Source organism: Umezawaea endophytica, from assembly GCF_025061645.1.
GTDB lineage: Bacteria > Actinomycetota > Actinomycetes > Mycobacteriales > Pseudonocardiaceae > Umezawaea > Umezawaea endophytica.
This window is the reverse complement of sequence record NZ_JANYMP010000004.1, coordinates 952-42,955: the sequence shown is the minus strand read 5'-3', so window position 1 is coordinate 42,955 and position 42,004 is coordinate 952. Positions and strand designations below refer to the sequence as shown.

46 protein-coding genes are annotated in these 42,004 nt (G+C 71.1%); 17 read left to right on the top strand and 29 right to left on the bottom strand.

Annotated features, from left to right (window positions below):
- Nucleotides 1-29: 29 nt before the first annotated feature.
- Nucleotides 30-1,382 (bottom strand): carotenoid oxygenase family protein, encoded by a 1,353-nt coding sequence (locus NZH93_RS10065; protein WP_259622714.1) that lies wholly within the window; start codon nt 1,380-1,382, stop codon nt 30-32.
- Nucleotides 1,383-1,458: 76 nt separating this feature from the next.
- The gene (locus NZH93_RS10060) at nt 1,459-2,244 is read right to left on the bottom strand and encodes a helix-turn-helix domain-containing protein (RefSeq protein ID WP_259622713.1); all 786 of its coding nucleotides are present in this window, start codon (nt 2,242-2,244) and stop codon (nt 1,459-1,461) included.
- 96 nt (nt 2,245-2,340) lie between these two features.
- Between NZH93_RS10060 and NZH93_RS10055 the strand changes: the two genes are divergently transcribed.
- A complete protein-coding gene (locus NZH93_RS10055; protein ID WP_259622712.1) occupies nt 2,341-2,901 on the top strand; it encodes a TIGR03086 family metal-binding protein in 561 nt (186 codons plus the stop codon).
- Between the two features lie 7 nt (nt 2,902-2,908).
- Here NZH93_RS10055 and hisG read toward each other — a convergent pair whose 3' ends face one another.
- Complete coding sequence (hisG, locus tag NZH93_RS10050) at nt 2,909-3,766, bottom strand: ATP phosphoribosyltransferase (RefSeq protein ID WP_259623133.1); 858 nt, start codon at nt 3,764-3,766, stop codon at nt 2,909-2,911.
- 99 nt (nt 3,767-3,865) lie between these two features.
- On the opposite strand from hisG, the gene NZH93_RS10045 reads away from it, so the two are divergent.
- Both NZH93_RS10045 and NZH93_RS10040 read left to right on the top strand, forming a co-directional pair.
- A complete protein-coding gene (locus tag NZH93_RS10045) occupies nt 3,866-5,899 on the top strand; it encodes an MDR family MFS transporter (RefSeq protein WP_259622711.1) in 2,034 nt (677 codons plus the stop codon).
- 129 nt (nt 5,900-6,028) lie between these two features.
- Nucleotides 6,029-6,838 carry an alpha/beta fold hydrolase gene (locus tag NZH93_RS10040; protein WP_259622710.1) on the top strand — a complete coding sequence of 270 codons (810 nt, stop codon included), beginning with the start codon at nt 6,029-6,031 and terminating at the stop codon, nt 6,836-6,838.
- Nucleotides 6,839-6,889: 51 nt separating this feature from the next.
- Here NZH93_RS10040 and NZH93_RS10035 read toward each other — a convergent pair whose 3' ends face one another.
- Nucleotides 6,890-8,068, bottom strand: a complete 1,179-nt coding sequence (locus NZH93_RS10035) for a thiolase family protein (protein WP_259622709.1) — start codon at nt 8,066-8,068, stop codon at nt 6,890-6,892.
- A gap of 82 nt (nt 8,069-8,150) precedes the next feature.
- Here NZH93_RS10035 and NZH93_RS10030 point away from each other — a divergent pair, with 82 nt between their 5' ends.
- Nucleotides 8,151-8,738, top strand: a complete 588-nt coding sequence (locus NZH93_RS10030) for a TetR/AcrR family transcriptional regulator (protein ID WP_259622708.1) — start codon at nt 8,151-8,153, stop codon at nt 8,736-8,738.
- Here NZH93_RS10030 and NZH93_RS10025 read toward each other — a convergent pair.
- Complete coding sequence (locus tag NZH93_RS10025; protein WP_259622707.1) at nt 8,735-9,253, bottom strand: DUF2087 domain-containing protein; 519 nt, start codon at nt 9,251-9,253, stop codon at nt 8,735-8,737. The genes NZH93_RS10030 and NZH93_RS10025 overlap by 4 nt on opposite strands.
- An 80-nt stretch (nt 9,254-9,333) precedes the next feature.
- On the opposite strand from NZH93_RS10025, the gene NZH93_RS10020 reads away from it, so the two are divergent.
- Together NZH93_RS10020 and NZH93_RS10015 are read left to right on the top strand one after the other, a co-directional pair.
- Nucleotides 9,334-9,774: a MarR family winged helix-turn-helix transcriptional regulator gene (locus tag NZH93_RS10020; protein ID WP_259622706.1), complete on the top strand. Its 441-nt coding sequence runs from the start codon at nt 9,334-9,336 to the stop codon at nt 9,772-9,774.
- On the top strand, nt 9,771-10,154 hold the full coding sequence (locus NZH93_RS10015; RefSeq protein WP_259622705.1) for a DUF5313 family protein: 384 nt from the start codon (nt 9,771-9,773) through the stop codon (nt 10,152-10,154). The genes NZH93_RS10020 and NZH93_RS10015 overlap by 4 nt, the downstream gene beginning before the upstream one ends.
- On the opposite strand, the gene NZH93_RS10010 is transcribed toward NZH93_RS10015, so the two are convergent.
- From NZH93_RS10010 to NZH93_RS10005, 3 genes are all read right to left on the bottom strand, one after another.
- Nucleotides 10,151-11,176, bottom strand: coding sequence for a cytochrome P450 (locus NZH93_RS10010; protein ID WP_259622704.1), 1,026 nt, complete (start codon nt 11,174-11,176; stop codon nt 10,151-10,153). The two genes, NZH93_RS10015 and NZH93_RS10010, sit on opposite strands and share 4 nt — an antisense overlap.
- A gap of 65 nt (nt 11,177-11,241) precedes the next feature.
- Nucleotides 11,242-11,310: a tryptorubin family RiPP precursor gene (locus NZH93_RS51190; protein ID WP_372506611.1), complete on the bottom strand. Its 69-nt coding sequence runs from the start codon at nt 11,308-11,310 to the stop codon at nt 11,242-11,244.
- A 250-nt stretch (nt 11,311-11,560) separates the two neighbouring features.
- Nucleotides 11,561-12,484: an AraC family transcriptional regulator gene (locus NZH93_RS10005; RefSeq protein WP_259622703.1), complete on the bottom strand. Its 924-nt coding sequence runs from the start codon at nt 12,482-12,484 to the stop codon at nt 11,561-11,563.
- A gap of 82 nt (nt 12,485-12,566) precedes the next feature.
- Between NZH93_RS10005 and NZH93_RS10000 the strand changes: the two genes are divergently transcribed.
- A complete protein-coding gene (locus NZH93_RS10000) occupies nt 12,567-13,040 on the top strand; it encodes an anthrone oxygenase family protein (protein WP_308214184.1) in 474 nt (157 codons plus the stop codon).
- Here the strand turns inward: NZH93_RS10000 and NZH93_RS09995 are convergent.
- The 3 genes from NZH93_RS09995 to pdhA are packed head-to-tail and all read right to left on the bottom strand — an operon-like array spanning nt 13,037 to nt 16,318.
- Nucleotides 13,037-14,245, bottom strand: a complete 1,209-nt coding sequence (locus NZH93_RS09995; RefSeq protein WP_259622702.1) for a dihydrolipoamide acetyltransferase family protein — start codon at nt 14,243-14,245, stop codon at nt 13,037-13,039. The two genes, NZH93_RS10000 and NZH93_RS09995, sit on opposite strands and share 4 nt — an antisense overlap.
- Nucleotides 14,238-15,230: an alpha-ketoacid dehydrogenase subunit beta gene (locus NZH93_RS09990; RefSeq protein WP_259622701.1), complete on the bottom strand. Its 993-nt coding sequence runs from the start codon at nt 15,228-15,230 to the stop codon at nt 14,238-14,240. Before NZH93_RS09990 ends, NZH93_RS09995 begins: the two co-directional genes overlap by 8 nt.
- Complete coding sequence (pdhA, locus tag NZH93_RS09985) at nt 15,227-16,318, bottom strand: pyruvate dehydrogenase (acetyl-transferring) E1 component subunit alpha (protein ID WP_259622700.1); 1,092 nt, start codon at nt 16,316-16,318, stop codon at nt 15,227-15,229. Before pdhA ends, NZH93_RS09990 begins: the two co-directional genes overlap by 4 nt.
- Before the next feature lie 113 nt (nt 16,319-16,431).
- On the opposite strand from pdhA, the gene NZH93_RS09980 reads away from it, so the two are divergent.
- Nucleotides 16,432-16,917 carry an Lrp/AsnC family transcriptional regulator gene (locus NZH93_RS09980; RefSeq protein ID WP_259622699.1) on the top strand — a complete coding sequence of 162 codons (486 nt, stop codon included), beginning with the start codon at nt 16,432-16,434 and terminating at the stop codon, nt 16,915-16,917.
- Nucleotides 16,918-17,078: 161 nt separating this feature from the next.
- Here the strand turns inward: NZH93_RS09980 and NZH93_RS09975 are convergent, their stop codons facing one another.
- From NZH93_RS09975 to NZH93_RS09965, 3 genes are all read right to left on the bottom strand, one after another.
- Entirely contained in the window at nt 17,079-17,825 is a 747-nt protein-coding gene (locus NZH93_RS09975) for a CAP domain-containing protein (protein WP_259622698.1), read from the bottom strand.
- Between the two features lie 136 nt (nt 17,826-17,961).
- Nucleotides 17,962-19,248, bottom strand: a complete 1,287-nt coding sequence (locus NZH93_RS09970) for a HAMP domain-containing sensor histidine kinase (RefSeq protein ID WP_259622697.1) — start codon at nt 19,246-19,248, stop codon at nt 17,962-17,964.
- Entirely contained in the window at nt 19,245-19,925 is a 681-nt protein-coding gene (locus tag NZH93_RS09965; RefSeq protein WP_259622696.1) for a response regulator transcription factor, read from the bottom strand. Before NZH93_RS09965 ends, NZH93_RS09970 begins: the two co-directional genes overlap by 4 nt.
- 29 nt (nt 19,926-19,954) lie before the next feature.
- On the opposite strand from NZH93_RS09965, the gene NZH93_RS09960 reads away from it, so the two are divergent.
- Nucleotides 19,955-20,503: a hypothetical protein gene (locus NZH93_RS09960; protein ID WP_259622695.1), complete on the top strand. Its 549-nt coding sequence runs from the start codon at nt 19,955-19,957 to the stop codon at nt 20,501-20,503.
- On the opposite strand, the gene NZH93_RS09955 is transcribed toward NZH93_RS09960, so the two are convergent.
- Nucleotides 20,487-20,699, bottom strand: coding sequence for an HC3 family zinc finger protein (locus tag NZH93_RS09955; RefSeq protein WP_259622694.1), 213 nt, complete (start codon nt 20,697-20,699; stop codon nt 20,487-20,489). The genes NZH93_RS09960 and NZH93_RS09955 overlap by 17 nt on opposite strands.
- Entirely contained in the window at nt 20,699-20,914 is a 216-nt protein-coding gene (locus tag NZH93_RS09950) for a hypothetical protein (protein WP_259622693.1), read from the bottom strand. Before NZH93_RS09950 ends, NZH93_RS09955 begins: the two co-directional genes overlap by 1 nt.
- A gap of 137 nt (nt 20,915-21,051) precedes the next feature.
- Between NZH93_RS09950 and NZH93_RS09945 the strand changes: the two genes are divergently transcribed.
- Both NZH93_RS09945 and NZH93_RS09940 read left to right on the top strand, forming a co-directional pair.
- Complete coding sequence (locus tag NZH93_RS09945; RefSeq protein ID WP_259622692.1) at nt 21,052-21,930, top strand: helix-turn-helix domain-containing protein; 879 nt, start codon at nt 21,052-21,054, stop codon at nt 21,928-21,930.
- The gene (locus tag NZH93_RS09940; protein ID WP_259622691.1) at nt 21,927-22,124 is read left to right on the top strand and encodes a DUF397 domain-containing protein; all 198 of its coding nucleotides are present in this window, start codon (nt 21,927-21,929) and stop codon (nt 22,122-22,124) included. Before NZH93_RS09945 ends, NZH93_RS09940 begins: the two co-directional genes overlap by 4 nt.
- A 38-nt stretch (nt 22,125-22,162) precedes the next feature.
- Here NZH93_RS09940 and NZH93_RS09935 read toward each other — a convergent pair whose 3' ends face one another.
- Together NZH93_RS09935 and NZH93_RS09930 are read right to left on the bottom strand one after the other, a co-directional pair.
- Nucleotides 22,163-22,618, bottom strand: a complete 456-nt coding sequence (locus NZH93_RS09935; protein WP_259622690.1) for an SRPBCC family protein — start codon at nt 22,616-22,618, stop codon at nt 22,163-22,165.
- Between the two features lie 13 nt (nt 22,619-22,631).
- The gene (locus NZH93_RS09930; RefSeq protein ID WP_259622689.1) at nt 22,632-23,336 is read right to left on the bottom strand and encodes a VIT1/CCC1 transporter family protein; all 705 of its coding nucleotides are present in this window, start codon (nt 23,334-23,336) and stop codon (nt 22,632-22,634) included.
- A gap of 33 nt (nt 23,337-23,369) precedes the next feature.
- On the opposite strand from NZH93_RS09930, the gene NZH93_RS09925 reads away from it, so the two are divergent.
- Nucleotides 23,370-24,200, top strand: a complete 831-nt coding sequence (locus tag NZH93_RS09925; RefSeq protein WP_259622688.1) for a patatin-like phospholipase family protein — start codon at nt 23,370-23,372, stop codon at nt 24,198-24,200.
- Here the strand turns inward: NZH93_RS09925 and NZH93_RS09920 are convergent.
- Both NZH93_RS09920 and NZH93_RS09915 read right to left on the bottom strand, forming a co-directional pair.
- Nucleotides 24,197-24,985 (bottom strand): dioxygenase family protein, encoded by a 789-nt coding sequence (locus tag NZH93_RS09920; protein ID WP_259622687.1) that lies wholly within the window; start codon nt 24,983-24,985, stop codon nt 24,197-24,199. The two genes, NZH93_RS09925 and NZH93_RS09920, sit on opposite strands and share 4 nt — an antisense overlap.
- A 61-nt stretch (nt 24,986-25,046) precedes the next feature.
- Complete coding sequence (locus NZH93_RS09915; protein ID WP_259622686.1) at nt 25,047-25,868, bottom strand: dioxygenase family protein; 822 nt, start codon at nt 25,866-25,868, stop codon at nt 25,047-25,049.
- Between the two features lie 430 nt (nt 25,869-26,298).
- Between NZH93_RS09915 and NZH93_RS09910 the strand changes: the two genes are divergently transcribed.
- From NZH93_RS09910 to NZH93_RS09895, 4 genes are all read left to right on the top strand, one after another.
- On the top strand, nt 26,299-26,502 hold the full coding sequence (locus NZH93_RS09910; RefSeq protein WP_259622685.1) for a hypothetical protein: 204 nt from the start codon (nt 26,299-26,301) through the stop codon (nt 26,500-26,502).
- Between the two features lie 32 nt (nt 26,503-26,534).
- Nucleotides 26,535-27,287 carry a precorrin-6A synthase (deacetylating) gene (cobF, locus tag NZH93_RS09905; RefSeq protein ID WP_259622684.1) on the top strand — a complete coding sequence of 251 codons (753 nt, stop codon included), beginning with the start codon at nt 26,535-26,537 and terminating at the stop codon, nt 27,285-27,287.
- A gap of 389 nt (nt 27,288-27,676) precedes the next feature.
- Nucleotides 27,677-32,215 carry a glutamate synthase large subunit gene (gltB, locus tag NZH93_RS09900; protein ID WP_259622683.1) on the top strand — a complete coding sequence of 1,513 codons (4,539 nt, stop codon included), beginning with the start codon at nt 27,677-27,679 and terminating at the stop codon, nt 32,213-32,215.
- Complete coding sequence (locus NZH93_RS09895; RefSeq protein WP_259622682.1) at nt 32,208-33,659, top strand: glutamate synthase subunit beta; 1,452 nt, start codon at nt 32,208-32,210, stop codon at nt 33,657-33,659. Before gltB ends, NZH93_RS09895 begins: the two co-directional genes overlap by 8 nt.
- A 156-nt stretch (nt 33,660-33,815) precedes the next feature.
- On the opposite strand, the gene NZH93_RS09890 is transcribed toward NZH93_RS09895, so the two are convergent.
- Nucleotides 33,816-34,517 carry an alpha/beta fold hydrolase gene (locus tag NZH93_RS09890; RefSeq protein WP_259622681.1) on the bottom strand — a complete coding sequence of 234 codons (702 nt, stop codon included), beginning with the start codon at nt 34,515-34,517 and terminating at the stop codon, nt 33,816-33,818.
- A gap of 78 nt (nt 34,518-34,595) precedes the next feature.
- Between NZH93_RS09890 and NZH93_RS09885 the strand changes: the two genes are divergently transcribed.
- The gene (locus NZH93_RS09885; RefSeq protein WP_259622680.1) at nt 34,596-35,159 is read left to right on the top strand and encodes a TetR/AcrR family transcriptional regulator; all 564 of its coding nucleotides are present in this window, start codon (nt 34,596-34,598) and stop codon (nt 35,157-35,159) included.
- On the opposite strand, the gene NZH93_RS09880 is transcribed toward NZH93_RS09885, so the two are convergent.
- From NZH93_RS09880 to NZH93_RS09845, 8 genes are all read right to left on the bottom strand, one after another.
- A complete protein-coding gene (locus NZH93_RS09880; protein ID WP_259622679.1) occupies nt 35,137-35,937 on the bottom strand; it encodes a GNAT family N-acetyltransferase in 801 nt (266 codons plus the stop codon). The genes NZH93_RS09885 and NZH93_RS09880 overlap by 23 nt on opposite strands.
- 33 nt (nt 35,938-35,970) lie before the next feature.
- Nucleotides 35,971-37,110 carry a cellulose-binding domain-containing protein gene (locus tag NZH93_RS09875; protein WP_259622678.1) on the bottom strand — a complete coding sequence of 380 codons (1,140 nt, stop codon included), beginning with the start codon at nt 37,108-37,110 and terminating at the stop codon, nt 35,971-35,973.
- Between the two features lie 143 nt (nt 37,111-37,253).
- Nucleotides 37,254-38,126, bottom strand: coding sequence for a diacylglycerol/lipid kinase family protein (locus NZH93_RS09870; protein ID WP_259622677.1), 873 nt, complete (start codon nt 38,124-38,126; stop codon nt 37,254-37,256).
- A 130-nt stretch (nt 38,127-38,256) separates the two neighbouring features.
- Nucleotides 38,257-39,159: a twin-arginine translocase subunit TatC gene (tatC, locus tag NZH93_RS09865; RefSeq protein WP_259623131.1), complete on the bottom strand. Its 903-nt coding sequence runs from the start codon at nt 39,157-39,159 to the stop codon at nt 38,257-38,259.
- Nucleotides 39,160-39,263: 104 nt separating this feature from the next.
- Nucleotides 39,264-39,587, bottom strand: coding sequence for a Sec-independent protein translocase subunit TatA (gene tatA, locus NZH93_RS09860; RefSeq protein WP_259622676.1), 324 nt, complete (start codon nt 39,585-39,587; stop codon nt 39,264-39,266).
- Nucleotides 39,580-39,831: a bacteriophage holin gene (locus tag NZH93_RS09855; protein WP_259622675.1), complete on the bottom strand. Its 252-nt coding sequence runs from the start codon at nt 39,829-39,831 to the stop codon at nt 39,580-39,582. The genes tatA and NZH93_RS09855 overlap by 8 nt, the downstream gene beginning before the upstream one ends.
- A gap of 18 nt (nt 39,832-39,849) precedes the next feature.
- On the bottom strand, nt 39,850-40,821 hold the full coding sequence (locus NZH93_RS09850; protein WP_259622674.1) for a helix-turn-helix transcriptional regulator: 972 nt from the start codon (nt 40,819-40,821) through the stop codon (nt 39,850-39,852).
- Nucleotides 40,818-41,810 (bottom strand): helix-turn-helix transcriptional regulator, encoded by a 993-nt coding sequence (locus NZH93_RS09845; protein ID WP_259622673.1) that lies wholly within the window; start codon nt 41,808-41,810, stop codon nt 40,818-40,820. The genes NZH93_RS09850 and NZH93_RS09845 overlap by 4 nt, the downstream gene beginning before the upstream one ends.
- Between the last annotated feature and the right edge of the window lie 194 nt (nt 41,811-42,004).

Genomic DNA, 42,004 nt, shown 5'->3' with positions numbered 1-42,004 from the left:
AGTGGCACCTCCACCGGACCGCCCGACGATCAGCTCGCGGTGGAAACCGCGGCGACCCCGTGGTGCGGCACACCGACGCGGGCCAGTTCCTCGAACGTCCTGGCGTCCAGCACGACCATCCCCGCCCGCCCGTCGTGGCCGTCCAGCACCACGGACAGCAGCACGCCGTCGTCCTCGTGCCGGGCCGTCGGCGAGGGCACGAAGACAGGCTCTCCGGGGTGCTGGCCCGGCTCGTGCCACACCCAGGTCTCGCCCGAGTTCACGTCGAGCTTCACCAGGCGGTCGAACGCGGCTCCGCCGCGCGGGTCCTGGACGCCGACGCCGTAGGCGAACCGGTAGTCGCCGCCGTTGTGCGCGCGGTAGGAGATGCGGGGCAGCTCGAACGGCTCGGCCGCCAGGCGCCGGGTGTGCAGGACGCCGCCGAGCAGGTCGATCTCGTAGCGGGTCGGGAGGGCGAGTGGGAGTTCGCCGCGCCAGCGGGAGGGCCGGGGCGCGTTGACCGGGTCGGCGTTGGCGTAGGAGCAGATGTCCAGCACCACGCGGTTGCCCGCGTCGCGGGCGTTGATGTGGTGGAACGCGAAGAAGGCCTCGGTGCGGTGGTCCGCGACGATCCGGCCGTCCGCCTGGTCGACCACGATGAACCGGGTGCCCAGTTCGGGCCGCCAGCGGTGGTTGGAGGTGAACGGCCTGCCGGGCGTGAGCGGGTGGCGGGGGTCCACGACGAACGGGTACTCGACCAGCACGACGAACCGGTCCGTGACCGCGAAGCTGTGCAGGTAACCGGGGTTCTCGGTCGGCACGGCCACCAGGAGTTCCCTGGATCTGCTGCCGGGGCGTCTGCGGTGGACGCGGTACTCGCTGTGCTCGCCGAACCGGAGGACGTAGTCGAGCACGTCGCCGGTGAGCGGCGCGTGGTGCGGGTGCGCGCTGGGCACGGGCGTCGACAGGCCGCCCGCGATGCCGACGCCGTCGAGCACGCCGGGGTCGAAGTCGACCGCGATCGGGGTGTCGTGGCGGGCCCACTGGCGGTCCGCGAGCGACAGCACGTTCGCGGCGGCGTTGGGCGCGATCCGGTAGCGGGTCAGGAAACGGGAGAACAGCGAGAGGCACGGGTCGGCGGTGAACTCCGCGAAGTCGATGCGACCCCGACCGTGCCGGGCGGGTGGGCCGTCCGGGGAGACCGACCGGTAGGACACCGCTCCGCCGCCGAAACCGAAGCGGTGCAACGCCGACGGGCCGCCGAGCCAGTTGCGGAAGGCCGAGGGTGAGGTGGCGGGGCCGGTGCGCAGTAGAGTGCCCGAGAGCCAGTTCGGCACGGCGCCCTCGACCGGGAGCACGGGTGCGGGAACGTCCACGGCCACCCCGTCTTGCACCCCGCGCATGGCAGACCTACTCCCGGTTGGTGGAAACCTCGTTATGGAACACCGTTGTGATTCGGTAGTCAAGCAAGCGGGCACGTCATGGTGCGGGGTACCGCGCGGCGTAGCGGGTCGGTGACTCACCGATCATGGCGGTGAAGTCGCGGGTCAGGTGCGCCTGGTCGGCGTAACCGAGTTCGGCGGCCACACCGGCCCAGTCGATCACCGCCGAGCGCTCCATCCGGTCCGTCACCTCGCGGAGGCGGTACCGGCGGATCACCCACTTCGGGCCCACACCGACGTACTCGGCGAACAGGCGCTGCAATGATCGCACGTGCGTGTCGAGGCGCTCGGCCAGCTCGGTGACCCTGGTGATGCCCGGATCCCCGGCCACGAGCGCGACCGCCGACGCCACGTGCTCGGCCGTCGGATCCGGTTGCGGCCACACCGACCGCAGGAACTCCTCCGCGATCCGCGCCTGCTCCCGCTCGTCCGCCGCCTCCGCCATCGCGCGGGCGGGGACCGGGCCGAACACGTCCGCGGCGGGCAGGACCTCGCCGGTGATCGTCGACACCGACCGGCCGAGGAACGGCCGGAAGCAGCCGGGCCGGAACGCCACCCCGAACACCCGGCCCACGTCGGCCAACACCTTGTACCCGGACCGGCGGCCGACCCCGTGCACCTCGGCGGCGCCGTTGGGGAAGGAGAGCTGCACGGTCGGGTTCGGCACGATCAACTGCCGGTACGGCGGTCGGCCGCCCAGGTCCCAGGACACGGCCCAGAAGTGGTCCACGAAGGGCGCCAGGTCGGCGGCGGGCTCGGGGAACGAGTGGGCCTGGAAGCTCGCCCACGCCCCGCCGATCTCCCTGACGTCCCGTTCCACCACGGGGGAACCCTACTGTCGCGTTAGTCCAAGACAGGTCCGCGACGCGCTCCTACCGTGGCGGCACAACGGGAAACGCACGAGTGGGGAGCACGAGACATGGCAGCGGGTTCACTGGTCACCAGCGCGGCGACGACGGCGGTCGCGGTGGTGCGCGGCGTCGACGACCTGGACGCGCCGACGCCGTGCGCGGAGTTCGACGTGCGCGCGCTGGTCGCGCACCTGCTCACCTGGGGGCCCGCACTGGCGGGCGCGGGACGCGGGAAGTCCGTGCCACCGCTGGAGGACGTGCGCGTCGGCGACGACTGGGCGGAGCGGCTGGAGGCCCAGGTGGCGGACATCGCCGCGGCGTGGGGCGACGACTCCGCGTGGGAGGGCACGACGCACATGGGCGGCCCGACGGAGATGCCCGCGGACCTGGTCGGCGGGATGGTGCTGGCGGAGCTGGTGGTGCACGGGTGGGACCTCGGCCGGGGCAGCGGGCAGCGGCCGGAGTGGGACGACGACGTCCTGGAGTTCGCCCTCGGCGAGGTGGCGAAGACCGCGGACCAGGGCCGCGCCATGGGGGTGTACGGCGCGGAGGTCGTCGTGCCCGACGGGGCGTCCACCTTGGACCGGGTGCTCGGGTTGACCGGGCGCGATCCGCGCTGGAAGCCGTGACAACGGGTCAGATCCGGCAGGCTTCCAATTTCGTCACGAGAATCGCCTCGGCGCCGATCGTCATCAGCTCGTCCATGAGCCGTTGAATTCCGTGCCGCTCGACGAGGGAACGCACGGCGACCCATCCATCTTTCGCTAGCGGGGACAACGTCGGGGATTCACGGCCAGGGGTCAATTCGCACGCGCGGTCGACCACGTCCGTGCGGCACACGTAATCGATCAACACGAATTCACGGGCGTGCAGCACGCCTTGCAAGCGCTGCACCAGCACCTCAACGGCGGTCTCCAACTCGGGTGACAACTTTGAGCCCTCAGTGCGGACGAGGACCGCTTCCGACGCGAGGATCGGCTCGCCGAACGCCGTCAGACCGGCGTTGCGCAGGGACGTCCCGGTCTCGACGACGTCGGCGACGGCGTCGGCGAGCCCGAGGGCGACCGCGTTCTCCACGGCACCCTCCAGCTTGACCAGGTGGGCGTTCACACCCACTCCCACCAGGTATTTCCCGACCAGCGTCGGGTAGCTCGTCGCCACCTTCAGCCCGTCGAGGCCCACGACGGCGGAGGGGCCGTCCGGCTTGGCGGCGAACCGGAACAGCGACTTGGCGAATCCGAGTGGGAGGATTTCCCTCGCCGCGGCCCCCGAGTCCTGGAGGAGGTCCCGACCGGTGATGCCGACGTCGAGCGCGCCACTTCCGACGTAGACGGCGATGTCCTTCGGGCGCTGGAAGAAGAATTCGACACCGTGTGCGACGTCGAGCATCGAAAGCTCGCGATTGTTTCGGTGCAGTTGATAACCAGCATCGGTCAGCAACTGCATGGCAGCGCCGCTCAATGAACCCTTGTTCGGCACGGCGACACGAAGCAGAGACATGATCGCAATGGTCGCACAAGGCCTCCGCCATTCCACAATCAAGGCCACCACGTTCGTGCTGCCGGACCGCGACCACGGCCCTACTCTCCGTGCATGGCGGTCGCGGAACAGGCAGAACGGCACGACCCGGCGCAGGGGCTCACCCGACGCTCGCGCACCCTGGTCGTGGTCGCGATCATGCTCGGGATGCTGCTCGCGGCACTGGACCAGACGATCGTGGCGACGGCGCTGCCCACGATCGTGGGCGACGTCGGCGGCGGCAACCACCTGAGCTGGGTGGTGACGTCCTACCTGCTGGCTGAAACGATCATGACGGCGCTGATCGGCAAGTTCGGCGACCTCTTCGGCCGCAAGAAGGCGTTCTTGGCCAGCGTCGTCCTGTTCATGGCGGGCAGCTTCCTCTGCGGCTGGACCGACACCATGACCGGACTGATCCTCTTCCGAGCGGTCCAGGGCCTCGGCGCGGGCGGCCTGATGGTCACCGCGTCCGCCGTCATCGCCGACGTGGTGCCGCTGCGCGAACGCGGCAAGTACCAGGGCGCGATGGGCGCGATGTTCGGCGTGGCGACGGTCGCGGGCCCGCTGCTCGGCGGTCTCTTCGTGGACCACCTGAGCTGGCGCTGGGCGTTCTACGTCAACGTCCCGCTCGGCCTGGTCGTCCTCGGCGTGGCCGCCGTGGCGCTGCCGTCGGCCCGCGGCGCCGTCAAACCGGTGATCGACTACGCGGGCATCCTGCTGATCGCGCTGGCCGCGACCGGCCTCACGCTGGTCACGAGCTGGGGCGGCACCGAGTACCCGTGGGGCTCTCCCACGATCCTGTGGATGGCCGCCGGGTCGCTGGTGGCGCTGGCCGCGTTCGTCCTCGTGGAACTGCGCGCCGCCGAGCCGATGCTGCCCATGCGCCTGTTCCGCAGCCGGGTGTTCACCGTCGCGGGGGTGCTGAGCTTCATCGTCGGGTTCGCGATGCTCGGCGGCATCACGTTCCTGCCGACCTACCTCCAGTACGTGCAGGGCGCGAGCGCGACCGAGTCCGGACTGCGGATGCTCCCGCTGATCCTCGGCCTGCTGGTCAGCTCGATCGCCACCGGCAACGTGATCAGCAAGACCGGCCACTACCGCTACTTCCCCATCGGCGGCTCGGCGCTGATCGTCGCGGGCCTGTACCTGCTGTCCAGGTTGGACGCCGACACTTCGTTCGCGGAGGCGTCGGCGTCCATGCTGGTGCTGGGACTGGGGATCGGCTGCACGATGCAGGTGCCGATCATCGTCGTGCAGAGCACCAGCGCCTACGCGGACCTGGGCGTCGCGACGTCCGGCGTCAGCTTCCTGCGCACGATGGGCAGTTCGTTCGGCGTCGCGGTCTTCGGCACGGTCTACGCGGGTGAGCTGCCGGACCGGCTGGCGGCCGCGCTGGCCGCGTCGCCGGGTGTGGACCCGCGCGCGGTCTCCACGGTGAAGGGCCTGCACGCGTTGCCCGCGGAGGTGAAGGCGCCCTTCGTGGACGCCTACGTCGGCGCGCTGCACACGGTGTTCCTCTACGCCGTGCCCGTCGGCGTGGTGGCGTTCGCGGTCGCGCTGTTCCTGCCGGAGGTGCGGCTGCGCGACACCGCGCGGGCCTCGGCCGAGGGCAACAGCGGTGTGGGAGAGGGGTTCTCGCCGCCCGCGTCCACGGATTCGCGGCAGGAGCTGGAGAAGCTGGTCGGGCAGGTGTGGAGCAGGCAGAAGACCAACCCCGGCCCCGAGTTGGTGGCCCGGTCCGGCGTGCCGCTCACCGAGGCGCAGGCGTGGCTGATCGTCCGGATCTACCGGCACGCCGTGGACGACGGCAACGCGACCCTGCTGGAGATCTCGGCGGAGACGGGGGTGCCCGCGGGGATCTTCGAGCCGACCGCGCGCCAACTCGTCGACCTGGGTTACGTGGCCGAGTCGCAGGGCCACCACACGTTCACCCGGCTCGGTGCCGACACGTTCGGCAGGCTGGTCGGGGCGTGGCGGCTGTGGCTGCTGGAGCAGCTCACGGACTGGGACACCGAGCGGGACTTCACCGAGGCGGTCGACCGGATGGCCGAGCAGCTCGTCGACAACGGCCGGGAGCTGACCACCGGGCGGCACGCGGCGAAGGTCTGATCCGACGGCCGCGGCGGGCGGCGTCACGGGGCGCGAATCGAGACAGGGGTTGCGCGGCAGCAGATACCTCGTGCTAGATTTCCTCTTGCACAAGCAACTTGTGCACAAGGTAAATCAACGGAGGACCCGATGCGCAAGTTCACCCTGATCTCGGCCGTGGCCCTGGTGGCGGGCCTGGTCGCCACCGCGTTGCCGCTCTCGTTCGCCGCGGCCGACACCGCGGCGGCCGAGCGCCACGGCGCGCCCAAGCCGACCGTCGTCCTCGTGCACGGGGCGTTCGCCGAGTCGGCGAGCTGGAACGGCGTCGTGTCCCGCCTGCGCGACCGGGGTTATCCGGTGATCGCGGTCGCCAACCAACTCCGGTCGCTGGACACGGACGTCGCCTACGTCAAGGCGGTGCTCGCCGGCGTCGAAGGGCCGGTGGTGCTGGCCGGGCACTCCTACGGCGGCATGGTCATCTCGGGAGCGGCGACGGGCAACCCGAACGTCAAGTCCCTCGCCTACATCGCCGCTTTCGCCCCGGAAGCCGGTGAGTCGGCGCTGGACCTGACCGGCAAGTTCCCCGGCAGCACCCTGCCCCCGACGCTGAACTCGATCCCGCTCGGCGACGGCACCAACGACCTGACCATCAGGCAGGACCTGTTCCGCGAGCAGTTCGCCGCCGACGTGCCCCGCCAGGAGGCCGCGCTCATGGCCGCCACCCAGCGCCCGATCCGCGACGCCGCGCTGACCGGTCCCGCGGGCGCTCCCGCCTGGCGCGCCATCCCGTCGTGGTTCCTCATCCCCACCGCGGACAAGAACATCCCCCTGGAGGCCCAGCGCTTCATGGCGAAGCGCGCCGACGCCCGCGGCGTGGTCGAACTCCGCGGCGCCTCGCACGCGGTGACGGTCTCCCGCCCGGCGGAGGTGGCCGACCTGATCACCCGAGCCGCCCGCTAGAACGGCCGACCGAGGCGGCCACCCCACCACGGGGTGGCCGCCTCGGTCCGGTCAGACCCGTTCCACCAGCAGGGACACGCCCTGTCCGACGCCGACGCACAGCGTGGCCAGCCCTCGCGCACCGCCCTCGCGCTCCAGCCTCCCGAGCAGGGTCACCACCAGCCGCGCGCCGGAAGCGCCGAGCGGGTGCCCCAACGCGATGGCGCCGCCGTCGGCGTTGACCTTCGCCTCGTCCAGCTTCAGCCGCCGCACCACGGCCAGGCTCTGCACCGCGAAGGCCTCGTTCAGCTCCACGGCGTCCAGCGAGTCGACGTCCCAGCCGACCCGCGACAGCACCTTCTCGGTGGCGGGCACCGGCCCCAGGCCCATCACGTGCGGCGACACGCCCGCGCTCGCCCCGGCCACCACGCGGGCCCGCGGCGTGAGCCCGTGCTCGCGGACGGCGTCCTCGCTGGCCAGCACGAGGGCCGCGGCGCCGTCGGACAGCGGTGACGACGACCCGGCCGTCACGACCCCGCCGTCGCGGAACACGGTCCTCAACGACGCCAGCTTCTCCAGCGACCCACCGCGGCGCGGCCCCTCGTCGACGGCGAACTCCCCGCCCTTGACCGGGACCGGCACGATCTCCGCGTCGAAGCGCCCGGCGTCGATGGCCGCGACGGCCCGTTCGTGGCTGCGCAGGGAGAACGCGTCGGAGTCCTCGCGGGTGATCCCGTCGAGCGCGGCGACCTCCTCGGCCGTCTCCCCCATCGTCAGCTTCGTCTCCGGCGCGAACTCCGGGTTGGTGAACCGCCACCCCAGCGACGTGTCCGACACCTCGCCGGGCTTGGCCCACGGGGTGCCGGGCTTGGCCATCACCCAGGGCGCGCGGGTCATCGACTCGACGCCGCCCGCGACGACCACGTCGGCCTCGCCGGACCGGATCGCCTGCGCGGCGGTGGCCACGGCCGTCAGCCCGCTCGCGCACAACCGGTTCACGGTGTAGCCGGGCACCTCGACGGGCAGGCCCGCGAGCAGCACGGCCATGCGCGCCACGTTGCGGTTGTCCTCACCGGCCTGGTTGGCCGCCCCGAGGATCACCTCGTCCACCGCGCCTCCGGGCAGCCCGGCCCGCCTCAGCACCTCCGCGACCACGAGCCCGGCGAGGTCGTCCGGCCGGACACCGGCCAGCGCACCCCCGTAGCGGCCTTGCGCGGTGCGGACTCCGTCGACCAGGTACACCTCGGGCATCAGGGTTTCCCTTCCTCGCCAGGGCCCCCATTATCCACCGTCCGTTCGGTCAGGAAACGAGAGGTGGGCGACAATGCGGGCCATGACCACGAAGCGCGGCCGTCCGGGCTACGACCTGGAGTCACTGCTCCTGGTGGCCGTGAAGCTGTTCAACGAACGGGGTTACGACGGCACCAGCATGGAGGACCTGGCGCGCAAGCTGGGCATCACCAAGTCCGCGATCTACTACCACGTGCCCAGCAAGGACGAACTCCTCCGGCTGGCCGTGGACCGGGCGCTGGACGGCCTGTTCGCCGTCGTCGCCGAGGTGGACAACCTGCCGGGCCGGGCGATCGACCGGCTGGAGCACGTGCTGCGCGGCAGCGTCGCCGTCCTGGTGGAGCGACTGCCTTTCGTCACACTGCTGCTGCGCGTCCGGGGCAACACGAAGGTGGAACGGGCCGCGCTGGCGCGGCGCCGCGAGTTCGACCACCTCATCACCGACCTGGTGAAGCAGGCGGAGGCCGAGGGCGACGTCCGGGAGGGGCTCGACCCGGCGACGGTCGCCAGGCTCCTCTTCGGCATGGTCAACTCGCTGACCGAGTGGTACCGCCCGCGCCGGGGCTCCGACCACGCCGAACTGGCGGACACCGTGTGCCACATGGCCTTCGACGGGATCCGCCGCCCCTAGACCGGCCCGCCGGACCGCCAGTACAGCCCGGCGTCCCTGCTCAGCAGGCCCGCGTCGATCAGGTACCGCCGCAGCGAGATGTGGTCGGCCTCGCCGCCCTCGCACCACGCCCGCAGGGCGGCGTTCACCTCGGACTCCGGGTACCTGCGCCCCGGTTCGAACGTCTGCGCCACGTGCTCCAGCACCGTCAACCGCTTGGCCCCCGCCGCCGGGAACCGCACCAGCCGCCCGCCGCGGACGAACGCCCGCAGCACCTGGTCCTCGTGCTCCGGCGGTGCCGCGACGACCGCGCTCGCGACCTCCTTGAACAGCTCGTCGTGCAGGACGACCCCGGCGGCGCCGGTCGTCACCAGTCCGCCGGACTCCAACCGCCGCAACGCTTTCAGCACCACCCGGACGTCGAGGCCGGAGGCGAGGGCGATCTCCGGCGGTGAACTGGCGCCCAGCACGACGGCGGCCACCACGCGGAGCCGGTCCGGTTCGGCCAGCAGGCCGACGAGGTGTTCGGGGGTCACGACCCCCACCTAACCCGATCCATGACGAACCACACAGCCGAAAAATTAGTTGGCACACCAATCGTTGGTACACTAACCACATGGAGGAGGACCCGCTGGCCCTGGAGAACCAGGTCTGCTTCGCGCTCTCGATCGCCGCCCGCGGCGTCGTGGCCGTCTACAAGCCGCTGCTGGAACCCATGGGCCTCACCCACCCGCAGTACCTGGTGATGCTCGCACTGTGGCAGCGGGACCCGTTGTCCGGCAGGGAACTCTGCTCACTGCTCAAGCTCGACCCCGGCACCCTCTCCCCGCTGCTGAAGCGCCTGGAGTCGGCCGGGTACATCACCCGCGAGCGCGACCGCGCCGACGAGCGCGCGCTGGCCGTCACCCTCACCGCCGCGGGCCGCGCGCTGCGCGACGAAGCGCTCAAGATCCCGCCAGCGATCGTCGGCAAGCTCGGCATGAGCCTCGACGAGCTGCGCACCCTGCACAGCTCGCTGACCCGCGTCATCGCCGCCGCACACCAGGAGCAGCCGTGAAGCCGAACCTCGTTCTCCGCCTCTGGTACTACCTGGGTGGCCGCCTGCCGCAGCGCCACCGCGAGTGGGTGTTCCACAACGTCACCCGGCCGAACTGGCTGCTGCACTTCACCGCCCGCTCGCTGCTCCAGGTCCTGCCGCTGAGCCTGGTGATCGGCGTGCTCCTGGTGGTGCTGCTGGGTTCCCCCATCGGCCTGGCGGTGGCGTGCGGCGCGCTCGGCCTCATCGTCGGCGTCTACTTCTCGCTGTCCTACGCCGCCGAGAGCGTCGAGAACCGGATCACCAAGTACGGCTACCCGCACGGCGCGGCGGGCGAGACCCGCGCGCGGCGCACGGACGACGACCAGCAGGCCCGCTACAACGCGACCTGGCGCACCTAGCCGCGGACGACCCGCACGCGCGAGACCTCCAGCAGGCCGTCGAGTTCCACCCTCCCGACCCGCTGTTCCGGACTCACGACGAGCCCGTCCCGCCGGACGACGTCGAGCAGCCGCTCGGCCAGCGGCAGGACCAGGTGCCGTCCCCAGCAGCGCTCGCCGGAGTGCCCGAAGGGCAGGTAGCCGAGGTGGGTGTCGGGGTCGAGCGCGTCCCACCGCTCAGGCCGGAAGTCGTCGGGGTCGTCCCACAGCGCGGGGTCGCGGTGGCTGAGCAGCGGCAGCAGCAGGACGTCGTCGGCGGCGCCGATGCGGCGGTCGACGGCGGGGAACCCCGGTGACGCCCGCCGCAGGATGTTCCACGACGGTGGCAGCAGGCGCAGCGCCTCGTGCAGGACGTGCCGGTTGGGCACGCCCTCGGCGAACGGGGCCCCGAGCCACAGCGCGTTCGTGACGAGGGCGGCCACGGTGAAGCACACCGGGGCCGCGACCCGCCGGTACAGGTACAGGGCGTAGCGCCGGTCCGCGTACGACTCGGCCTCCCGCACGAGCGAGGCCAGGTTCGACAGCGGCACCCCCTCCCCCGCCCCGCCGAACAGCGCCGCGCCCGCCGCCACCGCCGACCACGTCAGCTTGGGCGTCAGTTCGAGCCTGCGGTCGACCAGCACGCGGAAGCGCGCGTCCTCGCGCCCGAACACCAGGTCGCGCAGGTGGACGTGGGCGACGTTCGGCCACGTCCCCGTCAGGTCCACCGGGCCGAGCGGCTTCTTCAGCGCCACCCGGACGTCGGCGGACACGGCCCGCATGGACGCGGTGCTGTCCGCGCGGCTGACGACGCGTCCCCGCACCGGTTTGAACGTCGGCCGCTCCTCGGGCCCCGCCGGGCGGCTGCGGAGCAGCTCCTCCATCACGTCCGCGCCCGCGACACCGATCGTGTCCCGTTCCAGGCGGAAGACGGAGCGGCCCCGGTACCGCTGGAGGAGGTCGTCGATGCGGGGCGCGAACGCGGTGACGCGGGTGGTGGGCACGGCGGGCTCCAGGGGGTGGGGGCCGTGCCCGGCGAGCGGCGCCCCGCCGGGCACGGCCTCGTCGATCAGATCCAGCCGTACCAGGCGTAAGCCTTCAGGCTCCGCTTCGGCATGATCCTCTTCACGAAACGCACCAGCGTCACGAGGGAACCTCCTAGATCAGTCGTTCGGTTGGCCGCGGAATCCGGAATTCCGCTTTCGCTCGGTCGACCGAAACTTTTATAACAGCAGGAGAGGACCGATCCCGGCCATCTCGAAAGGACCGAGCGGGCACATCACCGCAGGTAGCAGCCATAGCCGGTGATATAAAAAGCAGCAGGCGAACCAAGACGGACAAATCGACTTCACTCGATCGGCCGAATTGCCCACGATGACCGCCGAGGGTCAGGTCGCCCGGAACTCCTGCGGGCTGACACCCCGTTCGCGCTTGAACGCCGTGCTCAACGCGAACGAACTGCCGTAGCCGACCTGCCTGGCGACCGCGCCGACCGTGGCGTCCGTCTCGCGCAGCAGGTCCGCCGCCAGCGCGAGCCGCCAGCCGGTCAGGAACGCCATCGGCGGCTCGCCGACGAGGTCGGTGAACCGGCGGGCCAGCGCCGCCCGCGAGACGCCGATCTTGGCGGCCAGCGACGCCACCGTCCACGGGTGCGCCGGGTTCTGCTGCAACAGCCGGACCGCCTGCCCCACCACGGGATCGGCGAACGCGCTGTACCACGCGGGCGCGTCGGCACGGGCGAACCACGCGCGCAGCACCGCGATCAGCAGCAGGTCCAGCAGCCGGTCGAGGACGACCTCCTGGCCTGGCTCGTCCTTGACGATCTCGGCCGTCAGCAGCGGGACGACCGGGCAGTCCCACTCGTCCTCGCGCAGCACCAGCAGCTTCGGCAGCGCGTCGAGCAGCCGTCGGCTGATCTCGCCGCGCATCGGGTACGCGCCGGTCAGCATCATCATGCGGCCGTCGAGGTTCGTGCCCCACGTGCGGACGCCGAGCCCCATGCTCGCGGCCAGGCTGCGGCCGTCGGGCGTCTCGCAGCGCTGGCCGGGGTGGATGACCGCCTGCGGCGCGGTGTCCGGGTGGTCCGCGACGGTGTACGGCTCCGGACCGAGGATCACGGCGACATCACCGGCGGTCAGCAGCAGCGGCGGATCGTCGTCGTGCACGATCCACGCGTGCCCGCGCACCAGCGAGACGACGGTCAGCGGCGCCTCGTCCTGGATGCGGATGGACCACGGCGGGTCCAGCACGGTCCGGAGCAGGAACGCGTTGCGAGCCCTCGGCCCGTCCAGCAACCCCACCAGTGCGTCCACGGCTCAAGCCTAGACGGAGGCGCACGTGCGGGAGCGCCTGAACGATGGTCCGGGCGGCACCGGGTCCACTTGACTGCACGGCATGGACACGTTGCGCGCCATCGCACTCATCGCGGCCACGCTGGCCACCGGCCTCGTCGCGGGTCTCTACTTCGCCTACGCCTGCTCGGTGATGCCCTCGCTCAGGGGCGCCGACGACCAGGCGTTCGTCAGCACCATGCAGCGGATCAACGTCGCCATCGTCAACGGCTGGTTCCTCCTCGCGTTCCTCGGCGCCGCGGTGCTCGGCGTGCTGGCCGCGGTGCTGCACCTCGGCCGCGCCGGGTTCGGCTGGGTCGTCGCGGGCGCGGTGCTCTACGTGGCGACGATCGTGATCACCGGCGCGGTCAACGTCCCGCTGAACAACGCGCTCGACGCCGTCGGCGACCCCGCCACCGCCCCCGACCTGGCCTCGGTGCGCGAAGCCTTCGAGGCCACCTGGGTGCGGTGGAACACCACCCGCGCGGTCGCGTCGACCGCCGGGTTCTTCTGCCTGGTGCTGGCGTTGCGCGCCTAGAGGTCGCTCAGCGCGGACACCGGCGACTCGACGCAGTCCGCGACGTACCGCAGGAACCCGCCCGCCACACCGCCGTCGCACACCCGGTGGTCGAAGGCCAGCGTCAGCTCGCACACCTTGCGCACCGCCAACTGCCCGTCGACGACCCAGGGCCGGTCGATGATCCGGCCCATGCCGAGGATCGCGGCCTCGGGGTGGTTGATGATCGCGGCCGAGCCGTCCACGCCGAACACGCCGTAGTTGTTGACCGTGAAGGTGCCGCCGGTCAGGTCGGCGGGCGACAGCCTGCCCGCGCGGGCGGCGGCCGTGCGGTCGGCAAGCGCCGCCGACAGCTCGCTCGCGGTCAGGTCCTGGGCGTCCTTCACCACGGGGACGACCAGTCCGCGGTCGGTCTGCGCGGCGAAGCCGAGGTTGACGTGGTCGAGCACCACGATCTCGTCACCCTCGACGCGGGAGTTCAGCTCGGGGAACTTCTTCAGGCCCAGCACCGTGAACCGGGCCAGCAGGGCGAGCAGCCCGACGTCCTTGAGGGCGGCGCGGGCGGCGAGGAAGTCGGTGGCGTCGACGTCGACCCACACCGTCGCCTCGGGGATCTCGCGGCGGGACGCGGACAGCTTGTCCGCCACCGTCTTCCGCAGGCCCTTCAACGGGATCCGCCTGCCACCGGTCGTCTTCTCCGGCACGACCCGGCGGGCCAGTTCCCGCTCCACGTCGTGGCGGCGGACGACGCCGCCCGGCCCGGACCCCGTGAGCGCGCCGACGTCGATCCCGTTGTCCCGCGCCAACTTCCGGACCAGCGGCGAGATCACGCCCGGCTTCGGGGTGGCGACCGCCGTGGTCGCTGCGGGTGCGGCTGGTGCGGCGGCACGGGCACGCCTGCGCTTGCGGCGCGGGGCCTCGGACGTGCCGTAGCCGATGAGGACGTTGCCGCTGCCCTGCTCGGGCACGACGACACCGGGCTCCTGGAACCCTTCCGCGCCAACGGTCAGCAGCACCGAGCCGACGGCGAGGGACTCACCGGCCCGGCCGTGCGTGGCGGTCACGACACCCGCGTACGGGCACGGCACCTCGACGACGGCCTTGGCGGTCTCGACCTCCACGACGGGCTGGTCGACGGACACCTCGTCCCCCACCGACACCAGCCACGTGACGATCTCGCCCTCGGTCAGCCCCTCGCCGAGGTCGGGCAGCAGGAAGTCAGGCACCGCGCACCTCGTCGTCCCACTGCAAGCGGCCGATGGTGTCCAGGATCCGGTCCACGCCGGGGAGGAAGTGCTCCTCCAGCTTCGGTGGCGGGTACGGGATGTCGAAGCCCGTCACCCGCAGCACCGGGGCGTGCAGGTGGTGGAAGCAGCGTTCGGTGACCCGCGCGACCACCTCCGCGCCGTACCCGCCGAACCCGGCCGCCTCGTGCACGACGACCGCGCGTCCGGTGCGGCGCACCGATCCGCACACCGTCTCGTCGTCGAACGGCGACAGGCTGCGGAGGTCGACGACCTCGACGTCCCAGCCCTCCTCCTTCGCGGCCTCGGCGGTCTCCAGCGCGGTCGCGACCATCGGGCCGTACGCGATGAGCGTGACGTCCTCGCCCGGCCTGCGGATCAGCGCTCGGTCGAACCCGGTCCGCCGCTGGTCCGCCACGACCTCGCCCTTGGACCAGTAGCGGCGCTTGGGTTCGAGGAAGATCACCGGGTCCGGCGAGTCGATCGCGTCGCGCAGCAGGTCGTAGCCGTCCTGCGGGGTGCCGGGCGTGACGACGCGGAGCCCGGACGTGTGCGTGTAGTAGGCCTCGGAGGAGTCGCAGTGGTGCTCCACGCCCCCGATGCCGCCGCCGTAGGGGATGCGGATGACGACCGGCACCTCCACCTTGCCGCGGGTGCGGTTGCGCATCTTGGCGAGGTGGCTGGTGATCTGCTCGAACGCCGGGTACGCGAACGCGTCGAACTGCATCTCCACGACCGGGCGCATCCCGTTCATGGCCATGCCGATCGCGGTGCCGACGATGCCGGACTCGGCCAATGGCGTGTCGAACACCCGCCGGTCGCCGAACCGCGCGGCCAGCCCGTCGGTGATCCGGAAGACCCCGCCGAGCGGGCCGACGTCCTCGCCGAAGACGAGCACCCGCTCGTCGGCCTCGAGCGCGTCGGCGAGCGCCATGTTCAGCGCTCCGGACATGGACAGCGTGCTCATGCCAGCTCCTCCGCGAGCAGCGCGGCCTGCTCCCGCAACTGCCGCGTCGGCTCGGCGTAGACGTGCTCGAACAGCTCGGCCGGGTCGACCTCGACGTCGGCGTTCATCACCTCGCGCACGCTCGCGGCGTACGCCTCCGCCTCCGCGGCGACGGTCGCGCGGCGGGCGTCGTCCAGCAGACCACGGGCGGTCAGGTACGCCTCGATCCGGTCGACGGGGTCGCGGTCCAGCCACGCGGCCACCTCGTCGGCGTCGCGGTAGCGGGTCGCGTCGTCGGCGTTGGTGTGCGCCTCGACCCGGTAGGTGATGGCCTCGATCAGCGTGGGGCCACCGCCCTCGGCGGCCACGCGGACGGCGTCGCGCACCACGGCGTACAGGGCCGCCGGGTCGTTGCCGTCGACCAGCACGGACGGCACGCCATAGCCGACGCCCTTGTGCGCCAGCGAGGGCGCGACGTTCTGCTTGCTCATCGGGACGCTGATCGCGTAGCCGTTGTTCTGCACCAGGAACACCACGGGCGCCTGCCACACCGCGGCGAAGTTCAGCGCCTCGTGCGTGTCGCCCTCGCTGGTGGCGCCGTCGCCGACCAGCACCAGCGCGACGGTGTCCTCGCCCTTGAGCTTCGCGGCGTGCGCGAGGCCCACGGCGTGCAGCGTGTTGGTGGCGAGCGGCGTGCACTGCGGCGCGACCCGGTGCTCGTGCGGGTCGTAGCCGTTGTGCCAGCCGCCCTGGAGCAGCGTCAACGTCTCCACGGCGGGCACTCCCCTGGTCACCAGCGCGACCGAGTCCCGGTAGGTGGGGAACAGCCAGTCCTGCTCGCGCAGCGCCAGCACCGACCCGACCTCGCACGCCTCCTGGCCGCGGCTCGACGGGTACACCGCGAGCCTGCCCTGGCGGGTCAGCGCGGTGGCCTGGGTGTCGAACCGGCGGCCGACCACCATGCGGCGGTGCAGCTCCAGCAGCACGTCGTCGTCCGGCATCACCAGCTCGGGGTCGACGACCGGCTCACCGGTCTTCGTCAGCAGGGACAACGGCGCGTCCGTCGGGAGCAGCGACCGCTCCCGCGCGGGCAGGCTGGTGCGTGCCATGTGTCCTCCTCGGGCCCAGGGTGAGGCTCATGGTGAACCGGGTCACTGCCAATGTTCTAGATCTGCGGCCTTTCCCTGGACGAACGGCCCTGAACAGCGGTTACCGTGGCCAAATGCCCACGAAGCCCCGTGTGAACACCGCGTCGACTGGACGTCTGGACCCCCTGGACGACACCGATCGCCGCATCGTGGAGGAACTGCGCGGCGACGGTCGGCTGTCGATGCGGGCGCTGGCCGAACGGCTGCACATCTCGCGGGCGAGCGCGTACTCGCGCGTGGACCGGCTGCACCGGGACAAGGTGATCACCGGGTACAGCGCCGACGTCGACCCGGAGCGGTACGGGTTCGGGATCTCGGCGTACGTGTACCTGAAGATCAGCCAGCACTCGTGGAAGGCGGTGCGGCGGCGGATCCTGGAGATCCCCGAGGTGTGGCACGGCGCGCTGGTGTCGGGCGACTACGACCTGGTGCTGCTGGTCAGGGCGCCGGACGCGCACAGCCTGCGGGACCTGGTGCTGAACCGGTTGCAGACGATGCCGGACGTGACGTCCAGCCACACCGTGCTGGTGCTGGACGAGTTGCACTCACCAGGGGACTGACGGCGGGAAGAAGACAGGCACCCCGAGTGCAGGGCTCGGGGTGCCTGAGATTTTGGGTTGAACCTTCTGGAGGCTGTGCCTCCAGAAGGGCAAAAGCTTCCGAAGGCTGCGCCTCCGGGGGCTCGGGGTGCCTGAGTATTGGGTTGAACCTTCTGAACGAACTACCGGCCGAAGTTCTGGGTCCAGTAGATGCCGAACTTGCCGCCCTTGCCGACTCCGACGCCGAGGAACTTGAGGTCGCAGTTGAGGATGTTCGCGCGGTGGCCCGCGGACTCCATCCAGCTCTTCATGACCGCTTCGGGCGTCTGCTGGCCCGCGGCGATGTTCTCCGCGCCGGGGCTGGGGAAGCCCGTGGCCTTGATGCGGTCGACGAACGTGCGGCCGTCCTTGGACACGTGGTCGAAGTAGTTCTGCGTGGCCATGTCCACGCTGTGCCCGCGCGCGGCCGTGGTGAGGCGGTCGTCGGCCTTGAGGGGCGCGCAGCCCGCGGTGGCGCGTTCCTGGTTGGTGATCTCCAGGACCTTCGTCTCCTGGGCGCTGGCCCCGCTCGGCGGCGGGGTCTGCTCCGCGGGCGGGTCGGCGGGCTTCTCCGTGGTGGGCGGAGGCGCGGCGACCGTGGAGGTCTCGCTGGTCGTGGTCGCCGTCGTGGTGGTCGTCGTCGGCGCGGACGACTCGGCGCTGCTGCTCGGCGCCGAACTGCTGGTCGCGGACGCCGAAGCGGAGTTCGACCCGACCAGCCCCTCCGTGGAGGGCGCCGTCTCGACCGGGCTCGGCAACTGGGTCACGAAGCCGCCGCCGCCCGCCCCACCGCCCGCACCGACGGTGCCACCGCCCTCGCATCCGGCGACCAGCACGACGGTGCTGACGGCCAGCAGGAGCGAGCGGATGACGGTCGTTGTGCGTGGCACGGTGAGGTTCCTCTTCTGCGGCTTAGGCGGAAACAAAGACCTCGCAAAACACTAGCCGCATTCAAAACAATGTCAAGGAACAATTATTTATGGTACATTTAATGTTGCCTTCAGGATAATTCAAGAATTCCCGTGATCAGTCGGGCAGCCTGGTCAGGCGCAACTGCACCCGCGTGCCGCCCAGCGGTCCCCGGTCGATCCGCAGCGACCCGCCGGTGGCCTCGGCCGCCCGCCGGACGATGTCCATGCCCAGCCCCGTCGACCCCGCGCCGCTCACGCCCCGCCGCATCGCCGCCGCCGTGTCCGGGATGCCGGGACCGGCGTCCTCGATCACGATCACGACGCGTTCTGCCTGGTGGAACAGGGCGACGACGAAGTTCGTGCCCTCAGGGGTGTGCCGGAAGATGTTGCCGATCACGGCGTCCATCGCGGCGGCCAGGTCGGACCTGGCGAGGCCGACCATGGCCCGCTTCTCGGTGCCGCGGAGGTTCCACAGGCGCTGCTGGTCGTCGGCGAGCGCGGACCAGAACACCAGCCGGTCCTGCACGACGAGAGCAGCGTCACAGCGATTGCTGTCCGGGTCCGCCAGTTCCCGGCGGGCCGCGCGGATCAGTTCGTTGACCTCGCGCTCCAGCGCGTGCACGGCCTGCCGAACGCGATTCGCGCTGCTGTCCGTCCCGAGGGTTTCGGAATCGAGCCGCAATGCCGTCAGCGGTGTGCGGAGCCGGTGGGACAGGTCCGCGAGCACCTCCCGCTCGGAGGCGACGAGCTGACCGATCCGCGCCGCCATCCGGTTGAACGCGCCGCCCGCCTCGACCAGTTCCGGCGGACCCGTGGGCTCCACGCGCGCGCTCAGGTCGCCCTGCTCCATCTTGCGGGCGCCGTCGGCCAGCGCGGACGCCGCGCTCACGACCCGCGCGCCCAGCCGGTCCGCCACCAGCACCGACCCGAGCACCAGCACGATCGCGACACCGGACAGCGCCAGCCACGCGGACTCGACGCCCCTGGACAGGTCGGCCTCGGGGATGAACGCCTCCACGACGGCCACCCGGCCCCGGTCGAGCACCACGGGCTGGAGGTAGACGCGGCCGTCGGACACCGACGCGGTGAACGACTTGCCCTCCTCCTTGGCGGTGGCGAGCTGTTCGGGCGTCGACTTCACGAACCCGAGCACCTGCCCGCTCGGCAGGTGGACCGCGATCCGGCCCGCGCCGCCGTACTGCGTGCTGGCGAGGGCCTGCTCGATGGCCTTGGGCTCGTTGGTGATGACGAGCACGGGTGTGAGCGCCACGGCTTGGCGTTCGGCTTCGGCGAGTGCGCGGTCCTCGGCGAGCTGTGCCACCACCATCGCCAGTGGGATCAGGAACGCCAACGCGATCATGGACGTGACCGCGAGGGCGACGAGCGCGAGCGAGCGCCTCACCCAGCCGCCGTCAGCTTGAAGCCGACACCGCGCACGGTGTGCAGGTAGCGGGGCGCCGCGGCGCGTTCACCGAGCTTGCGCCGCAGCCACGACAGGTGGACGTCCAGCGTCTGGTCGTCCTGGTTGCCCGGCATGTTCCACAGGTTCGACAGCAGCTCGGCGCGCGGCACGACCTTGCCCTCGCGGGCGGCCAGGTACGCGAGCAGGTCGAACTCCTTGCGCGTCAGCGCGAGCGTCCGCGACCCCAGCGACGCCTCGCGCCGTTCCAGGTCCACCACCAGCTCACCGACGCGCAACGGCTCGTGCGCGTCGTCGCGTCTGGCTCGGCGCAGCACGGCCGCGAGCCGCGCCGCGAGGTGGTCGCTGGAGAACGGCTTCACCAGGTAGTCGTCGGCGCCCGCGTTGAGCAGGCGCACGATCTCCGTCTCGTCGTCGCGCGCGGTCGCCACGATCACCGGCACGTCGCACACGCCGCGCATCATGCGCAGCGCGTCGCTGCCGTCCATGTCCGGCAGACCGAGGTCCAGCACGACCACGTCGAACGTCCCCGACGTGATCTCCCGCAACGCGTCCAGCGCGGTCCCCACCGGGGTCACCGCGTTGCCGAGCGCGGTGAGGGCCCTGGTCACGGCCGACCGCACCACCGGATCGTCCTCCACGAGCAGCACCGAAGGCATGGGAGGAAGGTACTGGCAGGATGCCACCCGTGGCACATGGCATCCGGTACATCGCGGCTTGGCTGGCGTCGACGGCCGTGGCCGTGGCGCTGTCCTGGCTCGGCGTCCGCTCCGTGCTCGACGCGGGCGTGCAGCAGAGACCGCAGGTCGTCACCGGCCAGACCCTCGTGGCGAGCAGCGCGACCCCCACCGTCACCACCACGACCACGACCTCCAGGACCAGCGCCCCACCCTCGTCCTCCACTCCCCCGTCCACGTCGTCCTCCGTGCCGACGTCCACGTCCACGTCGGCGTCCCCGCCCGCCCGACTGGCGTCCACGGAGGGCAGTTGGACCGAGGAGAACGGCAAGCAGGTCTACATCCGCAGCTTCCAGCTCGACGGCGGCGAGGTCGCGGTCCGCTTCGGCTCGGACTCGGTCCAGACGATCTCGGCGACGCCTCGGCAGGGGTTCGCGGTGTCCGTGCAGCAGCCCGCGGGGACGTCGCTGGTCGTGGAGTTCCAGAGCTCGGCGGAGAAGTCGAAGCTGGAGGCGAACTGGACCGACGGCCCGCGCTGGAAGATCACCGAGGCGGGCTGAGCCGCTCCCGCTCCCGCCACCGCGAGTCACAGGTGGCGCACGTCGGCCAACACCACTCGCTCTTCGTCCCCCGGCCGCGCGGAACGGTGATCTCGATGCCGCACAGCGTCGCGCCCTCGTCGGTCATGGCCAACTCGTCCGGGATCGCGTGCCTGCCGCCCGCGGCCGGGAACCAGCGGAACGGTCGAACGCCCATCACCGGCACACCTCCCCCGGCGTGACGGTCAGCCTCGCCGCACGCCGCTCGCACAGGACACCGATCTCGTGCGCTATCCCGGCCAGCTCGCCCAGCCGTTGGACGGCCAGCACCTGGTCGGGCTGATGACCGAGCAGGTCGGTGAACGCGAACGACAACCTGCTCAGGCACTCGCGAACGTCGTCCAACTCGTGGACACCGTCGAAGCGGCTCACCTCGCTACCTCCTACTCCGAACGTACTAGTCGAATATCTCACACTGATATTCTTGGCGAGGTATTCCAGACGGGTGAAACGCGCGCCCTACCAGGGTGAAGCCCGGACACGCGGAGTTCGTCGATCATGGGAGCGTGATGACAGCCCAACCCGCCCCGATCCGCCGCCGCAAGCTCGCGATCCGACTGACCGAGCTGCGCAAGGCGGTACCGAAGTCGCAGGTGGAGACCGCGTCGTGGACCGGACTGTCCCAGTCGACCATCTCGAAGATCGAGAACGCCGCCCAGCCCATCGAGGTGAAGCACGTCCGCCTGCTGGCCCAGTGCTACGGCGTGAACTCACCCGAGGTCGACCAGTTGCTCAGGATGGCCGCCGAGTCCGACGACCGCGGACTCCTGGTGGACCACTCCGACACCGTGCCCGACTTCGCACGGGACTACTTCGAACTGGAGGCCTACGCCGAGGAACTGCGCGTGCACGAACCCGGCTGGGTGTTCGGCCTGTTCCAGACCCCCGCGTACATCCGGGCGGTGCACCTCGACGCGACCCCGGATGCGAGCGAAGAGGTCCTACAACGTTTCGTGGCACTTCGCATCGCCCGACAGGAGCGGCTCAAGGCAGCACGTCCTCTGACCCTGCGAGTCGTCCTCGACGAGGCTGTCCTCCACCGCGCGATCGGCGGACCATCAGTGATGGCGGAGCAACTGGCGCATCTGTCGGAGGTGGCCGAACTGCCGAGTGTGACGCTCCAGGTCGTCCCCTTCTCAGCCGGCTCGCACAGTGCACTCGGTGCGGGCTTCACCGTGTTGCGGTTCGAGGACACGCCAACCATGGACGTCGTCTACGTGGAGAACCTGAGAACCGCCTCCTACCTGGAAAAGCCCAGCGACCTCGACTACTACGTGCAGGTCTTCCAGGAGACCACCCGTACCGCGCTCGGACCGGACGACTCACGTGCGCTGCTGGATACCCTCAGACGCACACTGTGGGAACAACCTGAAGGGACACAGGCATGACGCTCGACCTCACCCGCGCTGTCTGGCGCAAGAGCAGCCGCTCTGGCGGCAACGGAGGACAGTGCGTCGAGCTGGCCCTCCACGGCCGAGCGGTGCGCGACTCGAAGGACCCGGCAGGCGTCCCGCTGGAGTTCGACCGGCGCACCGCCGAGCGGTTCCTGACAGCGGTGAAGGCCGGTCGTTTCGACGGCTGACCGGGTGGGAGGCCGACCGGCGGCCTCCCACCGAGCCGTTACGCGAACCGGTCCCGCAGCCCGGCCAGCGTGGACCGGATGCCCTTCGCGTTCAGCGCGGGCATCTTCAGCAGTTCGAGCACCTTCGGCGAGCGCGAGCCGTTGTAGTCGAACGTCTCCGTCACGGTGGTGCGGCCGTCGTGCTCGTCGAACGTCCACCGCCAGTGGTGGCCCATCGGGTGGCGCCACTCGATCAGCCTGCCGTCCTCGAAGGCCGTCACGCGGCTGGTGATGCGGTAGGGGAAGCCGTACATCTTCATCGCCGTGGAGAACTCCGCGCCGTCGCTGAGGCGGACCGGGCCGCGGACGCCGCTGAGCACGGTGCCGGAGCCGTCGACCTCGCCGTGCCTGCGGGGGTCGGCGAGCATCGCGAACAGCGTCTCCGCCGGGGCGTTCACCACCACCTGGCGGGTGACCGTCCTCGTTCCGGTGTCGACCTTGCGAACCTCGTCCACGTGCTTCCTCCCGCTAGCCGACCGTGACGCCGAACAGGACGCCGATGTAGTAGGTGACGACCATCGTCGTCGCGCCCATCAGGACGTTCCGCGCGACCGCCCGCCGCGGTTCACCTCCGCCGAGCCGCGCGCTGACGAGACCCGTCGCCACCAAGCCGAGCAGCACCGACACCACGCACGTCCAGACCCGCCACGAGGTGGGCGGGGCGGTGATCGCCACGACCGGCACCAGCGCGCCGAGCGCGAACGACACCAGTGACGCCCACGCGGCCTGCCACGGGCTGGTCAGGTTGTCCGGGTCGATCTGGAGCTCGGCCTGGGCGTGGGCGCGGAAGGCGTCCTTCTCGGTCAGCTCCGCGGCGACCTGGGCGGCGAGTTCCGCCGAGAGCCCTTGCTCCTGGTAGATGCCCGCGAGTTCGCGCTCCTCCTCGGCGGGCATGTCGCGCAGTTCCCGCCGCTCCTTGTCGAGCGCGGCCTGCTCGGTGTCCCGCTGGGTGCTGACCGACACGTACTCGCCGCCCGCCATCGACAGCGAGCCCGCGACCAGTCCCGCCACGCCCGCGGCGAGGATCGCGGTCCGGTCGGTCGTCGCGCCCGCGACGCCGACCACCAGACCGGCCGTCGACACGATGCCGTCGTTGGCGCCGAGCACGCCCGCCCGCAGCCAGTTCAGCCTGCCCGCGAGGTCGTCGTGGTGGGGTTCTCCGGGATGGGCCACGCGGTGATCAAAGCACGTGGTACTGGTGGAGGCATGACACGCGCACTGGTGCTCGGCGGTGGTGGGGTGGCGGGGATCGCCTGGGAGATCGGCTTGCTCGCCGGGTTGGCCGAAGGCGGTGTGGACGTGACGCGGCCGGACCTGGTCGTCGGCACGTCGGCGGGGGCGACGGTGGCAGCGCAGGTCACCAGCGGGGTCGGGTTGGCGGAGTTGTTGCGCAGGCAGACCGATCCGGCCTCCCAGACGCCCGAGCTGGCGGCGGACTTCGACCTGGACCGGTTGACCGAGCTGTTCGGGCTCGACGTCGACGGCGATCCGGTGGGGACGCGGCGGCGGATCGGGCGGTCCGCGCTCGAAGCCCCCACCGTGCCGGAGGAGCGGCGGCGTGAGGTCATCGCCGCGCGGGTGCCGGTCGACGTGTGGCCCGCGACGCCGTTGCGGCTGGTGGCGGTGGACGCGGCGACCGGGCTGGAGCGGGTGTTCGACGCCGACAGCGGGGTCGGGCTGGTGGACGCGGTGGCCGCGAGTTGCGCGGTGCCGGTGATCTGGCCGCCGGTCACCATCGGCGACGCCCGGTACGTCGACGGAGGCATCCGCAGCGCGGAGAACGCCGACCTCGCCGCGGGCCACGACCTCGTGCTGGTCCTCCAGGCGATGGCGGTGGAGGAGCTGAGCGGTCTCGGCCCGCAGGTGGAGGCGTTGCGCGCGGGCGGGTCGGAGGTGCTGGTGGTCGGCATCGACGAGACGAGCCTGGCCGCGATCGGCCCCAACCCGCTCGACCCGACGACCAGGGAGCCCGTCGCCCGCGCGGGCAGGCTCCAGGGGCTCGCCGCGGCCGCCGAGGTCGCCGCGTTCTGGGGCTAGACCGGCACCTCCAGCGTCGCCGCGTAACCGGACGCGACGTCACCGGTGAGCACGGCGAGCTGCGCGTCGTGGCCGTCGCGGAACACGAGGTCGGAGTCCAGCGACACCTTCGCCAGGTTCACCGCGCTCCGCTCGTAGCCCGCGGCGGCGTACACGACGTCGCACACGTCCTTCGGGAACGCGAGCTGCGAGGTGGCGACCGGGTCGCCCGCCTTGGTGGCCTCGACCAGGTCGGGGTACACCTCGAAGTGCACGTGCGGCCACCGCGACGGGTACGCGCCGGGGTAGACGCTGGTGAACGTCACCTTGCCGGACCCGTCGGTCTCCTGGACGCCGCGCAGGTAGTTCTGGTCCGCGACGCCGTCGGAGTACATCGAGTAGTTGCCGTCGCCGTCGCACTGCCAGATGTACACCGCCGCCCCGGCGTACGGGGCGCCGCCCTTCGCCGTGTCCCGCACGGTGAGCGTGATCGTCAGCGGCACGCCGCGCGCGGTCCCGGTCGCCCCGCCGAAGCTGGACCGCACGTCGGAGCGCACGATGCCGCTCTCGGTCAGGACGTTCGGGCCGTTCGAGCCGTCACCGGGGAACGGGCCCGCGGTCTCGTCCGGGATGGGCTTCAACCCCGAGCCCGACGAACCCGGCGTGGACGAGCCCGACGAACCCGGAGCCGACGGCGTGCACGCGGCGACGGCGAGCCCGCCCAGCAGTGCGAGCGCGCGGCGCCGGTTCAGCGTCGCCAAGTCGTGCGCGAGACCCAGGTCGTGCTCGGTGGTGTGACCGCTCATGGGGTCCGAGTCTCGCGCCCGCACCTGACACGACCCTGTGAAGCCGCTGTCGACCCGCTGTCTACACCCCGACGACCAGGGTCGCGGTGTAGCCGGTCGCGACGTCGCCGGTCACGGTCGCGAGCTGGGTGTCGTGGCCGTCGCGGAACACCATGTCCGACTCCAGCGAGGTGGACGCCAGGTTCCGGACGCTCGCGCCGTACCCGTCGGTGGCGTAGACGGTCTCGCACACGTCCTTGGGGAACGCGAGCTGCGTGGTCTTCACCGGCTCGCCCGCGGTGGTCGCCTCGGCCAGGTCGGGGTAGACCTCGAAGTGGATGTGCGGCCAGCGGCCGTCGTAGGCGGCCGGGAAGATGCTGGTGAACGTGACCTTGCCCGACCCGTCGGCCTCCTGGACGCCGCGCAGGTAGTTCTGGTCCGTGACGCCGCGGGAGTACATCGAGTAGTTGCCGTCGCGGTCGCAGTGCCACAGGTAGACGGCGGCGCCCGCGTACGCCGCGCAGTCCTTCTGCACGGTCAGGGTGACGGTCAGCGGCACGCCCTGCGCGGTCCCGGACGAGCTGCCGAAGCTGGACCGGATGTCGCCGCGAACGATGCCGCTCTCGGTCAGGACGTTCGGCCCGTTCGACCCGTCGCCGGGGTACGGACCGGCCGTCTCCTCCGGGATCTCGGTGGCGCACGCGGCGGCCGACGTGGTGGTCGTGGTGGTCGTGGTGGTCGTGGCGCCCGCTGCCAAGGACGTGGCCTGGCCCGTGGACCCGCTCGCGCAGCCGACGAGGGTGGCCAGGCCCGCGCCGCCGAAGAGGGCGAGCACGCGGCGGCGGTTGAGCGTCGCCAGGTCGAAGGCGAGGCCCCGGTCGTGGTCTGGTGTGTGTCCGCTCATGGCACCGACTCTCGCGGTCGAACCCGGCAGGACCCTGTGAGGTCGCTGTAGGTTTTCTGTGCGGCCAATCCTGCCGTAGACGCGACAGAAACGAACCCCCGATGTCACTCCCCGTAAGCATCGCGGCGGCCGTGCTCGTCTTCGTTTACCACGCTGTGGAAAACCGCCTCCTCGCACCGAGGGTCACAGGACGTGTCGGACGTCATAACGGTCGCCGCCGTCCTTAATGGATGGACCCCGCTCGCTGTGATGGCCACCATAGTCACGATTCCGCTGGCAGCGGCCTTCCATGCCCCCGGATGCGACCGCACGTGACCGCCCGTCTCACCAGAACTACCGCTCGCCGGAATCAGGAGTAGATCCACCCGTAAGTGGGTAACCCAGCTCGGGGTGCCGCCGATACAGGCGTCACAGGGCTTGGAGGTGCGCCATGATCAGCCAATCGGTGAGATACCGGGTCACGCAGGGTTACGACCGGGCGTGGTTGGTGCCCGCGGTCCTGTTCGCGATCACGGGGCTGACGAACATCGCCATCGCGGTCACGTCGGCGATGGTCTGGCCCGCCGTGCTGGCCGCCCTGCTGCTGGTCGCCGCCGCCGGGTGTGTGCGCGGCGCCATGCGCGAGCACGAGTAGCCGAGGGGTCCGGAGCCGGCAGACTCCGGGCCGTGAAGCAGATCCTCCTCATCGGCATCGGCGCGGGCGACCCGGACTACGTCACGATCCAGGCGGTCAAAGCGCTCAACCGGGTCGACGTGTTCTTCGTCCTCGACAAGGGCGAGGTCAAGCAGGACCTGGTGGACGTGCGGCAGGAGATCCTGGACCGGCACGTCGACCGGCCCTACCGGGTCGTGGAGGCGCGCGACCCCGAACGGGACCGGACGGCCCCCGCGTACGCCGAGGCCGTGCACGACTGGCGCCGCCGCCGCGCGGACGTGTGCGAGGAGCTGATCCGCGCGGAGCTGGCGGACGGGCAGACCGGCGCGTTCCTGGTGTGGGGCGACCCCGCCCTCTACGACAGCACCCTGGCGATCATCGAGGACATCCTGGCGCGCGGCGCGGTGGAGTTCGACTACGAGGTCGTCCCCGGCATCACCAGCGTGCAGGCGCTGGTCGCGAAGCACCGGACGAGCCTCAACCGGGTCGGGCGGCCCGTGCAGATCACCACCGGGCGCCGCCTGGCCGAGGGCTTCCCCGAGGACGTCGACGACGTGGTCGTCATGCTCGACGCGCACAACTCGTTCACCGGTGTCGGGGACGACGTGCAGGTCTACTGGGGTGCGTACGTGGGAACTCCGGACGAACTGCTCATTTCGGGCACCGTCGGCGAGGTGGGTGAGCAGATCGTCGCCACCAGGGCCGAGGCGCGCGAGCGAAAGGGCTGGATCATGGACACCTACCTGCTCCGACGCAAGCCCTGACCCCCGAGTGACCTGCCGAAATACCCGTTCGGAGTAGCCCGGTTGCCGTTCCAACCACCGGGAGAAAGTCAACACGGGGTGGGATTTCCCACGAGCCCTGGACGGACTAGAGCCATAACGGCGAATTCACACTATCGTCACAAGACCGGGTCACCCCCGGCGCAGCACCACGGCGCACCACGATCCGCCATCCGGCCGAAGTGCGCGAGCACAACGCAGTGCCTCCCGCACAACGGCGTGCGGTCATCTCCACCGGTAGCAAACCGACGTTTCGCCGTACCCGAGCAGGCCGTGCCCTCGACACCTCGTCGTGCAGGGCGCCGGCCACCGACGTGTGCCCGAACGACGTGAGCCCCTGTCAGCTACTAGTCATGGGAGGGCCGCAGGCTGTGACCCACCACAAGCAGCAACCGAGCTCGACACCCGGTCTGTACGACCCGCAGTTCGAGCACGACGCGTGCGGAGTCGCGTTCGTCGCCGACCTGGCCGGACGCCGCAACCACGACATCGTGTCCAAGGCGCTCATCGCGCTCCGCAACCTGGAGCACCGGGGTGCTCGGGGCGCGGAGCCCGAGACCGGTGACGGCGCGGGGATCCTGATCCAGGTCCCGCACGACTTCTACCGCGAGGTCGTCGACTTCGCGCTGCCGGAGGCCGGTGGGTACGCCGTGGGGACGGCGTTCCTGCCCACCGACGCCGGTGAGCGCGCCGAGGTCGTCGCGGCCGTCGCCGCGATAGCCGCCGAGGAGGACGCCGACGTGCTCGGCTGGCGCGACCTCCCGGTCGACACCGAGCACGTCGGGCCGACGGCGGCCACGACGATGCCGCACTTCGCCCAGGTGTTCGTCGCACCGCGCAACCCGGCCGTCGAGGGGCTGGCGTTGGAGCGGTTGGCGTTCGTCGTGCGCAAGCGCGCCGAGCACGCGGCGGACGTGTACTTCCCGTCGCTGTCCTCGCGGACGATCGTCTACAAGGGCATGCTGACCGAACCGCAGGTGGAGAGGTTCTTCCCGGACCTGGTCGACGAGCGGGTCACCAGCTCCATCGGCCTGGTGCACTCCCGGTTCTCCACCAACACGTTCCCGTCGTGGCCGCTCGCGCACCCGTACCGGTACGTGGCGCACAACGGCGAGATCAACACGCTGCGCGGCAACCGGAACTGGATGGACGCCCGCGAGTCGATGCTCGCCTCCGACGTCATCGACGGCGACCTGTCCCGGATCTTCCCGGTGATCACCCGCGGCGCCAGCGACTCCGCCTCGTTCGACGAGGTGCTGGAGATGCTGCACCTCGGCGGCCGGTCGCTGCCGCACGCGGTGCTGATGATGATCCCGGAGGCGTGGGAGAACCACACCGAGATGGATCCCGCGCGGCGCGCGTTCTACGAGTTCCACTCCACGCTCATGGAGCCGTGGGACGGGCCCGCGCTGGTGTCGTTCACCGACGGCACGGTCATCGGCGCGGTGCTGGACCGCAACGGCCTGCGCCCGGCCCGCTACTGGGTCACCGAGGACGGGCTCGTGGTGCTCGGCAGTGAGGCCGGTGTGCTGGAGTTCGACCCCGCGACCATCGTCCGGAAGGGACGGTTGGAGCCGGGCCGCATGTTCCTGGTGGACACCGCGGCGGGCCGGATCATCGACGACGACGAGATCAAGGGCGAGCTGGCCGCCGCGCACCCGTACGGCGACTGGACCGCCCAGGGCCTCGTGGCGCTGGACGACCTGCCCGCGCGCGAGCGCGAGGTGCCGTCGCACGCGTCGCTCGTGGTGCGGCAGCAGGCCTTCGGGTACACCGAGGAGGAGCTGAACGTCCTCCTGCGGCCGATGGCGGCCTCCGGCGCCGAGCCGATCGGCTCGATGGGCAACGACGCCCCGTTCGCGCCGCTGTCGAACCGGCCCCGGCAGTTGTTCGACTACTTCACCCAGCTCTTCGCCCAGGTGACGAACCCGCCCCTGGACTCGATCCGCGAAGAGCTGATCACCTCGTTGCAGACCGCGGTCGGCTCCGAGCCGAACCTGCTGGTGTCCGACGCGGACTCGTGCAGGCGCATCACGCTGTCGTTCCCGGTGCTGGACAACGACGAGCTGGCCAAGATCACGCACGTAAACGACGACGGCGAGTTCCCGGAGTTCCAGGCCGTCACCGTCCGCGGCACGTACGACGTGCGCGGCGGCGGCGCGGCGCTGGTGGCCAGGCTGGACCAGATCCGCTCCGAGGTGTCGGAGGCCATCGAGGACGGCGCGCGGCTGATCGTGCTGTCCGACCGCGGCGTGACCGCGACGAAGGCGCCGATCCCGTCGCTGCTGCTGACCGGCGCGGTGCACCACCACCTGGTGCGCGAGAAGACCCGCACGCAGGTCGGGCTCATCGTGGAGTCCGGCGACGCCCGCGAGGTGCACCACGTGGCCCTGCTGGTCGGGTACGGCGCCGCCGCCGTGAACCCGTACCTGGCGATGAGCACCGTGGAGGACCTGGCGAGGCGCGGCCTGCTCGGCGAGGTCGACCCGCACCAGGCCGCCCGCAACCTGATCAAGGCGCTGGGCAAGGGCGTCCGCAAGACGATGTCGAAGATGGGCGTCTCCACGGTCGCGTCCTACACCGGCGCGCAGATCTTCGAGGCGATCGGCATCGGCTCGGCCGTCATCGAGGACTGCTTCACCGGCACCACGTCCCGGCTCGGCGGCGTCGACTTCGCCGTGCTGGCCGAGGAGGTGGCGAAGCGGCACCGCAAGGCGTTCCCGGCGGACGGGGTGCACGCGAGCCACCGCGAGCTGGAGGTCGGCGGGGAGTACCAGTGGCGCCGCGAGGGCGAGGCGCACCTGTTCAACCCCACCACCATCTTCAAGCTCCAGCACTCGACGAGGTCCGGGCGCTACGACGTCTTCAAGGAGTACACGCGCGCGGTCGACGAGCAGTCCGAGCGGCTGCTGACGCTGCGCGGGCTGTTCGCGTTCAAGGACGGGCTGCGTCCGCCGGTGCCGGTCGAGGAGGTCGAACCGGTCTCCGAGATCGTCAAGCGGTTCGCCACCGGCGCCATCTCCTACGGCTCGATCTCCAAGGAGATGCACGAGGTCCTGGCCATCGCGATGAACCGGCTGGGCGCGAAGTCCAACACCGGTGAGGGCGGCGAGGACAACGACCGCTACACCCGCGACGCCAACGGCGACCTGCGCCGGTCGGCGATCAAGCAGGTGGCGTCCGGCCGGTTCGGCGTCACCAGCGAGTACCTGGTGAACGCGGACGACATCCAGATCAAGATGGCGCAGGGGGCTAAGCCCGGCGAGGGCGGGCAGCTACCCGGCACCAAGGTGTACCCGTGGATCGCGAAGACCCGGCACTCCACGCCGGGCGTCGGGCTCATCTCCCCGCCGCCGCACCACGACATCTACTCCATCGAAGACCTGGCCCAGCTCATCCACGACCTGAAGAACGCCAACCCGGCCGCCCGCGTGCACGTGAAGCTGGTGTCCGAGGTCGGTGTCGGCACGGTCGCGGCGGGCGTGTCCAAGGCGCACGCCGACGTGGTGCTCATCTCCGGGCACGACGGCGGCACCGGCGCCTCCCCCCTGTCCTCCCTCAAGCACGCGGGCGGGCCGTGGGAGCTGGGGCTGGCCGAGACGCAGCAGACGTTGCTGGCCAACAGGTTGCGCGACCGGATCGTGGTGCAGACCGACGGCCAGCTCAAGACCGGCCGCGACGTCGTCATCGCCGCGCTGCTCGGCGCGGAGGAGTTCGGCTTCGCGACCGCGCCGCTCGTCGTGTCGGGCTGCGTCATGATGCGCGTCTGCCACCTGGACACCTGTCCGGTCGGCGTCGCGACGCAGAACCCGGCGCTGCGCGCCAAGTTCACCGGCCAGGCCGAGCACGTGGTGAACTTCTTCGAGTTCATCGCGCAGGAGGTCAGGGAACTGCTGGCGCAGCTCGGTTTCCGCTCGCTGGTGGAGGCCGTCGGGCACGCCGAGGTGCTGGACAAGCGCAAGGCGATCGACCACTGGAAGGCCGCCGGTCTCGACCTGTCGCCGATCTTCCACGTGCCGGAACTGCCGCCGCGCGCGTCGCGGAGCCAGACCACCAAGCAGGAGCACGGTCTGGAGAAGGCTCTCGACAACACCCTGATCCAGCTCGCCGAGGGCGCGCTGTCCTCCGGTGACCGGGTGCGGCTGGAACTGCCCGTGCGCAACGTCAACCGCACGGTCGGCACCATGCTCGGCTCGGAGCTGACCAGGCGCTGGGGCGGTGAGGGCCTGCCGGACGACACGATCGACATCACCTTCACCGGCACCGCGGGCCAGTCGTTCGGCGCGTTCCTGCCGAAGGGCATCACGCTGCGGCTGGTCGGCGACGGCAACGACTACGTCGCCAAGGGCCTGTCCGGTGGCCGGATCACCATCCGGCCGGTGGCGGACGCGCAGTTCGTCGCGGAGCAGAACATCATCGCGGGCAACGTGATCGGCTACGGCGCGACCGGCGGCGAGATCTTCCTGCGCGGTCGGGTCGGCGAGCGCTTCTGCGTCCGCAACTCCGGCGCGCTGGCCGTCGTCGAGGGCGTCGGCGACCACGGCTGCGAGTACATGACCGGCGGTCGGGTCGTGGTGCTCGGGCAGACCGGCCGCAACTTCGCGGCGGGCATGTCCGGCGGCATCGCCTACGTGCTGGACCTGCTGCCGCAGCGGGTCAACCCGGAGATGGTCGACCTCGACCCGCTCACCGACGACGAGCGCGCGTTCCTGCGCGACGTGGTCGAGCGCCACCACGCGGAGACGGACTCCGCCGTGGCGCACGGTTTGCTGGCGGACTGGGACGTGGCCGCCGAGCGGTTCACGAAGGTGATGCCGAAGGACTTCAAGAGGGTGTTGGCGGCGCAGGCTCAGGCCGAGCGCGACGGCCGCGACGTCAACGAGGCGATCATGGAGGCCGCTCATGGCTGACCCGAGGGGTTTTCTCACCACCGAGCGCGAGGTGCCGACCACCCGGCCGGTGTTCCTGCGCCTGAAGGACTGGCGCGAGGTCTACGACGAGTTCGAGGGGCAGCGGCTGGAGAAGCAGGCCGGGCGCTGCATGGACTGCGGCATCCCGTTCTGCCACCAGGGCTGCCCGCTGGGCAACCTGATCCCCGAGTGGAACACGCTGGTGTGGCGGCAGGACTGGCGCGACGCCAGTGAACGCCTGCACGCCACGAACAACTTCCCGGAGTTCACCGGGACGCTCTGCCCCGCCCCCTGCGAGACCGCCTGCGTCCTCGGCATCAACGACGATCCGGTGACCATCAAGCGCGTCGAGATCTCGATCATCGACCGGGCGTGGGACGAGGGGTGGGTCACCCCGCAGGTCCCGGAGGTCCGCACCGGCAAGAAGGTCGCCGTGGTGGGCTCCGGGCCCGCGGGGCTGGCCGCCGCGCAGCAGCTCACCCGCGCGGGCCACGACGTCGTGGTGCTGGAGCGCGCCGACGCGATCGGCGGGCTGCTGCGGTACGGCATCCCCGAGTTCAAGATGGAGAAGTGGCGGCTCGACCGGCGCCTCGACCAGATGCGGGCCGAGGGCACCGAGTTCCGGGTGTCGGTCAACGTCGGTGTCGACGTCACCGTCGAGGAACTGCGCGCCTCGTACGACGCCGTCGTGCTGGCGGGCGGTGCCACGGCGTGGCGCGACCTGCCGATCCCCGGCCGCTCGCTCACGGGCGTGCACCAGGCGATGGAGTACCTGCCGCCCGCGAACAAGGTGGCGCGCGGCGACCTGGAGCGGTCGCCGATCCACGCCGAGGGCAAGCACGTCGTCGTCATCGGCGGCGGTGACACCGGCGCGGACTGCGTCGGCACCGCCCACCGGCAGGGCGCGGCGTCCGTGACCCAACTGGAGATCATGCCGAGGCCGCCGGAGACGCGGGCCGCGAACAACCCGTGGCCGACGTACTCGATGATCTACCGGGTGTCCTCCGCCCACCAGGAGGGCGGCGAGCGGGTCTACGCGGTGTCCACAGTGGAGTTCCAGGGTGACGAGGACGGCGCTGTCCAGTCGCTGAAGCTCGTGGAGGTCGCGTTCGAGGCCGGGAAGTTCGTGCCCGTCGAGGGCACCGAACGGGTCATCCCGGCCCAGCTCGTGACGCTGGCGATGGGCTTCCTCGGACCGGAGAAGGCCGGGCTGATCGAGGAGCTGGGCGTCGAGCTGGACCCGCGGGGCAACGTCGTCCGCGACCGCTCGTTCGCCACGACCGTCGACGGCGTGTTCGTCGCGGGCGACATGGGCCGCGGCCAGTCGCTGATCGTGTGGGCCATCGCGGAGGGCCGCTCGGCCGCCGCGGGCGTCGACGCGTACCTCACCGGCCGAGACCTGCTGCCCCGCCCGATCGAGCCCACCGACCGTCCGATCGCTTGATCGCTTGATCGCTTGATCGGGCATCTAAACGCCCCCGGAGACAGCGTTGTCTCCCGAAGGCGAAGCCTTCGGAAAGCCGCCGAAGGCGACTGATCCTTCCCTCACCGGCGGATCACCCCCGGAGACAGCGTCGTCTCCGGGGGACCTCTCCCTACCTCAGGCCATCTTCAGCAGCAGTTCGCTCAGCTCGCCCGGCATGGTGACCATGCAGTCGTGACCGGTGGCCAGTTCGTACACCTCGGCGTTCGCGGGAGCGGGGCGGCGTTCCAGGCCCTCGGGAATGCCCACCGTGCAGTGGACGTGCGTGCGCGGGACCGCCTTCACGGCCGGGTTGTCCAGGTGAGCGGGCTGCTGGAGGCAGAGCACCGGCTGGTCGGAGAGCATCGAGCGCAGCCAGGCGACGTCGTCCGGGTCGGTCACCCCGAACAGGCCTGCGGGCGTTTCGGGCATCGGCGGTACCCGCCACCCGCTCTCGGACTTCAGCGCCAGGTCGATCAGGACCTGGCTGATGGGCATCACGTCGACCGCGGTCTCACCGTCCTCCGGGACCATCGCGTCGAGGTAGACCAGGCGCCCGATCCGCTCCGGGATCCTGTTGGCCGTGGACGAGATGACCAGCCCGGCGTAGCTGTGGCCCACCAGCACCACGTCGGTGAGGTCCTCGCCGGTGATCAGCCCGACGACGTCGTCGACGTGGGTGTCGAGCCCCACCTCCGGGCCGAGCAGGTGCGCCCGGTCGCCGTAGCCGGTCAGCGAGGGCGCGAACACCCGGTGGCCCGCCGATTCCAGCAGCGGGACCACCCGGTCCCAGGCCTGCCCGCTGTGCCAGGCGCCGTGTACCAGCACGTATGTCGTCAAGGTTCTCTCCAGCCATAAACGGGACACTGTCCCGTTTAACGATATGGGACACTGTCCCGGTTAGCAAGGAGGACGGGTGTGACGACCAAGCGAGCGGACGCGCGGCGCAACGAGGAGACCCTGCTCGCGGCGGCAGCGGCGGTCTTCGTGAAGGCGGGGGTGGAGGCGCCGATCCGGGCCATCGCGGCGGAGGCCGGCGTGGGCACGGCGACGATCTACCGCCACTTCCCCACGCGGGCGGACCTCATCGTGGCCGTCTACCGGCACCAGGTCGAGTCGCTCGCCGAGGCCGGACCGGCGCTGCTGGCCGACGGCCGGGGCCCGTACGCCGCGCTGGAGCGGTGGGCCGACCTGTTCGTCGACTTCGTGGTGACCAAGCAGGGGCTCGCCGTCGTGCTCCAGTCCGACGACCCGTGCTTCGACCCCCTGCACTCGTACTTCCTCGACCGGCTCGTGCCGGTGTGCGACCGGCTGCTCGAAGCGGCGGCGGGGTCGGGCGAGATCCGCGCCGGGCAGGACGCCCACGAACTGATGCTCGGGATCGGCGGGCTGTGCGCGGGGTCGGGCAAGAACTCCCGCTACGACGCGCGGCGGATGGTCGCGACCCTCGTCGCGGGGCTCAGGGCGTCCAGACCCAGTTGACCCGGTCGTACAGCACCTCGAAGCCCAACCGCCGCATGTTCTCCAGGGAGGGGTTCCGCTCGCCCTCCGCGGGCTTGACGGCCTCGGCGCTCAGCACGGTGCGGCCCGCGGCGGTCGCGTCGGCGATCCGCCGGGCCAGCAGCGCCGACTGCGCTCCCCTGTCCCGGTGCTCCGGCAGCGTCGAGGCGCCCGCGAACTCGGCCGCGCCGCAGTGGGTGAACAGCGAGGCCCCCGCGACGAGCCGGTCGCCGTCCCACGCCCCGTAAGCGGTGACGCCGGGGTGGGCGAGGGTCGCGACGAACAGCTCCCGGAAGCCGTCCAGCGGCATGCCGAACCCGGTCAACCGCACCGCCGACCACTCCTCCGCGTGCTCGGCGTCGACGGCGTCGACGCGCAGCGAGGTGTCCACCGCCGGGACCGGGCCTCCGCCATGTGCGAGCTTGACCCACGTCGTCCCCGCGGTGATGCCCTGCTTCGCGCGGATCTCGTCCCACTCGACGGGCAGCACCGAGGGGGCGAGCTGGAGCACCGCGCGGGACACGCCCTGCTCCCGGTAGAAGTCGCACACCTCGGCGATGACATCCTCGGTCAGCGGCTCGGTGAACCCGAGCGCCTTGGTCCAGAAGTTCGTCGGGTCGTCGCGCATCGACAGCGCGACACCGCCGCCGATCCGGCGGGTGGCGGTGCCGAGGGATTTCGCGACGTCGTCCGGCGCACCGGACACCACCGCGAACGCGGACTCGGCTTCGACCTGCTCGACGTTCAGAGGCGTGGGCACCCCGATGATGTTAAGCCGTTCGAGTGACCGTCCTCAGCACCCGATCGGGGACCCGCTGATCACCACGTCGTCGAACCACAGCGTGTCGGCGCCCTCGCCGTAGCTCTCCCAGCCCAGCCGCAGGTCGACCGGGCTCGGCCGCCAGTTCGACCGCGCGAGCCACTGCTGGTCGACGTCCGGCGTCGGCACGCCGTCGACCTTCAGCCCGGCGATCTCGCGGGAGTCGAGCCACGTGCGCAGTCCGCCCGCCCGGTCGACCTCGAACTCGACGCAGGTCCACTGGTTCACCGGCAGCGGCACGCTCTGCGCCACCCCGGCCGGGCTCTGCGCGGGCAGCGTGGCGTCGTCGGACTCGCGGTTCCACTGGAGCGCCTGGTTCTGGCCGCCGAAGCGCAGGTCGCGACCGCCGTCCGCGGAGTCCTTCAGCGCGGCCGTCGTCACGTGGCTCGTGGGCAGGAGCGTGGTGTGGCGGAGGAAGTACCGGACGCGCAGGACACCGGTCGTCGTGACGGAGGTGCCGAAGAACGCGTGGTTGCAGTAGCCCGCCTTGCCGTCGACCCGGACCGAGCGCGACCCGCCGTGGGCGACGGCGTTGTCCACCGAGACCGTGCCCGTGCCGGTGCAGTTGGCGGCGCCCACGGTCCACAGTCCGCTGGGCGACGTGCCGGTCTGCCGCTCGAAGTCGTCGCACACCGCGCCCGTCGGGCAGGTGCCCGGCTGCGGTGGGGTCGTGGTGGTCGTGGTGGTGGTCGTCGTCGTGGTCGGCGGCTGGCCGTTGCAGGCGACGCCGTTGAGCGCGAAGTCGACCGGGGTGTCGTTGGTCCCCGAGAACGTGGCCTGGAAGCCGAACTGCGTGCTGCCGCCGGTCGCGAGCGTCCCGTTGTGGGCGACGTTCTTCGCCGTGACCTGCTTGCCGGTCTGGCGGACGTCCGCGTTCCACCCCGAGGTGATCTGCTGGCTGCCGGTGTAGGTCCAGGTCACCGTCCACGCGGTGACCGGGGCGCCGTTGTTGGTGACGCCGACGTTGGCGGTGAACCCGCCCGACCACTGGTTGGGCTGGTAGGTGACCAGACAGGCCGGTGCCGCGGAGGCGGCTCGGCCGCCGATCAGCACCAGGGCGCCGACGGACACGCAGGCGAGCAGGACGGCGAGCACACGCGACAACCTTGGCACGGTTACTCCTCAGAGTTCTGGGAACGCTCCCAGACACAGACCGTAACGGACCTTTCACGAGAAAGAAATCGGCCGAGTGTTGCAACCAGGGCTAGCGAGGGTGCCCGGCAGTCGGCCGGACCCGGAGGATCGTGGTCACCGCGCTAGGCGGAGACGACCGTCAACGCGCCGGGACGGCACTCCGCGGTCAGCGGCAACTCCTCGACGCGCTCGCCGTCGGCGTAGCCGACCCAGCCGTTGTCACCCGCGAGGCGCACCGACTTGGCGCGCAGGGTCCGCACGGCCACGTGCTCCACGTGACCACCGGTCCGCAACGTCGGCAGCATCCGCACCAGTGCCGTGCGGCTCACCGCCGTGACGACGGTGACGTCGAACAGGCCGTCCGCCGGGTCGGCGTCGGGGCAGATCGGGATGCCGCCGCCGTAGTTGGGCGTGTTGCCGACCGCGACGAGCGTGGCGTCCAACTCCTCCACGCCGTGCTCGGTCTCCACGACCAGCGGCAACGACCGCAGGGCCGCCAGTTCGGCGAGGATCGCCAGGTCGTACCGCCTCGGACCGGCGGGCCAGCGCATGGCGTTCGCGCGCTCGTTGACCGCGGAGTCGAACCCGGCGCACAGCACCGTCGCGAACCACGTCCCGTTCGAGACCAGTCCGAGGTCGAACGGCGTGCGCGACCCGGACCGCAGGGCCGTGACCACGTCGGCCACGGTCGCCGTGCCGAGCACCGCGGCGAGGTCGTTCCCGGTGCCCGCGGGCACGACGGCCAACGCCGTGCCGCTCTCGGCGCACGCCTGGACACCGAGGTGCGCGCCACCGTCACCGCCGAGGACCACCAGCACGTCCACGCCGTCCGCGACCGCCTTGCGGGCCAGCCGCGCCGTGTCGCCCGCGCTATAGCCGACGTGCAGGTCGAGCCGGTCCACGGCGTCGCGCAGGCTCGCGGCGACCGTTCCCGCCATCCGCGCGGCCTTGCCCTTGCCCGACGTGGGGCACACCAGGAGGGCCGCGTGCGTCATGGTGCGTGATCCCATCCGGTCGGTCGAGATGATCGGGGGGGGAGCATACCGTTCCGGGCGGTGCGGCCAAGGAATTCGTCCGTATATCCCGGAATAAGAGCGGGCCCCGCCGGAGTGGCGGGGCCCGTCGTCAGGTCGCGTCGTCGTAGTCCACGCGTTTGGACTCCGCCTTCGCGGGCGGCACCGGTTGCGGCTGCTCCTCCTCGATCGAGGTGGGCGTGTAGTCGAACGGCGCCGCCTCGTTGTCGTCCAGGTCGGCCAGGCCTTCGGCGGCGAGCCTCTTGGCGGCCCGCCGGTCGTGCACGCGGGCTATCTGGATGGCCAGTTCGAACAGCAGCGTCAACGCCACGGCCAGTGCGACCATCGAGATGGGGTCGGTGCCCGGAGTGGCGATGGCGGCGAAGATGAACAGCGCGAAGATGATGCCCCGACGCCACTTGCTCAGCTTCTCGTAGCTCACCATGCCGACCTGGTTGAGCATCACGACGACCAGCGGCAGCTCGAAGCTGACGCCGAAGATGAGCAGCAGGGCCAGCACGAAGTTGATGTACGCGCCACCCGACAGCGCGGTCAGGAACTTGTTGTCACCGAAGCCGACGAGCACGCTCAGGCCCTGCGGCACGACGTAGAACGCCAGCACCGCGCCCAGGATGAACAGCAGGGACGCGACGAACACGAAGGTCAGCGCGAACTTGCGCTCCTTCGAGTACAGGCCCGGCGCGATGAACTTCCAGACCTGGTGGAGCCACAGCGGCGCGGTCAACGCCATCCCGGCCGCGGCGCCCACCTTCAACTGGATCATGAAGGCTTCGAACGGCTCGGTCTGCAAGAGCTGGCACGAGTTGTCGCCCTGGTGCAGCCGGGCCTCCAGCGGGATGCCGCAGTACGGGCTGATCACGAAGTCGCCGAGGCTGGGCAGGCCGAAGATCCGCCAGCTCCACCAGAGGAAGCCGAAGATGGCGCCGACCGCGATGAACAGCATCGCCCACGCCAACCTGCTCCGCAGGTCGTACAGGTGGTCCTTGAGGGACATGGTGCCGTCGGGATTGCCCCGACGACTGGTCTTGTTCCTGCGGTCCCGGAGCTGCACCAGCCACCGGACGGGACTTGCGCCCACCGTCTGGTCCGTCCTTCAGCTCAGTTGTTGGTGTTCTTCTGGTCAACCGGCTGCTGCTGCGCGACCGGCTGCGGCTGGGCCACGGGCGGCTGCGCGACCACGGGCGGCTGCGCGGGCGGCAACTGCTGCGGCGCCTGCTGGACCGGCGGCTGCGGCGCGTACTGCTGCTGCGCGGGCGGCTGCTGGTTCTGGTCGTCGTCCTCGCGCAGACCCTTGGTCTCCGCCTTGAGGATCTTCGCCGACCTGCCGAGCGAGCGCGCCATGTCGGGCAGCTTCTTCGCGCCGAACAGCAGGATGATCACCACAGCGATGATGATCAACTCTGGAACTCCGAGGTTAGGCACGGTGGTCCTCCTGTCTCCCCCGGTCCGTCGATCGTACGCGGGGCTGATCCTTGCGCCGTTCGGCGAAGGCCACCCCCAGCGCGGCCGACCGCGCCTTCAGCAACCCCACACCGTCGCCAACATTGTCACCCACCAGCGAGCTGGCCTTCGTGAAGTGACGAAGAGAACCGACCACCCGGATCACGACCGCGACCAGCGCGACCACTCCTACGACCACGAGCACCAGGCTCGGCAAGTACGGCACTCCCCCACCGTACTGGTCTCAGGTGGCCGGCAGGTGCTCTACCCTGCGCAGCGCCTCGGTGGCCTGGCGGACGACCTCGTCCGCCAGCTCGGCGGGGTGCTCGACCCGCACGTCGCCGCCGAGACCCAGGGTCAGCCTGGCCATCCACGACAGGTCGGTGTAGCGCATCATCACCCGCGCCCGGCCGCGGCCGAGTTCGATCACGTCCTCGACCGGGTAGTACTCGCTGACCCACCGGGCGTCCGGCTCGACCACGAGCACGGCGATGCGCTGCGACGGGTCCGGCTGGAACAACCCCTCCGAGGTGTCGGTCAGCCGCGCGTGCGGCGGCGGGGCCGCGCGCTCCTCCAGCACCTCGACCTCGTCGATCCGGTCGAGCCGGAACAGCCGCACGCCGTCGGCCTGGCGGCACCAGGCCTCCAGGTAGCTGTAGCCCTCCACGAGCAGCATCCGCAGCGGGTCGACGACCCGGTCGGTGATCTCGTCGCGCGACGGCGTGTAGTACCGCAGCCGCAACGCCCGTTCCCGGCGCACGCCGTCCTGGAGCGAGTCCCTGACCTGCGCGGTCTCCGGCGCTTCGCGGATCGCGAGCCCGACCGTGACACCGGCGGGCTGGGCCTGCCCCACGGCGGCCTCGATCTTCGCCACGGCCCGCTGGACCGCCTCGGCGTCCAGCATGCCCGGCGTGTCGCTCAGCGCGCGCAGCGCCACCAGCAGCGATGTCGCCTCGGCCGCGGTCAGCCGCAGGGGACGGCTCATGCCCGCGTCGAAGCCGACGGTGACCGTGTCGCCCTCGAACGACAGGTCGATCAGGTCGCCCGGCCCGTACCCCGGCAGCCCGCACATCCACAGCAGTTCGAGGTCCTTGCGGAGCTGCTTCTCCGGCACTTCGAAGTCCTCGGCGACCTCCCGCAGCGGGATCCCCGGCCTGGCCAGCAGGTACGGCACCAGCGCCAGCAGGCGCGGCACCCGTTCGGACGACGCGCTCACGACCCCACCTCCGCACCGCGCTGCGAGCGCAGCGCGCCCAGCAGCCGTTCCCGCACCGACTTCGCCAGCACCTCGGGCTCGATCACCAGCACGTCCGGCCCGAACCCGGCGATCCACCTGGCCGCCGAGTCCGGGAACCGGAGCTCGATCTCCACCAGGTCGCCCAGCTCACCGTCCACGAGCTGCTCCCCGACCACGTTCGCGCGCCGCCGCAGCCCCTGCGCCCGGCCCTTCGCCACCCACAGCCGGGTCGGCGACGCGGGCGCCGGGTCGTTCTGCGTCGTCGCGACGAAGCTCAGCAGGTCGACGTCGGCGGGCCGTTCAACTACACCCGGTTTGCCCACGGTCCGCACCTGCCCGACCACCCGCGACAGCCGGAAGCACCGCGCGGCGTTCCGGTCGCGATCGTGCCCGACCAGGTACCACCGCCCGCGCCGCGCCACCACGCCCCACGGCTCGATCGTCCGCGTCGCCACGTCCGTCGCGGGCAGCCGCCGGTAGTCGAACTCCACCACCTGACCTGCTTGAACAGCCGCCAGCAACGACGGGAACGCGGGCTCGCTGGTCCGCACCTTCGGCTCCACCGCGGCCCGCACGTCCTGGTCCACGTCCACACCGGCCGCCCGCAACTTGATCAACGCCCCGTGCGCGGCCCCGGTGAACTGCGGCGAGTCCCAGAGCCGCGCGGCCAACGCCACCGCGGCCGCCTCGTCCGGCTCCAGGTCGATGTCCCCCAGCTCGTAGTCCCGCCGCGCGATCCGATACCCGTCAGTCGTCTCGAACGACCCCGTCCGCCCGGTCTCCAACGGCACCCCGAGATCCCGCAACTCGGTCTTGTCGCGCTCGAACATCCGGTAGAACGCCTCGTCGCTGAGCGCGTCCGAGTAGCCGGGCACGATGCCACGGATGCGCTCGGCGCTCAGGAACTGACGGGTCGACAGCAGGCACAGCACCAGGTTGACAAGCCGTTCAGCACGGGTCGTGGACACCGCGCAACCCTAACCCCGTCCGACGACCGGATGCGTCCGTGGCCGCTGTTGGCTCTGTTGAACGGCCCGTTCATGGGTTTTTGACCCACGGGTATGTGTGGGGTGGTTCCGGTCGAACCCCGATCGGCGCGAGTGTCTCGTGGCTCTTTTCGTTTGTCAAGGCGGGAAAGATGCCTTGACAAACGAAAAGAGCC

Bases quoted from the DNA above. Each gene is read 5' to 3' on its own strand.
- NZH93_RS10040 (WP_259622710.1), top strand. From the start codon at position 6,029: ATGCGCAAGTTCACCCTGATCTCGGCCGTGGCCCTGGTGGCGGGCCTG.
- NZH93_RS09870 (WP_259622677.1), bottom strand. From the start codon at position 38,126: ATGACGCACGCGGCCCTCCTGGTGTGCCCCACGTCGGGCAAGGGCAAG.
- NZH93_RS10065 (WP_259622714.1), bottom strand. From the start codon at position 1,382: ATGCGCGGGGTGCAAGACGGGGTGGCCGTGGACGTTCCCGCACCCGTG.
- NZH93_RS09925 (WP_259622688.1), top strand. From the start codon at position 23,370: ATGACACGCGCACTGGTGCTCGGCGGTGGTGGGGTGGCGGGGATCGCC.
- NZH93_RS09980 (WP_259622699.1), top strand. From the start codon at position 16,432: ATGCCCACGAAGCCCCGTGTGAACACCGCGTCGACTGGACGTCTGGAC.
- NZH93_RS10030 (WP_259622708.1), top strand. From the start codon at position 8,151: ATGACCACGAAGCGCGGCCGTCCGGGCTACGACCTGGAGTCACTGCTC.
- NZH93_RS09920 (WP_259622687.1), bottom strand. From the start codon at position 24,985: ATGAGCGGTCACACCACCGAGCACGACCTGGGTCTCGCGCACGACTTG.
- NZH93_RS09945 (WP_259622692.1), top strand. From the start codon at position 21,052: ATGACAGCCCAACCCGCCCCGATCCGCCGCCGCAAGCTCGCGATCCGA.
- NZH93_RS09915 (WP_259622686.1), bottom strand. From the start codon at position 25,868: ATGAGCGGACACACACCAGACCACGACCGGGGCCTCGCCTTCGACCTG.
- NZH93_RS09910 (WP_259622685.1), top strand. From the start codon at position 26,299: ATGATCAGCCAATCGGTGAGATACCGGGTCACGCAGGGTTACGACCGG.
- NZH93_RS10035 (WP_259622709.1), bottom strand. From the start codon at position 8,068: ATGCCCGAGGTGTACCTGGTCGACGGAGTCCGCACCGCGCAAGGCCGC.
- NZH93_RS09940 (WP_259622691.1), top strand. From the start codon at position 21,927: ATGACGCTCGACCTCACCCGCGCTGTCTGGCGCAAGAGCAGCCGCTCT.
- NZH93_RS10045 (WP_259622711.1), top strand. From the start codon at position 3,866: ATGGCGGTCGCGGAACAGGCAGAACGGCACGACCCGGCGCAGGGGCTC.
- tatC (WP_259623131.1), bottom strand. From the start codon at position 39,159: ATGTCCCTCAAGGACCACCTGTACGACCTGCGGAGCAGGTTGGCGTGG.
- NZH93_RS09895 (WP_259622682.1), top strand. From the start codon at position 32,208: ATGGCTGACCCGAGGGGTTTTCTCACCACCGAGCGCGAGGTGCCGACC.
- NZH93_RS10020 (WP_259622706.1), top strand. From the start codon at position 9,334: ATGGAGGAGGACCCGCTGGCCCTGGAGAACCAGGTCTGCTTCGCGCTC.
- pdhA (WP_259622700.1), bottom strand. From the start codon at position 16,318: ATGGCACGCACCAGCCTGCCCGCGCGGGAGCGGTCGCTGCTCCCGACG.
- NZH93_RS10000 (WP_308214184.1), top strand. From the start codon at position 12,567: ATGGACACGTTGCGCGCCATCGCACTCATCGCGGCCACGCTGGCCACC.
- NZH93_RS10055 (WP_259622712.1), top strand. From the start codon at position 2,341: ATGGCAGCGGGTTCACTGGTCACCAGCGCGGCGACGACGGCGGTCGCG.
- NZH93_RS09955 (WP_259622694.1), bottom strand. From the start codon at position 20,699: ATGGGCGTTCGACCGTTCCGCTGGTTCCCGGCCGCGGGCGGCAGGCAC.
- NZH93_RS09990 (WP_259622701.1), bottom strand. From the start codon at position 15,230: ATGAGCACGCTGTCCATGTCCGGAGCGCTGAACATGGCGCTCGCCGAC.
- NZH93_RS09965 (WP_259622696.1), bottom strand. From the start codon at position 19,925: ATGCCTTCGGTGCTGCTCGTGGAGGACGATCCGGTGGTGCGGTCGGCC.